A 56,242-nucleotide genomic window follows, 5' to 3' on the forward strand; every position below is an offset into this window, starting at 1 on the left:
GCGGTTTGGCAGGCGTTGTGTTGTGGGGGGGGGGGGGGTTGGCCCGGGGGGGGGGGGGGGGGGGGGGGGGGGGGGCCCCCCCCCCCCCCCCCCCGCGCCTCAATCTCCCCCAGCTAACGCTGGGAGGTGCCCCCTGCGGGGCTTGATTTGCCTACCGGCTGTACCGCATCAGCGCCCGCACCATGTGGCACGTCGTGTCGGACGGCGGGTGGATGCCGACGAGGTCGGCGGTCGCGCGGATCCTGCGGTTGTGGGCCTGGTTGGGAAGGTAGACGCCGGAGTCGAGCAGGGCTATCGCCAGGCGCATGGCCTTCAGCCGGCGGTTGTGGGTGATGTACCAGTCGCGCGGACGCCCTGCGGGGAGCGGCCTCTTCGCGAGTGGTGTGTACGGCAGGTCGATCAGCATCGGAGCGGCGGCAGCGGGCACAGGCATCCTCCTGTCGCGGACGTCCGAGAGCCCCCGTAGCCCTCGAACACTGCTTCTATTCTACTGCCGACCACTGACAAAAGCCGCTGGCCAGAGCCGACTTGGGGACCGCCGCACGACGCCACTCGCGTACCGTTGCCCCCATGGAGATCTGGATCAACCCGGCCTGTTCGAAGTGCCGCAGCGCGCTCACCCTGCTCGACGCGGAGGGCGCCGACTACACGGTGCGCCGCTACCTGGAGGACGTACCCACGCCCGACGAGATCCGTGCCGTGCTCGGCCGGCTCGGCCTGGAGCCGTGGGACATCACCCGCACCCAGGAGGCCGACGCGAAGGAGCTCGGCCTGAAGGACTGGGCGCGCGACGCGGACAGCCGTGAGCGGTGGGTCGCGGCGCTCGCGGCGCACCCGAAGCTGATCCAGCGCCCGATCATCACGGCCGAGGACGGCACGGCGGTCGTGGGGCGCAGCGAGGAGTCGGTGCGCGAGGCGATGGCGCGCCGCTAGAAACCGGCTTTGAGTGTTCGGGTTCGACTGCTCGTACGTAACGGCGTGCGCAACAACGTGCATCTCACGACAGGAGGCGCGCATGTCACGCAGGAGAACTCTCGGCCCGAAGAAGCGGCTCGCCCTCACGGCGGCCGCGGCGGTGGTCGCGGGCGGCGGGGCGTTCGCCCTCGCGGCCACCAGCAACGCCGCGCAGAGCTCGGCCGTGTGCGACGGGCTGACCACCGCGCTCGCCAACAACCAGAGGTTCATCGAGGGGCAGCGGGCGAACCCCGACGCCCAGTCCGAGGCCCGGATCGCCAACCGCGAAGCGGTGATCGCGGAGATCGAACGGAAACAGGCGGCTTCCGGCTGCGATACGGGGGCGGGGAGCGGGTCCGCCGCGGACCCGGGCACCCCGCCGGCCGACGCTTCTCCGTCCGCATCCGCGCCGGAGGAAGCCGCCTCCGGTGAGCAGGTCTGTGCCGGGCAGCAGGTGACCCTCTCCGGGGAGGGCGGGGCCCCGGCCGCGTCCAGTGACCAGTTCCCGGCGGGCACGAAGCTGAAGGTGACCAACCTCGACAACGACAAGTCCACGACCGTCGAGGTCACCGCCACGTCCGGGTCCTGCGTCCTGCTCAACAACGCCGCGTTCGAGCAGGTGCGGGAGCCCGGCAAGTTCCTGATCCGCAACGCCCGCGTCGAGAAGGCGGGGTAACCGGCACACGCCACACGGCACATCGCATACAAGGTCACGGGTTACGTCCCACCCCGCGCCACTCAGGTAACACGGGGTTCACAAACGGGCAACGGCCGGGAAATCCCCTGGTGACAGGCTTCCCGGTAGTTCGAGACCCGCGTGAATGAGGATGTGGCCCGTGACCTTCAAGGCTGAGTACATATGGATCGACGGCACCCAGCCGACGGCCAAGCTGCGTTCGAAGACGAAGGTGATGGCGGGCTCGCCGCAGGGCCTGGACACGCTCCCCCTCTGGGGCTTCGACGGGTCCTCCACCAACCAGGCCGAGGGCCACGCCTCCGACCTCGTGCTGAAGCCCGTCGCCCAGTACCCGGACCCGATCCGCGGCGGTGACGACATCCTCGTCATGTGCGAGGTCCTGAACATCGACATGACGCCGCACCGCTCCAACACGCGTGCCGCGCTCGCCGAGGCCGAGGAGAAGTTCGGCGCCCAGGAGCCGATCTTCGGCATCGAGCAGGAGTACACGTTCTTCGAGGGCGAGCGCCCGCTCGGCTTCCCGGTCGGCGGCTTCCCCGCCGCGCAGGGCGGCTACTACTGCGGCGTCGGCACGGACGAGATCCACGGCCGTGACATCGTCGAGGCGCACCTCGAGAACTGCCTGACGGCGGGTCTCGCCATCTCCGGCATCAACGCCGAGGTCATGCCCGGCCAGTGGGAGTTCCAGGTCGGCCCCGTGGGCCCGCTGGACGTCTCCGACCAGCTGTGGATCGCCCGCTGGCTGCTCTACCGCACCGCCGAGGACTTCAAGGTCTCCGCGACCCTCGACCCGAAGCCGGTCAAGGGCGACTGGAACGGCGCGGGCGCGCACACCAACTTCTCCACGAAGGCGATGCGCGAGGGCTACGACGCGATCATCACCGCGTGCGAGTCGCTCGGCGAGGGCTCCAAGCCGCTCGACCACGTGAAGAACTACGGCGCCGGCATCGACGACCGCCTCACCGGTTCGCACGAGACCGCCCCGTGGGACGAGTACAAGTACGGCGTCTCCGACCGCGGCGCCTCGGTCCGCATCCCGTGGCAGGTCGAGCGGGACCGCAAGGGCTACATCGAGGACCGCCGCCCGAACGCCAACGTCGACCCGTACGTCGTGACGCGACTGCTCGTCGACACCTGCTGCACCGCGCTCGACAAGGCCGGCCAGGTCTGATTCCGGCCACCTCACCGTCGAGAGGGTGCCCACCTTGTGTGGGCACCCTCTCGTTCGCGTTGCGTCTCCTCGCGCGAAAGAGTCGACCATGACTGCGGCCCTGCTGACCGACCCGCTGATCTCCGTCGACACCGCCTGCCGCACGGTGCACGTCGCCCACCGGCAGTTGAGGTGAAATCCGGGGGCCGATTGAACAGGGTCGGCCCCCGTTGCGTACGTAGTCCCATGGGACGCACCTCACGGAAACGGCGCTCAACGCTGGCGACGCGCATGACCATCGCGTCGGCCGCACTCCTCCTGGGTGGAGGTGGGCTGGTCGCGGTCAACGTGTACGCGTCGGCCCACGAGGACTCCGCCGACGGGCAGAACGCGAGCAGCGGGACGCAACAGACACAGCAGACGCAACAAGTGGCCACCATCGACTGTCCGGACGTCGGCGCGCAGCTGTCCGACGTGCCGGGCGGCGCCCGCGACGAGGTCGACGGTGAACTCGCCACCCTGGACACCCAGATCACGCAGGCCTACCAGCGGCTCTCCTCGACGCGGGACGCGGCCGCGCGGGACCCGCGGTTCGTGCAGAACAGCATCATGGACCCGCTGAAGAAGAACCGGGCCGCGATCCTCGAGCGCATCCGCCTGGAGATGGAGCGCCGCGGCGGACAGGCCCCCGACGGCATGAACGACATGGCCGAGTGCACCGCCCAGCCGAAGGAGGGCGAGCAGCAGCCCCCGGACGGGCAGGGCGACGGCTCCGACCAGGGCGGCGGCGACCAGTCCGGTGGCGATCAGGGCGGTGGCGACCAAGGAGGCGGCGACCAAGGCGGCGGCGACCAAGGCGGCGGCGACCAGCAGCAGGGCAATGGCGGTCAGGCGGGCAACGGGCCCGTCGCCGCCGACTTCGCCGACATCACCAAGGTCCAGCCCAACGTCGACAAGCCCCAGAACGGCGACAACGCCTCCACCGGCACCTTCACCACCCGCTGCGGCGTGAACGACAACAAGAAGTTCAACACCGACAACCTCATCGTGGCGCCCGGCGTCAGCAACGGCGCGCACCACCTGCACGACTACGTGGGCAACCAGGACAACGACGCCTTCTCCAGCAACGACGACCTCGCGAACGCCGACACCAGCTGCCAGAACCAGGGCGACAAGTCGACGTACTACTGGCCGGTGCTGCGCGTGCAGGACGGCTCGGCGGACTTCGACGCCGACAAGGACGGCGGCGGCAAGGAGGGCAACGTCGGCAAGATCCTGCGGGCCCAGAAGGCGAGCATCAAGTTCGTCGGGAGCCCGCAGAGCGACGTCGTCGCGATGCCGAGGTTCCTGCGCATCATCACCGGCGACGCCAAGGCGTTCACGAACGGCACGGCGAACGCCAACGCGCACTGGAGCTGCACCGGCTTCGAGGACCGGCAGTTGACGGACAAGTACCCGTTGTGTCCCGACGGTTCGAAGGTGGTGCGCAGCTTCGCGTTCCAGAGTTGCTGGGACGGGCAGAACATCGACAGTGCCAACCATCGCACTCACGTGGCGTTCGCCGACCAGGCCGGCAACTGCCCGCAGAATTTCAAGGCCATCCCGCAGCTGAAGATGCGCCTGGTGTACGACGTGCAGACGCCGACGATCGAGAACGGGCAGGTGAAGAACCCGTTCGCGGTGGACGGCTTCCCCGAGCAGCTGCACAAGCCGATCACGGATCATGACGACTTCATCAACGTCTTCGACGACCGGACCATGCGGAAGGTCGTGGACTGCATCAACAAGGGCGATCGCTGCACCTGAGCGATCGCCCCTTCCCGGCCGCTGCGCGGCCGGCTCGGCGGAGACCCTCGTGCCCGGAGAGCTACCCGGCCTCGTGACCCCCACCACCGCTGCTCCCCGAGTGGTGCGAGGCCGGCCTCTCCAGGGTCCCGCCGAGCCGGCCGCGCAGCTTCGTGAGCTGTGCGGCGCCGCCGACCGCGATCCACCTGGGTCCGACGAGATAGGCGCCGCCGTAGTCGTTGGCCTGGTCGAACCACGCAGCCTGGCCCTTGTCGGTGGTGAAGGTGGCAAGGATGTAACGGCTGTTGCCCGCACCGCAGTTGGCCTGGCGGATGTCGGCCGCGTCGGTCTGGATGTCGGGGCGGCAGCCCGCCTCCTTCGCGAGGTGCTCCAGGCTTCCGGAGGCCGTACGGGGGATCTTCGGCGTGTCGTCCTTCGGGGCGCCGTCGGAGCCGCCCGAGCCGCACCCGGTCGCTGCCGCGAGCAGCACGGCCGCCGCCACCAGATTCTTCCTCATTGCGCTCTCCTGTCCCGTACGTTCCGTTGCTACCGTGCGCCGCACCAACCGCGACGCAAGGGGGGTACACGTATGTCCGCACCATCGCGACGCACTGTTCTCGGCACGACGGCCGCCATCGGCCTCGGCACGGCCCTGGGGACCGGCGCCCCGGCCGCCACGGCGGCTCCGCGATCGATCGCCGCGAGGGAAGTGCCCGTTCTTGATACGGCTGAGGCGCGCGCGGCACTCAACCGTCAACTGCCGCACCACGTGGATCAGTTCCGTCTCAGACTGATGACCGCGAGCGGCACGGAGGACCGTTTCCGGGTGACCGGGACGCAGGGCCGCATCACGGTGTACGGGACGACCCCGGCGACGCTGCTCGCCGGGGTCCACTGTTTCCTGAAGTACGAGTGCGGCGCGCACATCGCCTGGAACGGCTCCCAGCTGGACCTGCCGGACCTCCTCCCGGCCCCCTCCAAGACGCTGGAGCGCAGCACCCCGCTCCCCCACCGCTTCGCGCTCAACGACACCAACGACGGCTACACGGCGCCGTTCGCCGACTGGTCGTACTGGGAGCGCGAGATCGACATCCTCGCCCTGCACGGCTGCAACGAGGTCCTCGTCATCGCGGGCATGGAGGCCGTCTACCACCGCCTCCTGAAGGACTTCGGCTACAGCGACGAGGAGTCCAGGGCCTGGCTGCCCGCCCCGTCCCACCAGGCGTGGTGGCTGCTCCAGAACCTCTACGGTTACGGCGGCCCGCTCTCGCCCGAACTCATGGCGCGAAGAGCCGAGTTGGGGCGAAGAATCGTCGACCGGCTGCGCGCCCTCGGCATGAAGCCGGTCCTGCCCGGCTACTACGGGCACGTCCCCAAGGAGTTCGTGCGACGCAACGGCGGCGACGCGCACGTCGTGCCGCAGGGGGTGTGGCACGGCTTCGACCGCCCGGACTGGCTCGACCCGCGCACCGACGCCTTCGCCCAGGTGGCGAAGGCGTTCTACGGGTACCAGAAGGACCTGTTCGGCGAGATCGACGCCTTCAAGATGGACCTGCTGCACGAGGGCGGCACGGCCGGCGACGTGCCGGTCCCGGACGCGGCGCGCGGCGTCGAGGCCGCGCTCCAGAAGAACCGGCCGGGCGCGACGTGGGTGATCCTCGGCTGGGAGGCGAACCCGCTGCCCGAGCTGATCGGCGCGATCGACAAGAAGAAGATGCTGATCGTGGACGGGGTGTCCGACCGGTTCAGCTCCGTCACGGACCGCGAGAAGGACTGGGCCGGCACCCCGTACGCGTTCGGGACGATCCCCAACTTCGGCGGGCGTACGACGATCGGAGCGCGGGCGCACATCTGGGAGCAGAAGTTCTTCGCGTGGCGCGACAAGCCGGACAGCGCGCTCGCCGGTACGGCGTACCTGCCGGAGGGCACCGACCGGGACCCGGCGGCGTTCGAGCTGTGGTCCGAACTCGCCTGGATGGACGAGGAGGTGGACCGGCCGGCCTGGTTCGCCTCGTACGCCGACTTCCGCTACGGGCGCCGCGACAAGGACGCCCGCGCCGCCTGGCAGGCCTTGCAGGAGACGGCGTACCAGCACAGGGCCACCGAGCGCTCCGACCCGCACGACTCCCTCTTCGCGGCCCGCCCCGACCTGTCGGCCGACCGCGCCTCCTACTACGCGCCGCGCGCCCTCGCCTACGACCCGGGCCGCTTCGACGCGGCGCTCGCCGGCCTGCTCGGCGTGGACGGGAAGCTGCGGGGCAGCGCGGCCTACAAGTACGACCTCGTGGACGTGACGCGGCAGGCCCTCGCGCACCGCAGCCGCCAGCTCCTGCCGCAACTGAAGGCGGCGTACGGGGACAAGGATCAAGCCACGTTCAAGGCGCTGTCGACGCTGTGGCTGCGGCTGATGCGGCTCTCGGACGACGTCACCGGCACGAACGCGGCGTTCCTGCTCGGCCCGTGGATCCAGGACGCGCGCGGGCTCGCCACGAACGACGCCGAGCGCGCCGAGTTCGAGCGCTGCGCGAAGGCGCTGATCACGGTGTGGGGCGACCGGGCCACGTCCGACCCCGGCAACCTCCACGAGTACGCCAACCGCGACTGGCACGGCCTGATCGCCGACTTCTACCTGCCGCGCTGGCAGAAGTGGCTCGACGAGCTGGCCGACGCGCTCGCCGCGGGCCGGGAGCCGGCCAAGGTCGACTGGTTCGCCTTCGAGGAGCCGTGGACGCGCGAGCGCAAGGACTACCCGCTGCGGGCATACGGGGATCCGTACCGGACCGCCTCGAAGGTGCGCGACGTCCTCGCGCGCGCCCCCTACCAGGGCTCGGTGAAGGTCACCGCGGAACCGCCCGCCTTCCCGCCGGGCGGGCACGCGCGCGTGGCGGCCACGTTCCGCAATGTCAACGGGCTGCGCGCGACGGGCCGCGTCGACTTCGAGCTCAAGGGCATCGCCGCCGAGCCCGAGGGCGCGACCCGTCTCGGCAGCGTGCCGCCGGCGGGCGAGGGCACGGTCGCGTGGCGGGCGAGCGCGCCCGGCACCCCGCTCGACCAGCCGCTGCGCCCGCTCCCGTACACGATCGACGTCCAGTACGGTCCGGCCGGCGAGAAGCGGATCACCTACGTCCACAAGGGCACGCTGTTCGAGGCCGGGCCGGTGGCCGAGGGCTGGCGGACGTACAGCGACAACGCGGCGGTCTTCGGACAGCTCGACGAGCGGTTCGCGATCGACGGCGGCGGCGCCGACCTGTGGAAGGGCACGGCGGAGTTCGGGGCGCTGTACCGCGCGAACGCGTTCCGGGACGGCTCGGTTGCGGTGGTGCGGGTGGACGCGCAGGCGGTCACGGGCCCGTGGGCGCGCGCCGGGATCATGGTGGGCAACTCCATCGGCGACTCGGGGTCCCTGGGCTTCGCGAACCTGTCGGTCACGCCCGCCAACGGCGTCGTTCTGTCCTACGACTCCACCGGGGACGGCACCCTCGACACGTACAAGCGGATCACCGGGATCAAGGCGCCGGTGCTGCTCCGGCTGTCCCGGGCGGGCGACACGTACACCGGGGAGTGCTCGACGGACGACGGTGCCACGTGGCGGACCGTCGCGACCGTGCCGTCGCCGAGGCCCGCGTCGGCGCAGGGCGTGGGCATGTTCATGAGCGCGACGAACGGCGGGAACGGGACGCGGGGCACGGTGCAGTTCAGCGGCTGGAAGCTGAGCTGATCCGGCCCCTCCTGGCCCGCGACTCCGGTGACACCGGGGCACTCCTGTGTGAGAGTGCCCCGGTGAGCACCGAGAGCAGTGACTGGGAAGAGCGGATCGCGGCCGCGTGGGCGACGATCGACGACTACGGCGACACGGAGACGGGCGCGGGCCGGTTCCGGGCGCTGATCGACGGGCTCGCCGCCGAGCTGCCCGCCGACAGTCCTGTCGCCCCGTTCGAGCGCGCCTCGGCCTTCGACTCGACCGGCCACTCCGACAAGGCGGTCCCGCTGTACCAGGAGGCGCTGCGGCTCGGCCTGAGCGGCTACCGGGCGCGGCGCACGAAGATTCAACTGGCCAGCTCACTCCGGAACATGGGGCGCCCGGAGGAGGGCGTCGCGCTGCTCGAACCGGAATTGACCGCTCCCAGTGACGAGTTGGACGACGCGGTGCGGGCGTGCCTGGCGCTGTGTCTGTCGAGTCTCGGCCGCGACCGGGAGGGTCTCGCCCTGGTGCTCGGCGCGCTGGCGCCCCATCTGCCGCGATACCAGCGGTCGATGGCGAACTACGCGAAGGCGCTAGATCAAGCCCCTGCGGCGATTGAGCAGCGGGGCCCGGGGCAGAGCCCCGAGACGTAGGACCGATCGACCGCAACACCCTTTGGGTGACCATCCCACGATTCGCTCGTTCAGCTGAACGTGCAGTCAAAGGTGCAGCAGCAACCCACGCCCCCGTCCGCAGCGCCGGCCGCCGTCATCGACGTCGAGCAGGCCGAGGCCGCCCTGGTCGAGCACTACCCGCGACTGGTCCGGCTCGCCTACCTCGTGCTGCCGCCCGGCCTCGGCCGCAACCGCCGCGTGCTGACCGCCCACTCGGTCGTCCAGCGGGCGCTCCCCCGCGGCCGCACCGCGGACGCGCCGGCACCGGTCCCCGCCCAGCGCGACTCCGGGGGCCGCACCGGCGACCCCGGCTTCGCGTACGTACGCCTGAAGGTGCTGCGCAGCGCCCTGGAAGCGGGGCAGCCGCTGCGGCGCATGGCCTGGCCCAAGCGGGCGCAACTGCCGCCGCTGCTGCCGCAGGTGTGGGGCCTGAGGCTGTTCCCGAAGTCCGGCGGCGCCGATGAACTCGCCCTGGACCAGCAGCTTTCCGCGCTGAGCGGACCGGCCCGCGCCGCGTACGTGCTGCGCGGTCTGGAGCGGCTCGACGACGCCGCCGTCCGCGCGGCCCTCGTCGACGCGGGCTGCGCCGAGGAGGACGCGACCGCGGCCCTCGCGGAGGCGCGCGGCATGGCGGCCGACACCGGGTCCTGCACGGAGCTCCTGGAGTCCCCCGAGTTCGACCCGTGCTCCCTGCACGCGCGGCCCACCGATCTGATGCGCCGCCGCCAGCATCTGAAGGCGGCCGTCGCGGCGGTCGCGGCGACTCTCGTGTGCGGCGCGCTGCTCGGCCTGCCGGGCGAGGGCTGGACCCCGGACGGCGCGGCGGCCCCGCCGTACGCGAAGAACCCGGCGGGGCAGGCGGCCCTGAACCCGGGCAAGCTGCGCAAGGTGTCGCCGTCCGCGTGGAAGACCTCGGCGCGCACGGACTTCTCGGTGTGGCCCGCGCGCGGCTCCCTGACCGGCGACAAGGAACTGCTGCGCAGGGCGCTCGCCGTGTGGGCGCGGCCCGGCGGCTCCGTGAAGGTCTCGGCGACACCGGGCACCCCCGCGGGCGCGCCGCCCGGACCGCCGCAGCTGCTGTACGCGGGCGAGCTCGACCAGGCCCGCGTCGTGCTGCTCTACGACGGGCTGCGGGTCGTGCGCTACGCCGAGCCGAAGAGCGGCACGAGCGGCGCCGCGCTCGACTTCGCGCGGGTCGACGGTGCTGCGGGTGCGCAGTCGGGCGCCGTGGTGATGGACCGGGCCGACGGCAACGTCCGTTATCTGACGGCCCCTTGGGTGGCCAAGGCCGGTACCCGCGACCTCCTGAAACCGTCGGCGGCGACGCGGGCCCTGTCGCGGACGAAGGACGGGGTGACGGCGCCGTTCCCGAGCCCGGCGCTCGCGACGTCCTGCACGTCGTGGAACGCGCTCGCGCTGACCGACTCGACCGGCACCCGGCTCACCACCGACCTCGGCGAGCTCGTGCCCGCGCACCTCACCTCCGGCAGCCCCGCCGCGCCCCGCGAGGCGCGGCCCGCGGACTGGGCGACGACCGCGTGCTCGCTCGCGGCGGCCCGCTCGCACGGGGTGCGGTCCGTGAACTCCTGGGCATACGCGAGCCAGCCGCTGCCCGAGGGGAACGGGACGGCCGAGTGGCTGTGCACCCGGGCCGACACCTGGCGGGGCACCGGGCCGCGCACCCTCGCGCTGTTCCGGGCGCCGGGGGCGGACGCCGCGGTCGTGGCGGCGAAGTCGCAGTCGTCGCCGGCGTGCGGCTCGCGCGAGCCGCAGGTGCTGGCGGGTGTGCGGTGGAAGTCGCGGGGTGGGGCCTGGTATCTCGTTGCCGCGGGCAGCGAGGGGGTGAACCGGGTGGCCGCGGCCGGGCGGACGGGCTCCGGGCGGATGCTGGCGGTTCCGCTCGCGCGGGGCGTCAAGGTGTCGCTCAGCGGGAAAACGGCTCAGGGAGCCGAAGTGGAGGCCCTGCGTTAGCCGACGTCTCGGGGCTCTGCCCCGGGCCCCGCGCCTCAATCGCCGGCGGGGCTTGAAATGCTCAACCGTCGCGCGGCTGGATTTGCTCGACCGGCGCCGGAGGCTGAATGACAAAAGTGGTGCACGGGGGGTGTCCATGGTGGCTACCCGTCAGTACATTGACGCCATGTCTAATACGCGCGTCCCGTTGAAGGCACGCCAGGTGTCCTTCGCCTGGGACAGGACTCCCCTGCACTGGCTGCCGGACGATCCGTTCAGCACGCACACCATCAACGTTCTGCACCTCCTGCTCCCGGCGGGCGAGCGCTGGTTCGTGCACGTCTACAAGCAGGTCCTGCCGTACATCACGGACGAGCGGCTGCGCGAGGACGTCATCGGGTTCATCGGCCAGGAGGCCATGCACTCGCAGGCCCACGACGAGGTGCTGCCGCACCTGCGCGAGCAGGGCCTGGACCCGACGCCGTACACCGCCCAAGTCGACTGGTTCTTCGAGAAGTTGCTGGGCGACCGGACGCTGCCGCCGGGCAAGGCGCGGCAGTGGTGGCTGATGGAGCGGGTCGCGCTGATCGCGGCGATCGAGCACTACACGGCGTTCCTCGGCAACTGGGTGCTGAACGCCGAGGAGTTGGACCGCAACGGCGCCGACCCGATGATGCTGGACCTGCTGCGCTGGCACGGCGCCGAGGAGGTCGAGCACCGGGCGGTCGCCTTCGAGCTGTTCGAGCACCTCGACGGCGGCTACCGGCGCCGGGTGCGCACCTGGGCCACCGCCTTCACGGCGCTCGTCTTCCTATGGCAGCGCGGCGCGCGGTTCTTCATGGAGAACGACCCGACGCTGCTCGACGGCAAGGCCACCTGGAAGGACTTCTACCGGAGCGGCAAACGGGGCGTACTGCCGACGCCCGGGGCCATGGCCCGGTCCATCCCCCGCTATCTGAGCCGGAGTTACCACCCCGACCAGGAGGGCGACACCGCCCAGGCCGTCGCCTACCTCGCCTCGTCCCCCGCGGCCACGGCCGCCGAAGCCCGTACGGGAGCCGACCGATGAACGCTCGTACGCTGCGGGGCGCCGTGGTCGTCGCCGGCGCCGCGTTCGTCGTGCGGCGCGCCATGCGGCGGCGCGTGCAGCGCTCGCCCCTGTGGCCGATGCCCGCTCTGGAGGAGCCGACGTCGGGGCGGCCGCGGGCCCGCGCGCTGAGCCTGCTCGTCACGCGGCACGAGCAGGTCGCCGAGGGTGTCGTTCAACTCCGCCTGGAGGGCCCCGACCTGCCCGCGTGGCAGCCGGGCGCGCACCTCGATCTCGTGCTCCCTTCCGGACTCGTGCGGCAGTACTCGCTGTGCGGCGACCCCGAGGACACGTCGTCGTACACCGTCGCCACGCGGCTCATTCCGGCGGACGAGGGCGGGCGCGGCGGGTCGCGCGAGGTGCACGAACAGGTGCGGGAGGGCATGGAGGTCGAGGTGCGCGGGCCGCGCAACCGCTTCCCGCTCGATACGCGGGCGCCCGCGTATCTGTTCGTCGCGGGCGGCATCGGCATCACCCCGATCCTGCCGATGCTGCGGGAGGTCGCGGCGCGGGGCGCCGACTGGAAGCTGCTGTACGGGGGCCGGTCGCGGGCCTCGATGCCGTTCGCGGAGGAAGTGGCGAAGCTGGGCGGCGAGGCCCCGGGCCTGGTCACCGTCGTGGCGGAGGACGAGGAGGGGCGGCCCGACCTCGCCGCCGCGCTCGCGGACACCGCGCCCGGCACGGCGGTGTACTGCTGCGGGCCCGAAGGCCTCATGGCGGCCGTGGAGGCGGCGCTGCCCGAGCACTGCACCCTGCACAGCGAACGGTTCACGCCACGCAATTCGACCGAGGGCAACGGCCCGTTCGAGGTCGAGCTGCGGCGCAGCGGCACAATCGTGGACGTGTCGGCGGACACGACGGTGCTCGCGGCGGTCCGCTCGGCGGTGCCCGCGGTCCCGTACTCCTGCGAGCAGGGCTTCTGCGGGACGTGCCAACAGCGCGTCGTGGAAGGGGAGATCGAGCATCGCGACGAGTTGCTCACGGATGCCGAGCGCGCCGACTCGATGCTGATCTGCGTCTCGCGGGCCCGTGGCGAGCGTCTGGTTCTCGACCTTTAGTGACGGCGGGTGGGGGCGGTGCGCGGGGGCCGGTTGGCAGGCCGGAATCGCTCGGTAGAGTGTTCGGCATGACTACCGGGGTGCGGCGCAGGATGGGAGTCGAGGAGCGGCGGCGGCAGTTGATCGGGGTCGCACTCGAACTGTTCAGCCACCGCTCCCCCGACGAGGTCTCCATCGACGAGATTGCGGCGGCCGCGGGCATCTCGCGGCCACTGGTCTACCACTACTTCCCGGGCAAACTCAGCCTGTACGAGGCGGCGTTGAGGCGGGCGGCGCAGGATCTCGCCGAGCGGTTCGAGGAGCCGCGGGAGGGGCCGCTCGGGGCGCGGCTGCTGCGGGTGATGGGTCGGTTCTTCGACTTCGTGGACGAGCACGGGCCGGGTTTCTCGGCGCTGATGCGGGGCGGGCCCGCCGTCGGTTCCTCTGCGACGAACGCGCTGATCGACTCCGTCCGGCAGGCGGCGTACGTCCAGATCCTCGCGCATCTGGGGGTCGTGGCGCCCTCCGCCCGGCTCGAACTCGTCGTCCGCTCCTGGATCTCGCTCGCCGAGTCGACGGCGCTGATCTGGTTGGACGGGCGGCGTATCGACCGCGCGGAGCTTCAGCTCCAGCTGGTACATGACTTCGCGGCGTTGGCCGCGGTGAGCGCGGCGTACGACGAGGAGATGGCGGCGCTGCTCCACCACCTCCTCGCGGACGAGCCACCGAACGGCCCCTTCGCCACCCTGATCTCCCGCCTCACAACCCTGGCACCCTCCTCCGGGGTCCCCGCGGCAGCGGGCTGAGCCCCGAGCCTTCAAGCCCCGCCGGCGATTGAGGCGCGGGGGCCGGGGCGGGGCCCCGGGGCGTAGGGGCGGGCGGCCGTCAGTCGGCGACGGCCGAGCGGTACGTCGGGGCCAAGTCCCGCACCTCGGCGGAGAGATGCACACCGGACGGCTCCTTGATGTGCGCAGGAAGCGCCGCCAGAACCGCCTCCGCGAGCGCCGTCTTCGCCTCCTCCGTACGCCCCGCCAGCAACCCGATCTCCACATGCACGAGCGACGCCGCCCCGTCCCCGACCACCGTCACCCCGGCATCGCGGAACCGCGTCTTGCACGCCGGAATGCGCGCGGCCACGATGTCGACGGCCGCCTGATGCACGGCCGCGGCGAGCCCGACCCGGTCGAGGCGCTCGTCGAGGTCCGCGGAGTGGTCGACGGTGATCTGCGGCATAGGGGCCCTCCGAGGTGTCGTGGTGCGTGCGTATGTAGGTACGTGCGTACGTGCATGCATAACGTACGCACACGTATGTAGGCGCCAACCTTCACCCGCAACCGCCCACCCGCACAATCACGTCCCGCCCAGCGGACGCCCGGTCACCGGGGAGCGCGCCGCACGGCCAGAAGCGCGATGTCGTCCGCACGGTCGCGGCCGAAGCGGGCGAGAAGCGTGTCGCACAGCTCGCCGGGCTCCTCGGGCGCGGCCGCGGCGGCGTGCCGCAGCTCCTCCAGGGAGAGCGACAGATCGACGCCGCGGGTCTCCACGAGCCCGTCGGTGACCATGAGGAGCCGGGCGCTCGGGCCGAGGTCGAGCACGGTGGGTTCGGGGTGCGCCAGACCGAGCCCGAGCAGCGGCCCCGCGGCCCGCGCGTAGTGAGCCACGCCGCCGACGGGCACGACCAGCGGCGGGATGTGCCCCGCGTTGGCCACCCGGGTCCGGCCGGTCGCCGGGTCGACGAGGGCCAGGCACAGCGTGGCGGTGAGCTGCGGGTGATAGTGCTGGAGCAGCCGGTCGAGACGCGTCACCAGGTGCGCGGGGCGCGGGTCCTCCAGGCAGTAGGCACGCAGCGCGTGCCGAAGCTCGACCATCACCGTGGCCGCGTCGAGCGAGTGCCCCACCACGTCACCGACGCCGACGAGCACGCCCTCGGGGGTGGGCAGCGCCGCGTAGAAGTCGCCGCCCATCTCGGCCTCCTGGGAGGCGGGCTCGTAGCGGAAGTCGACGTCGAGCCCCGCGAAGGCGGGCAACTGGGAGGGCAGGAAGCTGTGTTGCAGCGTGTGGGCCACATGCCGTTCCTGCTCGTACAGGACGAGGGGCTCCGCGGCGAGCGCGATGGCGCGGGCGAGCTGGGCGACGAGCGGCCCGGTCCTGCCGTCCGGGTCCTCGAAGTCGGGCGTGGCGAGGCACACGGGGAACCGGCCGTCGCGGGTGCGGGAGAGGGTGAGCCGGGCGCCGCCGGCCCCGAAGTACGCCCGCGGCCACGCGGTCCCGGCCCGCAGTGCGGTGCGCACGCCCCCGGGCACGCACCTGATCTGCCGCACCAGCCCGACGGCCCGCTCGCGCGCCGCGGCGTCCGGCCCCGCGGCCGCCGGGGACCCACGGGACAGGCCCGTGTGCACCGCGCCGTGGTCGCCGAGGACGAAGACGGCGGCGTCTCCCCCGGTGAGCCGGGCCGTCGCGGCGGCCGCCGTCCGGGCGAGCTCCGCGAGGTCGCGGGCGCCCTGTACGTCGACGACGGCCCGGGACAGCAGGGTGAGATGGTCGAACTGGGCCTGGGTGTCGGTGAGTTCGCGGGATCCGCGGAGCGCGGCACGCACCACGGCCCGGATCTCCTCCGGTTCGGCGGGCACCGTCAGATAGGCCTCGCCGCCCGCGTCGAGCGCACGGCAGCGGTCCGCCGGCACCGAGGGGCGGGCGGAGAAGTGCACGACGGGGATCCCGGCGAGCGAGGGCAGCGCCTTCACCCTGCGGCACAGCTCGAACCCGCTGAGGTCGGGGAGGCCCACGTCCACGAGCGCGACATCGGGCAGCGCCCCCGCGCGCAGCCGCACATCGAGTTCGACGAGGGCCTCGCCCGCGGAGCCGACGGGGATGACGACGTGGCCCGCCCGGCTCAGGACGGCGCCCAGGGCGTACCGGTTGGCGGCGCTGTCGTCGACCACCAGGACGGTGCATCCGACGTCTGTCCCGGGTCGCTGAACCATGACGTTCACGAGAAGGCCCCTCAGGAGCGGAGCGGTGCGGGCCCCCTCGGCCCGCGCCGCACCAAACTACCGCCGGACAGCCGTGCGGCGGCCTGCCCTTCGTCCGGTTCACCGTTCCGGGTGGCGGCGACCCAACCCGGCTTACCCGCCCGGCACTTCCCGTTCGGTGGGCAATGCGGCGAGTGACGGGTAAGGTCGCGTCCCGTGACCGCACGCCTTGCCGACATCGCAGCACAAGCGGGGGTCAGCGAAGCGACCGTCAGCCGTGTACTCAACGGGAAGGCGGGGGTCGCCGCGGCCACCCGCCAGTCCGTCCTCGCCGCCCTCGACGTGCTCGGCTACGAGCGCCCCGTGCGCCTGAAGCAGCGCAGCGCGGGCCTGGTCGGCCTGATCACCCCGGAGCTCGAGAACCCGATCTTCCCGGCGCTCGCGCAGGTCGTGGTGCAGGCCCTGACCAGGCAGGGTTACACCCCGGTCCTGGCCACCCAGACGCCCGGCGGCTCCACCGAGGACGAGCTCACGGAGATGCTCGTCGACCGCGACGTCAGCGGGATCATCTACGTCTCCGGGCTGCACGCCGACACCACCGCAGACACGCAGCGCTACGAGCGCCTGCGGGGCCAGGGCGTCCCCTTCGTGCTCGTCGACGGGTACGCGCCCGGGGTCGCCGCGCCCTTCATCTCGCCGGACGACCGGGCGGCGGCCCGGCTCGCGGTGACCCATCTGCTCTCGCTCGGCCACACCCGGATCGGCCTGGCCGTGGGGCCGCGCCGCTTCGTCCCCGTACAGCGGAAGATCGAGGGCTTCGTACGCACGATGGCGGAGGGGCTCGACCTGCCGGAGGACGAGATCGAGCACGATCTGGTCCAGCACTCCCTCTACACGCTGGAGGGCGGGCAGGCCGCGACGTCGGCGCTGCTCGACCGGGGCTGCACGGCGGTGGTCTGCGCGAGCGACATGATGGCGCTCGGTGCCGTCCGGGCGGTGCGCGAGCGCGGCATGGACGTGCCGAAGGACGTCTCCGTGGTCGGATTCGACGACTCCCCGCTGATCGCCTTCACCGATCCGCCGCTGACCACGATCCGCAAGCCGGTGCACGCGATGGGTCAGGCGGCGGTGCACACGCTCCTGGAGGAGGTCGGCGGCACGCCCGCGCCCCCGAGCGAATTCGTGTTCATGCCGGAACTGGTGGTGCGGGGGTCCACGGCCGCTTCAGCAGCGGTGTCCGTAGGGGTTCGGCCTCGTCCGTAGGGCGTAGCGGGTGCGCCCATGACCCGCCCAAGGGATGATCGGTCGTGGGGCCGTGATCTGGCAGACTCTGTGCCTATGGGTGAAATGACCGTGACGACACGTGAAGGCCGAAAAGGGGCCACACCCTCACCCATCGCGGAAGACCGCGCCGGGCGTCGCCTTCGGGTGCCGCGGCGTCCGCGGCTCTGGTTCGAGATCCTGCTGATCGCGGTGAGTTACTACACTTACTCGCTGATCCGCAACGCGGTCCCGGAGCAGAAGGCGCAGGCGCTGCGCAATGCCGACTGGATCTGGCGGGCCGAGCACAGCCTCGGCATCGCCGTCGAGCAGGCAGTCAACCATGCCGCGAATTCGGTGAGTTGGCTCATCGTCGGCATGAACTACTACTACGCGACACTGCACTTCGTCATCACGTTGGGTGTCCTGGTGTGGCTGTTCCGCTGCCATCCCGGCCGCTACGCGGCGACCCGTCTCGCGCTGTTCGCGACGACGGCGGTCGCCCTCGTCGGTTACTACTTCTATCCGCTGGCGCCACCGCGCCTGATGAGCGGCGGCGGTTTCGTCGACACGGTCGCGGTGCACCAGACCTGGGGCTCGATGGCCTCGGGCAACCTGAAGAACATGTCGAACCAGTACGCGGCGATGCCGTCGATGCACATCGGCTGGTCGCTGTGGTGCGGCATGACGATCTTCGCGCTGGCCTCGGTGCCGTGGGTGCGGGTCCTCGGGCTCCTGTACCCGGCGCTGACCCTGCTGGTCATCGTGTCGACCGCGAACCACTTCTGGCTGGACGCGGTGGGCGGCGTGCTGTGCCTGGCGTTCGGTTTCGCGGTGGCTCGGGCCTGGTACGGGGCGCTGCCGTACGCGCTGCCGCGCCTGGTGCCACCACCGCTGATGCCGGTCAAGGCGTGAGAGGGCGGCACCTTCGGTGCCGCCCTTTCCGTCTCAGGCGCCCCGGTGCGTGATCCGGCCGTCCGTCACGGTGAGGGCGACGGGCGCCTCGGCGACCTCGTCCGCGGGGGCCGTGACCGGGTCGAGGCCGAGAACGGTGAGGTCCGCGCGCAGACCGACCGCGATTCGGCCGCCTTCCGCCGCCCGACCCGCGGCGACCGCCGCGTGCGAGGTCATGCCCTCCAGCGCCTCCAGGCCGGTGAGCCCCTGCGCGGGGCCGGCCGCGCCCTGCGGCACCCGCGCCGTGGCGAGCACCTGCCGGGCGTCGTAATGGGCGATCGGCCAGTCCGAGCCGAGCGCGAGGGTGGCGCCGGCGTCCCGCAGGTCACGGGTGCGCCAGGCGCGGGCGGCGCGGGCGTCACCGAGCCGCTTGGACCACTCGTCGCTGTGGTCGCCCTTCGTGTACGCGGTGTGCGGCGGCTGCATCGACGCGGCGACGCCGAGCGCGGCGAACCGTGGGATCGTGTCGTCGGGCACGGACTCGATGTGCTCGATCCGGTGCGCGTTCCGGCCGCTCGCCCCGAGCGCCTCGATGGTGTCGAGGGCGTGCCGGACGGCGGCGTCGCCGATGGCGTGCGTCGCGGTGCGCACCCCGGCGGCGTGCAGGTGCCGTACGGCCGCGGTGTACGCCGCCGGGTCCGGCCAGAACGCGTCGGTGCCCTGGCCGTGGCAGTCGGCGTGCTCCAGCCAGGCGGTGCCGCCCTCGACGGTGCCGTCCATGAAGAACTTCACGCCGCCGACCCGCCAGCGCCGCCCGCCCTGCTTCTGCAGCGCGACCAGCTCGTCGAGCCCTGCCCGGTCCACGCCCGGCATGCACCAGGGCGAGACCGTGAGCCGCAGCGGCAGATCGGCGCCCTCCTCCACGGCGGCGAGCAGGTCGAGGCCCGAGCCGTCCATGACGTGGGCTCCGGTGAGGCCGGTGGCGGCCATGGTGCTCAGCAGCTCGACGAGTCCGGTGCGGCGGTCCTGGTCGGAGGCCCGGGGCGCGACCTCGTAGGCCAGGTCCATGGCGGCGTGCTCGACGAGGTGACCGGTGGGCCGCCCCTCGCCGTCGCAGACGATCTCGGCCCGCTGGGCGAACTCCCGCGGCCCCGTGATCCCCGCGGTGTCCAGGGCGGCGCCGCTGACCAGCGCGGAGTGGCCGTCGTACAGGCGCAGGAAGGCGGGGGCGCCGCCGAGCACGTCCTCGATGAGCTCGCGGTGGATGGTCCGCCCGCCGAAGGCGTTGTGGTCGAGTCCCCATCCGACGACCCACCCGTCCAGCCTCGCTGCTGTGCGCAGGGCGCCCCGGAGTCCGTCCAGGTCCTCCACGCCGCTGAGGTCGACGCCGGTCGCCATCTCCAGGCCCCAGACGGGGTGGCTGTGGGAGTCGACGAGGCCGGGGACGACGTGTGCGCCGGCGAGGTTCAGCCGTTCGGTGCGGGGGCCTTGCCAGTCCCGTACGAGGTCGCCGGTGTCGCCGACCGCGACGATGCGACCTCCGGCCACGGCAACGGCCGTCGCCTCCGGCTGGTCGGGGTCGAGCGTACGTACGTGCGTGTCGGTGAGGAGGAGGTCGGCGGATGCCATGGGGCGGTTCGCTCCGTTTCTGTTCGGCTCGCTCGCGTCGGCGTGTGCGGGCTTGCTGTGGTCCGGTTCGCGCAGTTCCCCGCGCCCCTAATCGCCGAACCGTGCATAGGTCTCCGGGCGGGTGCGCTTGAGGCGCCACGCCAGGCCGAGCCCCAGCACGAACACCGCCGGCGCCACCGCCAGGAGGATCCAGTTGACCAGCGGGGACGCCCCCGTGAAGAGGTCGATGTGCGTGGCCACCAACCCGATCGCGACGGCCAGGAGAAGCGTCGCCACGACGGGCGCGACGACCGTCCGCAGCACACCCTCCTGGTGCGTGATCCGCCGGAAGAAGAACGGGACGGCGAGCGCCGCGAGCAGCTGGAGGGCCATCAGGCCCAGCATTCCCGGGGTGTTGACCCACAGCAGCAGCTGGTCGTACGGGTCCGCGCCCGCCGCCCAGAAACCGAGCACGACGACCGCGCCGAGCACCGTCTGCGCCAGCCCGGCGACGTACGGGGACCGGTGCTTGGGGTGGATGCGGGCGAGCGAGCGCGGCAGCACACCCTCGTCGGCGAGCGCGAGGGCGTACCGGTTGATGGCGTTGTGGAAGGCGAGGAGCGAGGCGATGACGCTGGTGACGATGAAGACGTGCATCAGGTCCGCCGCCCAGCCGCCGACGAAGGTGGTGATGGCGGTGAAGAAGAGGTTCGCCGGGTCGTCGCCCGCGGCCTTCACCACGTGCGCGTCGCCGAAGGACTGGATGGCGATCCAGACGGTGAAGGCGTAGAAGAGGCCGAGGAAGGCGACGGCGATGTACGTGGCGCGGGGCACGGTGCGGTCCGGGTCGCGGGCCTCGCGGCGGTAGATGACGGTCGACTCGAAGCCGGTGAACGCGGCGAACGCGAAGGCGAGGACGGCGGCCGTGCCGGGCACGAGGACGTTGCCGGGCGCGAACGAGGCCAGGGACAGGCCGTGCGCGCCGCCCTTGAGGAGCACCCCGCCCGCGAGCAGAACGAGGATGCCGGTCTCCGCGACCAGCAGGACGCCGAGCAGCTTGGCGCCGAAGTCGATCGAGCGGAAGCCGCCGTACCAGATCAGGGCCAGGCCCACGAGGGAGACCGGCAGCCAGGGCACGTCCGCGCCGAACAGCGAGTGCACGGTGTCCTGCGTGGCCGAGCCGAGCAGTCCGTAGACGCCGATCTCCATGCCGTTGTAGCCGACCATCGCGAGCAGCGCCGCCCCGATCCCGGCCGGTTTGCCGAGGCCCTGCGCGATGTACGAGTAGAAGGCGCCGCCGCCGGTGACATGGCGGCTCATCGTGGTGAAGCCGATGGCGAAGACGGCGAGCGTGATGCCGGCGAGCAGATATCCGGCGGGCGCTCCGACCCCGCCGAGGGAGATGGCGATGGGCGCGACGCCCGCCATGACGGTGAGCGGTGCGGCGGCGGAGACGACGAAGAACGCGATGTCGGACGTGCCGAGGCTCCCGGTACGGAGGCTGGGCGACGTGCTCGGCGGTGCGGTGTCGGTCTTCGGGGAAGTCACGGACATGCGGCAGGAAGCCCCTCTGGCGGACGGCCCGGACTGCGGACGGGCATAAATCTAAAGGCTTTTGATTTTCGCAATGTAACCTCCCGTTGGGCCTACGGGAAGACCCGATTTCGTGAAGCCACTGAGGAGGGACCTGGATGGGGCGGCCGCGCACACCCCTCCTCGACCGGGAGCGGATCACCACGGCGGCGCTCGCCATCGTCGACGAGAAGGGCGAGTTCAGCGTCCCGCAGGTGGCGCGCAGGCTCGGCGTGCAGGCGGGCTCGCTCTACCACCACGTGGACGGCCGCGACGGCATCGTGGAGCTGCTGCGCGAGCGGATCTGCTCCGCGATCGACGAGACGCCGCTGACCTCGGGCCTGCCGTGGGACGAGGCGATCGCCGCATGGGCCCGCTCCTACCGCGCCGCGTTCGCCGCGCACCCCAAGGCCATCCCGCTCCTCACGACGCATCCGGTGCGGGCGCCGCGCGTCCTCGCGCAGTACGAGCTGGGGGTGGCGCTGCTGCTGGACGCGGGGTTCGCGCCGCCGGACGTGATGCCGGTGATCATCGCGCTCGACAACATGGTGCTCGGCTCGGCGCTCGACATGGCGGCGCCCGACACCATGTGGGAGCCCTCGGAGGAGGGCCTGACCCCGCTGCTCGAACGGGCCCTCGCCGCCGGGCCCGAAGGCCGCACGGACGCGGCGTTCGAGCTGGCGCTCGCCGGGTTCGTCGCGCACTGCCGGGCGCTCCTCGACGCGTAGCCGTCGGCGCCGCGCCGGGACTTTCGTCCCCCGTGTTCATGACCGATGACATCTGCCACCGGGGCCCTCGTACGGGGATCGTCGTAAGCCAGGGCACCGACAACGGCGCCGACGGAACGGACGGAGGGCCGGCTGATGACGACGGTGAGCAGGACCACGGCGGGTGTACTGGCGACGGCTGCGGCGCTGCTTGCCGTGACTCTGGCGCTGCCCGCGTCGGCCGTGGCCGCTCCGGGCGACGAGGAGCACCCCTTCTCCGCGCTGGAGCGCACGCACCTCTCCGACGACGAGCCGACGGCCGCGGCGACGGCCCTCGACAACCGCGACCCGGCGGGCCTTCCGTGGCTGTCGGGCACGATGTCGGTGAAGGTGGCTTAACGGCGCGACGACCTGACGGCCCAACGGCACAGCGGCGGTCGCCGGTGTGCCGTCACCCGTCGTAGAAGCGCTCCTCCATCACGGCCCGCGCGCGCCGCGTCGTGCGCCGGTAGTCGTCCAGCATGTCCCCCACATGCCCGGGGTCGTACCCCAAGTACCGTCCGACGGCGCCGAGTTCACGCCCGTCCGACGGGAACGTGTCGCCCGGCCTGCCGCGCACCAGCATCACCGCGTTGCGCACGCGGGTGGCCAGGACCCACGCCTCGTCGAGGATCGCCGCCTCCTCGGCCGGGATCAGTTCGGCGGCGCACGCCGCGGCGAGGGCCTCGCGGGTGCGAGTGGTGCGCAGGCCCGGTTCCGCCCAGCCGTGCCGCAGCTGGAGCAGCTGCACCGTCCACTCGACGTCGGAGAGGCCGCCGCGGCCCAGCTTCGTGTGCAGTGTGGGGTCGGCGCCGCGCGGCAGTCGCTCCGATTCCATGCGGGCCTTGAGGCGGCGGATCTCCAGGACGGCGTCGTCGCCGAGACCCTCGGCGGGGTAGCGCAGCGGGTCGATCAGATCGATGAAGGCGCTGCTCAACTCCACGTCACCGGCGACCGGTTGGGCCCGCAGCAGCGCCTGCGACTCCCAGACCAGGGACCAGCGGCGGTAGTACGCCTCGTAGGACTTGAGGGTGCGCACCAGCGGGCCCGACTTGCCCTCGGGGCGCAGGTCCGCGTCGATGAGCAGCGGTGGGTCGGCGCTCGGCAGGGCGAGCAGCCGGCGCATCTCGGAGACGACCTTGTTGGCGGCCTGCGCGGCCTCGTGGTCGTCGACGCCCTCGCGCGGCTGGTGCACGAAGAGGACGTCGGCGTCGGAGCCGTAGCCCAGCTCGTGCCCGCCGAAGCGGCCCATGGCGATGACGGCGAACCGGGTGGGCAGGGTGTCGCCCCAGCCGTCGCGGACCACGGCGCGCAGCGTCCCGCCGAGGGTGGCGGCGGTCAAGTCCGATACGGCGGCGCCCACTTGGTCCACCAGGGCGCCCTGGTCGGCGACGGCGGGCGTGTCCTCGGTGCCGTACGAGGCGGTGATGTCGGCGGCGGCGGTGCGCAGCAGTTCGCGGCGGCGCACCGCACGCGCCGAGGTGACGGCCTGCTCGCCGCCGTCGGCGCGCCGTACCGCCGCGAGTACCTCCTGCTCCAACTGGGCGTGCCCGCGCGGCTCGAAGCCCCGCTCGTCGCCGAGCAGCGCCACCGCTTCGGGGGCGCGCATCAGGAGGTCGGGGGCGAGGCGCCCCGCGGACAGGACCCGCGCCAGGTTCTCGGCGGCGGCGCCCTCGTCGCGCAGCAGCCGCAGGTACCAGGGCGTCTTGCCCAGCGCGTCCGACACCTTGCGGAAGTTGAGGAGCCCCGCGTCCGGGTCGGCGGAGTCCGCGAACCAGCCGAGCAGCACCGGGAGCAGCGTCCGCTGGATGGCGGCCTTGCGGCTGACGCCGGAGGCCAGCGCCTCCAGGTGGCGCATGGCGGCGCTCGGGTCGGCGTAGCCGAGCGCGACGAGCCGCTCGCGGGCGGCGTCGGCGCGCAACCTGGTCTCGCCGGGGGCGAGTTGGGCGACGGCGTCGAGCAACGGCCGGTAGAACAGCTTCTCGTGCAGACGGCGGACGACGGACGTGTGCCGCTTCCAGGCCCGCTTGAGGTCCGTGATGGGTTCCGTGCGCATGCCCATCGAGCGGCCGATGCGGCGCAGGTCGGCATCGTCCTCGGGGACGAGGTGGGTGCGGCGCAACTTGTAGAGCTGGATGCGGTGTTCGAGCGTACGCAGGAACCGGTAGGCGTCGTCGAGCTGCACGGCGTCGACCCGGCCCACGTATCCGCCGTCGGCGAGCGCCGCGAGCGCGTCCAGGGTCGTACCGCTGCGCAGTGCGGAGTCCGAACGCCCGTGCACCAACTGCAGCAACTGCACGGCGAATTCGACGTCGCGCAGCCCGCCGGGGCCGAGCTTCAGCTCGCGGTCCTTCTCCCCCGCCGGGATGTTCGCCACGACCCGCTTGCGCATCTTCTGCACGTCGGGCACGAAGTTCTCCCGCTCGGACACCTGCCACACCATCGGCGACACGGCCGCGACGTACTCCTCGCCGAGCTCCGGGTCGCCCGCGACCGGGCGGGCCTTGAGCAGCGCCTGGAACTCCCAGGTCTTGGCCCAGCGCTGGTAGTAGGCGAGGTGCGAGGAGAGAGTGCGCACGAGCGGGCCGTTGCGCCCCTCGGGCCGCAGGTTGGCGTCGACGGGCCAGATGGTGCCCTCGACCGTCGTGTCGGAGCAGATCCGCATCATGTGTGAGGCGAGCCGGGTGGCGGCCTGGATCGCCTTGCCCTCGTCGGCGGACCCGTCGGCGGGCTCGCCCACGAAGATGACATCGACGTCGGACACGTAATTCAGCTCGTGTCCGCCGCACTTGCCCATCGCGATCACGGAGAGCCGGCACAGCGCGGCGTCGGCCGGGGACGCCGTGCGGGCGATGGCGAGGGCCGCGCGCAGGGTGGCCGTCGCCAGATCGGCGAGTTCGGCGGCGGTCTCGGTGATGTCGGTCGTGCCGCACACGTCGCGGGCCGCGATGGACAGCAGACAGCGCCGGTACGCGACGCGCAGCGACACCTCGTCGGTGGCCTCGGCGAGCCCCTGCTCGAACTCCTCCACGCCCGGGTGCAGATCGTTCGCCTCGTACGTGACCAGGGCCCGCCAGTCCTTCGAGTGCCGGGCGAGGTGGTCGGCGAGCGCCTCGGAGGAACCGAGCACGCCGAGCAGCCGGTCGCGCAGCGGCTTCGCGGCAACGAGCGTGTCGAGCAGTTCGCGCCGCGCCGTCTCGTCCTCCTGCGCCTCCACCAGCCGCACCAGGCCGAGCAGCGCGCCGTCCGGGTCGGCGGCGGCGCCCAGCGCGTCCAGGAGCAGCGGGTCGGCACGCACGGCGGACAGGGCCGGGGCGTCGAGCAGCCGCTCGGCGGTGGACGGATCGGTGAAGCCGAGGCGCAGCAGCCGGGTGAAGGTGCTGCTCCTGCGGCCGCCCGTCCACCGGCCCCCTTCGTGCGGCACCGACATCATCGCCCGGCCTCCTGTTCGATCAACGGTGGCCTTGAGCCTACTGCGCTCCGGGCCGCACCGATGAGTTGTGGCGGCGTGCGGGGTCCTTACTCATGGACGAGAGGGTCCGCCCCCCGGGATTCATGCACGAGAAGGTCTGTCCCTGGCCTCGTTGCGGAAAGGAAGCCCGCGATGCCGCACGACACCGACACGCCGCGCACGTCGATCGATCCGCGCTACAGCTCCCCCGGCGCCGAACCCACCGCATGGGCGGCGGCCGAACGGCTGCTGACCGGCGCCGAACTGTTCTGGATCTCCACGGTGCGCCCTGACGGCCGCCCTCACGTCACGCCGCTCATCGCCGTCTGGCAGGACGGCGCCCTGCACTTCACGTCCGGCGAGCGCGAGCGCAAGTCGCTCAACGTCGCCCGGAACCCCGAGGTCGTCCTCACCACCGGCACGAACGCCTGGGCCGCGGGCTTCGACGTGGCGGTCGAGGGGCGGGCGATGCGGATCACCGAAACGGAACGGCTGCGTTCCCTCGCCAAGGCGTGGGAGGCGAAGTACGGTCCGGCTTGGCACTTCGAGGTCCGTGCCGACGGCGCGTTCCAGGGCCGGGAGGGCCCGTCCCTGGTCTACTCGGTCGCGCCGCGCACGGTCTTTGGCTTCGGCAAGGGCGAACAGTTCACGCAGACCCGCTGGCGGTTCGAGTGACCGCCGGACGCCGCGCCCGGCATCCGTGACCCGATGAGAGGACAGACCATGGAATGGACCCTCGAAGTGATCGTCGTTCCCGTCTCCGACGTGGACCGCGCCAAGGACTTCTACGCGAACAAGGTGGGCTTCAAGGTCGACCTGGACAGCCAGGTGGCCCCGGGTATCCGCATCGTGCAGCTGACGCCGCCCGGCTCCCGCTGTTCGATCTCCCTGGCGGACGGCCTGCCGGGAGCGCCGGGCCAGCCGGCCATGGCCCCCGGCTCGCTCACCGGGCTCCAGGTGTGCGTCACCGACATCGCGGCGGCGCGCGAGGAGCTGGTGACGCGCGGCGTCGACGTCAGCACGGTGCAGCACGCGGGGCCGCAGGGCTGGCAGGAGGGCCCCGGCGAGGAGTGGAACTCGTTCATGTTCTTCACGGACCCGGACGGCAACGGCTGGACGGTCCAGGAGGCACCGGCGCCCCTGTCGGAACGCTGAGGCACCTGCGTTCGCGCCGGTCCGGAACCGGGGATTCGCCCCTACCTTTTCCCCATGGAGATGACCCTGGAAGTGATCGGCCTGCCGGTGTCCGACATCGACCGGTCCAAGGCCTTCTACGTCGACAAGGTGGGCTTCCGCTGCGACGTCGACCGCGAGGTGATGCCGGGCGCCCGCATCGTCCAGCTCACGCCGCCCGGCTCCGGCTGCTCGGTCACCCTCGCCGCCGGCGTCCCGACTCCGACGGGCACCGCGACCCCGGGCACGTACCACGGCCTGCAACTGTGCGTCACCGACATCAAGGCCACGTACGAGGAGCTGCGGGCCCGCGGCCTGGACGTCTCGGAGCCGGTCCAGTACGCGCCCGACGACGGCGGCACGTTCATGCACTTCACGGACCCGGACGGCAACGGCTGGGCCATCCAGGAGTACCGCAAGCGCTCCACCGTGCCGCTGCGCGACGCGTTGTAGCCGTCCGCCCCCGCTACTTGGCGTGGGTGATCAGACTGCCGTCGGAACAGTGGTGGGTGTGCTCGCCCACGTAGCCGCCGAGCACGGGGGCGACGGCGACCTCCTGAAGACAGGTGGCCGCGGACCCGAAGTCCCAGTTGTCCGAGAGTCCGATGCCGGACCCCAGATTGCTGTCGGCGTGGGCGGGGGCGGCGAGCCCGGCCGCGGCGAGGGCGAGACCGGCAACAGTGATCATCTTCTTCATACCCGGCGAACGATGCGGCCCGCCGGATGGGTGCGGGGAGGCGCGCGGGATCACCTACCCGGATGGAACGCGGCCCCGTCGTCCACCGCACGCGACGGGGCCACCGGTCCGTGACCGGCGGCCCCGAAAGCCTGACGCGGCGCGAAACCGCGCTGACCTGCACCTACAACACGGGAAGGTTCTTCCTCAGCTCGAACGCCGTGACCTCGCTGCGGTACTCCTCCCACTCCTGCTTCTTGTTGCGCAGGAATTGATGATCCGCTGGGGTGGCCTGCCGCGATCCGGCCCGACCCTCATCTGACCTGCGATGCGGGGGCCGTTGGTGGTCGTTCTTGGTCACTGCGGGCCGCCCTCTGACGGCCCAGCGACGGCCCGGTGACTGGCTCACCCGCTACAGGCCGGCACTTCTACAGCAGACCGATGCTGCTTCGTCTGACCTGGGGTTACCCCGACCTCTGCCTGTCCACCTGGTGTGCGCGGCCCGCAATCGCTCCCGCCGGCCTCACTCATTCCACCGCCCCTGCGCGAACTTCGTCCTACGCGTAGAGCCCACGGGACGAGGCACGTCACCGATCGGCGAAACAACGCGACTTGATGACCACAAGCTGCATGCGCAACCCCCTAGGCTTGCGCTACTGTTAATTCGGTTTAATTCGTGATCGACTGGAGGTCGAGGATGGCCGAGGGAATTTCGAGCAACGAACTGATTCCGATTGAAAGTCAAACAAAGACCATACAGACCTGTTTCCAACAGTGCTTGTATGAGGTTCCCAACTTTCAGCGGCCTTACAGTTGGTCACAGGAACAGCTTACCGATTTTTGGGACGATGTCATTTTGGCGAAAGGTGATTTCTTCTTTGGATCCACAGTGACGTGGGTTAGCGAGAAGAGAGATCTCTTTAATGATACGTACTCGATCATTGATGGCCAACAGAGGCTGACTACGAGCGCAATCCTCCTATCTGTCGTTCGTGACGCTTTTAGAGAAGTAGCTACTAAGCATGCAGACGATGAGAAGTTCGACGCACATGCAGCTAACAGCCAGGCCGATACTACCCAAAAATACCTGATGGCCAAAGATGACGACGGCAAGAATCATCCGGTTTTGCATCGCCCCGAGAAAATGTTCTACGAGGTGATTCAGAATCCGAACGCCATTCCATCCGGTGCAAAGTGGAATGGGAGCGCCGTGCGGATCGGAGAGGCGCGATCCTTTTTCGAAGGAAAGATTCTAGGCGCCATCAAGGAATTGGCGCCAGGCCAGCAGGTTGAGCGCCTAAAATCTATCAGGTCGAACGCCTTGAAAGCGCGGGTAATCCAGGTTGAGCTGGCATCCGAGGAAGACGGATTTCTAGTTTTCGAAACGTTGAATACGCGTGGGGCAGACTTGCGCTTGTCGGATCTCGTTAAGAACCTGCTGATTCGTGGCGGCTCCAACGACACCGAAGATCGAAAGGCTATCGCGGCGCGGTGGGAACGACTCGTCGATAGTGTTCAGGAAGGCCGGGTGGCCGCGGACGTTGTCGACAGGTTCATTTGGCAGTCCTGGAACTCGCGGCGAGAGGCGGTGAAGGAGCCCGAGCTATTCAAGGGGATTATCCGCCTCGTGGGCTCCAGCCCAGCCGCACATCTCTCCTACCTGGAAGAGCTTGAAGCGGACGCAGAAACGTATACATGGCTAGATTATGAGGATGTGCAAGTCCAACCGAAAACCTCTGGCGTACGCAATGCCTTCACGGTCCCAGAATTCGTTGACAGTGTTCGCGCACTTGCTATATTCAACGTCTCCGTGGCCAACTCGACCATCTTCGCCGTAGCTCGCAAGTTCCGGGAAACAAGATTGATCAAGCAGCATCAAATCGTTGAAGTTTTGAGGCTTGTTGAATCTTTCCATTTCCAGAACACCGCGCTAACGAATAGTAGTTCGACCGGTGGTACGCGAGCTAGATACAATCGCTTCGCTGTCCGCCTGGAAGGCGCCACCTCCCTCCGTGACGTCGCGGAAGCTATTGTGGACTTGAAGGAAAAACTTCGAGCAAGTCTGCCAGATCGCACGAGGGCACACCAAGCGTTTTGCAATTTGTTCTACGCACCCTCGCTTCAGCTGACTCAGGCACAGAAAATCCGGTCCCGCAAGATCTTTATCGCCTACGTATTGATGTCGTTCGCGAAATTGGAACATTTGCTGCCGGCGGGACAGAACCTCACAACGTGGTCGATTGAGCACATCAAGCCGCAATCAACTGCTGTGGATGGGTATCGCGACCCGGTCTACTCGATTGGCAATCTGACGCTACTTACCGCTCGCCTTAACAGCTCCCTGGGGGACGCATCTCTACCTTCCAAGGCGGCTGCGCTTAAGAAGGGGAGAGCATACTTCGATTCGGAACTCGAATCATGGAAGGAGAGCGGCACAGATTCTCCGTCTGATTCTCAGATTGAGGAGAGGGCGCGCCTCTTGGCGGACGACGCGTTGGACCGGGTTTGGAGCCTATAAGCACTGGAGGCCCTCCAGGTCGGATCGCACCGCCCTTGGCGTTGCCTGAGGAAATACTTACCCCTGCACACCCGTGATCGCCTTTCGACCAGTAAGCGACCGATACGAAAGGGTGAAATCCCTCTCACCCGTAGTCGACCAATGAAGAGAATGGGTCCCACCTGCCGGTGGTGCAACTCCGGGGTACGTACGCCAAGCTTCTTGAAGGCACCAGGTGCGTCCCTGATGGCAACGAGCCCATCGCCTCGGAACTAGCCCCGCTGCGCGCGCTGGCGGCGACACACTGGCGAGATTAGAGACCCGGACAGAGTGTCCGGGTCTCTTCTTTGTGGGCCCCTCATCCTGGTATCGCGGCGGGAGGTCAATGCCCGCTACCAGCCCCATCACCGGCTCTGTACGGTGAAACTGGCCCCTCACCACCAGTAGGAGGCAAGACGCAATGCGTGGTCTTGGAGATCACCTCAGCATCGGCGAGCGGATCGCGTTCTACCGCAGGCGTCGCGGCCACACACAGGAGGTCTTGGCCGGGCTTGTCGGCCGGAGCACCGACTGGTTGGCGAAGATTGAACGAGGGGGACGGAAGCCGCCCCGTGTCGACATGCTCGCCGAGCTGGCGCGCATCCTGCGCGTTCCCCTCGGGGACCTGCTCGGACAGACCGTGCTCATGGAAGACGAGCGGCAACAGGACGACGTACCTGCGGTGCGTGACGCCCTCATGAGCCCGCGCCGGCTGTCCCGCTTGCTCTTCGGTCCCGAGGCCGAGACCCAGCTTCCGACTCCCGCGCCGGTGACTGTGCGCGTGGAGCAGTCGTGGAATGACTACCAGGGCGGGCGGCTCGGCAGCGTCATCGCGGCTCTTCCGGGGCTGCTCCAGACTGCGCAGGAACTGGAGGAACGAGCGACACGTCGCGGTGAGGATCGGGGAGACTGCTGGGCCGTGTCTGCCCGCACTCACCACCTCGCCGCGACGACGCTCGCGAAAATCGGCGAATCCGACATCTCATGGCTGGCTGCTGAGCGCGCGATGCGAGCCGCTGACGAGTCGGATAACCCGCTCGTGCTCGCGTCGGCCGCGCGTTCCGGCACTCACGCCCTGCTCGCCAACGGCCGGTACGACGATGCCCTGGAGCTGGGCAACACTGCCGCTGCCTGGTTGTCGTCGCAGGTCACCCAGCACGATCCGGCAGCGCTGAGCTTGCTGGGCATGATTCACCTGCGTGCGGCCGTAGCGGCTGCTCGGCGTCCGGACCGCTCTACTGCGACGAGCCTGCTGGATCGGGCCGAGGAGCTCGCCGACGACCTCGGATCAGATGAGAACTACTGGCAGACCGGGTTCGGGCCCACGAATGTTGTGCTGCACCGTCTGTCCATCGAACTCGACCTGGACAACATCTCGTACGTCGTCGAGAACGGCGGAATCAACGTCGACCACATGCCGCAAGAGCGCAGTGTTTCGCACCGCATCGATTACGCGCGTGCGCTGTCGCTGGCCGGGCAGGGTGACAAATCCTTCGCTGAGCTGCGGACGGCTGAGCGCACGTCCCCGCAGCTCGTACGCAACAATCCCAGGGTGCGTGAGACGCTGCGGGACCTGATGAAGCAGGCTCCCGTTTCCGGTGGCTCGCGTTCATCCGAAGTGTTCGTCATGGCTCAACGATGCAGGGCGGTGCAGTGAGTTCAAGCAAGCGCGGGGTGCTCGGAGTCGTTGGATCGGCGGCCGGAGGCGTAGAGGTGCTGCGTACCGGCCTCGTAGAGCCTGCGATCGAGCGTGGGTGGCAGGTGGCCGTGACGCTCACGCCGACCGCCGGACAGTGGCTTCGGCTCAATGGTGAGGTGGAGCGCCTGGAAAAGGCCACCGGCTTGCCCGTCCGAGACGAACCGCGGCTCCCTGGCGAGGCCCGGCCACACCCGCAGGTGGACTGCTACGTCGTCGCCCCTGCGTCGGCCAACACGGTGGCCAAGCTCGCCCTGGGATTGATGGATAACCAGGCGCTGACGCAAGTTGGCGAGGCCATCGGCACGCTCTCTCTGCCGGTCGTCGTCTTCCCGCGCGTGAACGCGGCGCACGCTCGCCATCCGGCGTGGAAGCGCCACATCGAGGCCCTTCGGTCCGGTGGCGTGCGCGTCGTCGATGAGCCGGACGTGTGGCCGCTGTATGAGCCGAGGGAAGCGCCGGCGGGGCGGGACCTCCCGTGGGGTGCGGTGTTGGGAGCCGTGGACGCATGCACCAAATGACGGGTCGTCAACCCGCCTGACCTGCAAGGAAAGAGGACCCGGACACACTGTCCGGGTCCTCTTCCGTTCTGGACTACATGCTCATTGGCATGTCAGGCATCAACGAGCAGCGCGGCGAACTGCAAGGCATGTCACCTGCTGAATTCGCTTTGATCGAGGCGAGTTTGAGGGAGGCGCGCGCCACCGTGGAACGACTGGTGGAGCGTGCCGAAAAACTCACGGTGAGGGTGGAGTCTCACTACCGACGATCTGCTCAAGGCGGTCCAGTCGCTCACCGAGTACACGCAGGGCGTCATGGATCGTGCCGAGTTCAGTCGCCAAGGCGGTGAACGCGGGGCTGCTCCCAGGTTCGGTGCCGAGGGGTACAGACGGATCCCGGACGAACGTGCCGCGGCCCTGCTGGGTGAGCACAAGCCCTTCGTCCCGAAGCTGGCTGTACGCGCTCTGCACGGTCATGAGCTGAACGCGCAGGTCCTTGGCAAGCCCGCGGGCGGCCGGGAGCCGGTCACCGGGCTTGTACTCGCTGTCAGGGTCCGTGATCTTCGCGCGGTACTCGGCCGCGATCTCCTTGGCCGTCGGCGACTGCTTGGGCGCTTCGGGGCTCTCATTCATATCCCTGAGCGTAGCTGGACCTAGGTCAATCTCCGATTCCTTCGACGGGATCGCTTGACACTCAGATTGACATGGGTCAATCTGAGATCACGACGGAACGAGAGCTCGGAAACGGGCCCCACGGTCCGCCCGCAATCGCTTGACCTGCAAGAACGGGCGTGGAGTCTTCGGATTCGGCGCCAAGGGGCCCGGGACAGATCGGGCCGAGGTGCACCGGCGCCTTGTCATTCACCGGATGGCTTTAGACCGAAAGGTCACGTCTCCATACGCCTACAACGTGGTCATGCCTCGCTACCTGATACGGGCGCAGCACCCACGAAGGAGACACCGCACCACCTCAGCTTTCGCCGCTTCTCGCGGCGGCCGGCTGCCTCCGCTGCTCGTCTCGCACGAGCAGCGCCGAGGGGAGTCGGAACGCCCCTTCGCCCTCTGGGAGTCCACATGAGCGCTGCTGTTGAGATCGTCTCGTTCGGCTACCTGCACGACGAGCCGCCCGCCGCGCACATGACCATCGACCTGCGTCACCACTTCCGCGACCCGCACGTGTCGCCGGAGCTGCGCTACATGACCGCCGACGACGAGCCGGTACGCGTCGCGGTCCTCAACACCCCCGGCATCACGGACCTGGTGGAGGCCACCGCCTCCGCCGTCGCCGCGTTCGCCTCCGGCCCTAGCGCCGGAGTGGTCACGGTCGCCGACGGCTGCGCCGGAGGGCGCCACCGGGCCCCGACCTTCGCCCGCGCCCTCGCCGACCGCCTCACCGCCGCCGGGCACCAGGTGACGGTGCGCCACCGCGACATGGGCAAGGCCGTCGTCGCGCGATGACCCTGCGCCGTCTCTCGCCCCAACCCTTCACAGACCAGGGAGAAAGCTCCGTGTTCGCATCGCTGTTCGTCCTGCTCTACGTCGCTCACCTGCTGTCGGATTACCCGCTCCAGACGGACCACCAGGCCAAGCACAAGGCCGGGGCGGGCACCTGCGGATGGCGCGCCAACCTCTCCCACGCCCTCACCCACGTCGCTGCCACGGTGGCCGCGCTCGCCATCGGCGCCGCCGTCCTCGGTCTGCACCTGAACCTGATCGCGGTGGCGGCCGGCGTTCTCTGGATCGGCGCCACGCACGCGGTCATCGACCGGCGTTGGCCGGTGGCCCGCTGGATGGCGTTCGCCCGGCAAACCGGGTTCGCCCAGCACGGTGGCGCCGCCCACGTCGACCAGACCGCACACCTGACCGCCCTGGTCATCGCAGCACTGGCCATCACCGGGCTGTCCTGACCTTCGGAGCGGCCGTCGTCTCACCAACGCCTGCGGTCGTTCCGCTCTCTCCAGTCCCTCCGATTCAGGAGCCTTCGTCATGGCAGAGCGCCTCTTCGTCTCCCAGACCTCCGGCCCGATCGTGCTGGGCCTATCCCTGCCCACCGGCTCCGTTCGCGTGCAGGTCGACGACCGGCTGACCACGGCCCGCATCGAGCTGTACACCGACGACACCAGCGGCCCGGCGGCCGACGCGGTCAACCGCGCCGGCTCCGAGCAGAACGGGCAGGCACTCGCCATCGAGGTGCCCAAGCTGCCGGACAACGTGATGACGCAGTCCGTCCGCGGCGGCCGGATCGTGCAGAACATCGGCGTCATGAACTTCGGCACGATGACCGGCGTGACCACGGTCAACGGCCGGGTCGTCTCCGGCGGTTCGAGCGGCATGCAGACCGTGAGCCCGATCGAGGCCCGCGTCCACCTGCCCGCCCGTTCGTCCCTGGCCGTCGTCGGCACCTCCACAGACGCCGAGATCTTCGGCGCCATCGACCAGTTGGAGTTCCGCTCCGTCTCCGGCGACCTGACCGCCGACATCGCTGGGAGCCTGGTCGCCAACACGACCTCGGGTGACATCAGCGTCGGCCGCATCGCCGACCGGATCTCCGCCCGCACGGTCTCCGGTGACCTGAGCGTCGACCTGTACGAGGGACGCGACGCCGACCTGAACTCCACCTCCGGCGACATCGAGGTACAGGCCACCGGGGCGGCGACCGGCACCATCCGCGCCAACGCCACCTCCGGCGATGTCCGGGTCCGTGGTGGCCGTCACCTGCACGTCAGCGCGCACAGCCTCTCCGGCCGCGTCCGCGCCTGACGCCCTCTCGCTTCCGTACCTGCCGGGCGGGGTGCCGTCTCACCAGCGCCTGCCCCCGCTACGGCTTCCTCCAGTCCCTCCCATCAGGAGTTTCGCCATGAAGTCTTTCGTCGGTACCCACCAGGTCGTCTCGGCTGACGACTACATCGAACTCGCCCTCGGCACCCCGGTCGAACTGTGGCTCGGGGTGGAGGGCGAGAGCGCCGAGGAGCGCGCGGCCCGGCAGGATGCGGCGCGCGACATCCTCGCCGACAACCCGCACCTGGTCGACGACGCGACCCGCCTCGCCGCCGAACACATCGACGCGTACGTGCCGGAGCTGGGAAACGTCCTCCCGCTGACCCGGCTCGTCTCCCGCCGGCGCCGCACCGGTAAGGCGGTGGCCGCGTGACGAGCCCGGAGTCCATCGAGCGTCCGGCCGTTCCGCCTTTGACGCGCCCGGAGTTGGGCCTTGCCGGGGTCGGTGCCGTCGCGGCGGCCGGCGTCGGCTCGCTCGGCTTCCTCGCCTCGTTCGACGCCGTGTCGGCCGCCGCCCAAAGCTGGGGGTTCGAACCGTCGTGGATCGTGCCGTTCGGCATCGATCTGGCCATCCCCGTGTTCACCGTCGCCAACCTGCTGCTGATCCGGATGGACATGGCGTTGGCATGGGTGCGGTGCGTGCCCTGGCTGCTCACCCTGGTCACCTGCGGCCTGAACATCGCCGCCGGACACGGCATGTGGGCCAAGCTCGCACACGGCACGATGCCGCTGCTGTGGGTGGTCTTTTCCGAGATCGGCGCCCACATCTACGCCGTCCGCATCGGCGCCGTGACCGGCCGCCGCATGGACAAGATCCGGTGGACACGGTGGCTACTCGCCCCCTGGCCCACCTTCACCCTGTGGCGCCGCATGACGCTGTGGGAGATCACCTCCTACGCCGACGCGCTCGCCCGCGAGCGGGAACGGCAGTTGGCCCGCGCCGACCTGCGCGAGCAGCACGGCCGACAGTGGCGGTGGAAGACGCCACGGCGCGAACGCGTCCTGCTCAAACTGGGCGACCTCGCCCCCGGCGCCGAGCCGGTGACCGAGCAGCCCGAACCGCCCAAGCAGGACACAGCTCCGCCCGTGCCCCGGAAGAAGACTCCGGCCCCGCGTCGGCGTCCCGCCGCCAAGACGCCTGCCCGGCGCGGCCTGGACGACCTGCTCGCCGAGGCCCGCAAGCTGACCGGCTCCTGGGAGGACGCGGACATCAACGCCGAGGCACTGCGCAAGGAACTGCACTGCGGTGCCAAGCAAGCCCGACAAGTCCGCGACACGCTCGTCGCCGAGCGCGCGGAACGCCCGCTGCACGCCGTCGACACCGACGACGCGGCGGCAGAGGAGGTGGCAGCATGAAGACTGAACCGCTCGTAGGCACCGCCGTATTCACCCCGGTCATGCAGGGCGCCGGCTATCGCTGCCAGTGCACCGGCCAGTGCGGCAACCCGCACGCCAAGGGCGAGGGGCGCTGCCTGCACGAGCACGACGGCTACACCAGCAAGCACGGCCGCCGGGTCCGGCTCATCGCCGCCCCAGCCGACCCGCTCGCCTCCGCGGTCGCCGCAGCGGCGCTGCCCGCCGGCGAGTTGGTCGCGTGGTGCCCGGACTGCCACACCGCCGCCGCCCGCCGCGCGCGCCGCACGGCCGCCGCCCCGGCTGCCGAGGCGCCGGGCCTGTTCGACCTGTGACCCCCACCTGACCGAGGAGGTCAGCGATGCTCCGTCGACTGCTTCACCGCAGGCCCCGCGTGCCGATGGCACAGGGCCGGCAGTGGACCCACACCGAGGGCGAGCCGGGCGAGGTCCTGACGACCATCGGCCCGCTCCCCGCCGCCGAAGTGCAGTTCCTGGTACAGCGCCGAGTCGCCTACGGAGCCCGCGCGCACGTCCACCGCACCACCGACCGCGACGGCCGTTCGTGGGTCGTGGTCTGGGTCCGCGAGGGCGTCCACTCCGGTTTCCGGCAGGTCTCCCGCACGGCCGTTTTCGAGGTCCCTCCCGCCATGTGGCGCGACCTGTAGTCGACTCCGTCTCCCTCTCGTACGTGCGCAACGGGCCCGGCCGTCCACCTCTCACAGCGCCGACCGGGCCCGCCCTTTCACCCCTCCATTTCTGGAAGGAAGTCCAGTGAAGCACCCCGACGAGAACGAACTCTTCAACCGACTCGAAGCCGAGATGACCGCCGACTCCGACGCCGACTCGGGCGGCAACGTGGTCGACCTCGACAAGGCCCGCACGGCCCGATCCGAGTCGACCGAACCGGCCGCCGACTCCACCCCCGACCCGTCGCCCGACTCCGACGACACCGAGTCGGCCGACTCGGGTACGCGCGTGATGGTCGACCGCCCGACCAAGGAGTCCGGACCGGGCTACCTCGGTCGGCTGATGAACGCCCGCCGCCGCGAGGTCATCCCGATCTGGCTGCGGTCGACGACAGAGCTGAAGACGGCCACCGCGTGGGTGGGCCGCCACTACCTGCACTCGGCTGGCTACCACTCCCTGCGCGCCCCGGTCTACGCCCTGCGCCTCGGCCTTCAGGCCCCGACCGGGACCGCGAAGTTCGTCGGCTCCACCCTTCGGTGGATGGCCGACCGTGAGGCCGACCCGGTGCGCCGCGCGGTCATCGAGAAGGAAGACGCGGCGATGTACCTGCGCCTGGCGCACAAACGCGACGCGCGAGTACGGCTGCGGACCCTGATCACGGTGCTGAGCATGTTCGTCGGGCTCGGCACAGCGCTGGCGATGTACGTCCTCGCCCCGACCTGGCTGACCGCCGTGTCGGTGTCGGCCGTGGTGATGGCGCTGGGCTACAACGGCCGGCGGGCCGACGACCCGGTCATCCACAGGGCTGTGGAACTGCCGACCACGACCAAGCTCACCAGCGACATCGTGCTGCGCGCGCTCGGCTCGCTGGGCATCCCGCCCATCAACCAGGCGCAGGCCAAGGGCGGGCCCGGCTTCGAGTTCACCGCCCCGATCACCCGCGACGGCCCCGGCTGGCGCGCCGAGGGCAACCTGCCCTTCGGCGTTACGGTCACGGACATCATCGAGAAGCGCGAACGGCTCGCCTCGGGTCTGCGTCGCCCGCTCGGGTGTGTGTGGCCGGAGGCGGTGCCGGAGGAGCACACCGGGCACCTGGTGCTGTGGGTTGGCGATCAGGACATGTCCCGCGCCAAGCAGCCTGCTTGGCCGCTGGCCAAGTCCGGGACGGTCGACCTGTTCAAGCCGGTCGCCTACGGCACTGACCAGCGCGGACGCTGGACCGAACTGACCCTGATGTACATCGCGGGGATCATCGGCGCCATCCCCCGCATGGGCAAGACGTTCCTTCTCCGTCTCCTGCTGTTGATCGCGGCGCTGGATCAGCGGGCGGAGCTGCACACGTACGACATGAAGGGCACCGGCGACCTCGATCCGGTCGGCAACGCCGTCTCCCACCGCCACGCGGCGGGAGACGACGACGAAGCCATCCTCTACGTGCTGCACGATGCCCGCGCGGTCCGTGAGGAGCTGCGTCGCCGCACCAAGGCGATCCGGTCCCTGCCGCGCGACATCTGCCCGGAGTCCAAGGTGACCAGCGAACTCGCCTCCAAGCCCTCGCTCGGGCTGCACCCGATCATCTTCGGCGTGGACGAGTGCCAGGTCCTCTTTGAACACCCGGAGCACGGCAAGGAGTTCGAGGAGATCTTCACCGACATGGTCAAGCGTGGTCCCGCGACCGGGATCGTGGTGCTGCTCGCGACGCAGCGCCCGGACGCGAAGGCGCTGCCCACCGGCATCTCCGCGAACGCGTCGCTGCGGCTGTGCCTGAAGGTCATGGGCCAGCTGGAGAACGACATGGTGCTGGGCACCTCCGCCTACAAGCGCGGCGTGCGGGCGACCATGTTCGCCTGGGCCGACAAGGGCATTCACTACCTGGTCGGCGAGGGCTCGGACGCCCGCATCGTGCGCTCCGTGTTCGTCGACGCCCCCGGCGCCGAGCGCATCGCCGCCCGTGCCCGCGCCGCCCGAGAGAAGGCCGGACTGCTCTCCGGCTACGCGCTCGGGGAGGAGCCGGAGATGGTGGCGAGCGCGTACGACCTGCTCGGCGACATCCTCGCCGTGGTCCCCGCCAAGGAGGCCAAGGTCTGGTCGGAGACGGTCGTGGCGCGGCTCGCGGAGCTGCGCCCGGAGGTCTACGACGGCTGGGAGCCCGACGGGCTCACGGCTGCGCTCAAGCCGCACGGCATCACCACCATCCAGGTGGGCCGCCGCGTGGACGGCAAGGTCGTCAACCGGCGCGGCATCGACCGCTCCCACATCGTCGCCGCGATTGCGGAGCGTGACGGAAAGCGGGACGCGAGCTGACCGTTTGGGGCCGCTAGCGCTAGCGGCAACCCCCGCTAACGTTAGCGGCCCCGCTAGCGCCCCAAACCTGCTCTGATCAGGCCGCTAGCGGATAGCGGCCCACCTGCGAGAACCCCTGGAAACCGCCTGGGAGGGCCCTGTCATGAGTGCCACCCTGCTCGCTATCGCCTTCATAGCCGTCATCACGTTGTGTTACATCGCGGCGTGTGCGGCGGTCCCGTTCCGTGACTGCCCGCGCTGCGACGGCATGGGCCACGACATCAAGACCGACCGCAAGGGCCGCATGAAGCGCGGCAAGGACTGCCGTCACTGCAAGGCCACCGGCAAGCGCATCCGCCTCGGACGCCACCTCTACAACCTCTGGCTCGGCATCCACCGCGACGGCACCCGCTGACACCGCGCCCTCAACACCTCGAAAGGAGCCCCGACATGGCGCTGACCGTCTCGCTGGTCGCCCTGTTCGGCCTGGTCCTGTTCCTCCTGCTCCGCAGTCACACGCTCGGCTACGGCAGCGCGTTCGTCGCCGCCGGCTTCGGCTTCTTCCTCGCCTCCACCGGCGCGGCCGGACCCATCAACCAACTCACCACCGCCGTCATCGACGCGTTCCAGCAGCTGTGAGGAGGACGCCCGCCATGTCCCAGCACCCGACCCTGATGGCCGCCGGCGAACTGCGCGCCGCGCTTGAAGCGCACGCCCGCGGCGACGTACCCGCCACCGTGGCCGCGCTCATGAGCATCGACGCCGCGTCGTGGACCGCGATCCGCGACCGGCTCGCCGTCCTCGGGGGCACCCTGCCCGAGCTCCTGGCCACCGTCGAGCGGGAGCGGTCATGAACGCCGAACTCCTCGCCGCCGCCGCGCTCGCCACCCCGGGGGCCCTGTTCGCCGCGATCACGTTCGCCGGCCACGCCCGCGCCCGCCGCGCCGACGACGCGCTCACCGCCGCCCTGACGGCCACCACGGCGCCGAGCAGGCCGGGCGGGGCCCGGCGAGCCGCACTCCGCGCCGCAGACCGAGGACAGCGAGCACGGCGCGGCCGTCATCGCCTTCCCCCAGCACCGAACCCGCACCACCCCGAACACCGTTGAGGAGAACACTGCATGAGCGCCGCCCTGTGGCCCGTCGTGGCCCGCATCACCGTTTCCCTGGACGCTGCCAACGGCCGCGACGAACACGAACTCGCGATGCGCCTGCTCAAGGTCAGCGAGGAAGCCGGAGAGGTCGCCGCCGCCTACATCGGCGCCACCGGCCAGAACCCCCGCAAGGGCACCACCCACACCCGCGGCGACGTCATGCAGGAACTCGCCGACGTCATCATCGCCGCGGCCGTCGCCCTGCACTCGCTCACCGATCACGCGCCGTCCGTCCTGGACGCCAAGCTCCACGCCGCCGCTCGGCGCCTCGCCATCCCCAACCCGAAAGGCAAGTAAGCCATGTTCGAGATCCGCGTCATCTGCGACGACGTCGACGCCGACCGCATCCACCGCACCATGACCGCAGCCTTCAAGGCGACCGAACCGGGCTGCCGGACCCGCACCAGGGACGGCCAACGGGTGCGCCTGTACTTCGAGGCCGACCACCTGCCCTCGCCATGGCCGAACCCCGAAGAGGCGTACGCCCACTCCCCCAGCACCCTCCGCGAGATCGGGTGGACCTGCGAGCGGGCCCGCAGCTACGTCCACAGCACCGAGGTGGACCGTGAGTTCTGGCTCCGCAAGGCCGCGCTCCTGGACCGCATCGCGCTCGCCGACGAGATCAACGACGCCGACGAGATGGCCGTGGAGGCCGCGCGGCGTCTGCGCGCCATCGACTGCGAGTACGAGGGCCTGGCAGGTGATCCGGACCGCGAGAGCGCCGAGGACCTGCGCGGCTACGTCCGCCAGGAGTACGCCCACTGGGCCCGCGCCACCCGTACCGACGCCGGGTCCTAGATACGCCCGGGGCGGGGTGCCGTCTCACCACAAGCCTGCACCCCGCCCCGGATCTCCAGTCCCTCCAAGAGAACAGGAGACCCCCAGCATGACCCATCCGACCCCGCTGCAGCGAGACCACATCGAGTCTCCCCGGCCCGCCCTGCTGTGCACCGCGCTCGCGCTCGCCGCCAAGGGCGTGCCGGTGCTGCCGCTGCGCGTGGGCAAGGTCCCGTTCGGCAACTGCCCCGACTGCGCGCACAACGCGTGCGGCGGGCGCCCCCATATGAAGACGCCCGGCTCCTGCCAGTGCCCCGCACCATGCCACGGCTGGGCCGCCGCCACCGCTGCCCCGGACACGCTCACTTCTCCAGTCTGGTCGACCTCATGGCGCGAGGCGGGGGCGGTGGCCTATCACCCTGCCGGTGTCGGTCTCACGGTCGTCGACCTGGACGACGCGGCCGCCATCGCATGGGCCCGGCTGTACTTGCCCGCCACCCGCACCATCACCACGACGCGCGGCGAGCACTGGCTCTACCTCGGGACGATGCCCTCGGCCAACGCCGTGCGGCCTGGCGTCGACATCAAATCCCGCATGGCCTACGCCCGTTGGCTCGGGCCCGGCACCGGCACCATGACCGGTCTTCCGGACGCCGTACGCGCCCTGCCTGTCCGGGAGGAAGAGGCCACCCCGCCCGGGTCGGTGGCCTCTTCCCACAGCGCTTCGGCCGTGTGGGAACGGTCGGTAGCTACCGGGTGCCGCCACACCGAGGGCTACGTCCGCACCGGTGTGGAACGCGGTCTGGCCCTGATCGGCGAGCACCCCGAATCGGGCGCCGGTACCCAGGCGTTCTCCGTCGCCTGCTTCCTCGCCCGGCAGCACGCGCAGTGCCCCGGACCGTGCGGACTGGACGCGCTCGCTGAGCAGGTCGTGAACGCGGCCGTGGCGGTCGGCGTGCCGGAGCCGTACGCGCGCCGCGCCGTCGTCAACGGCCTGAATCTCCACGCTTCCGCCGCCGCATGAACCGCCCGCACCACACCCCCCACGGAAGGGAGGGGCCCCGCATGAACGCCGAGGAACTGCCTGCGCCCTCCAACCCCATGGCCGTCGCCCGCCGCATCCTGCCGGACTGGCAGAACGAGGACGGACAGATGGTGTGCCGGCGCTGGCGCGGCTCATGGATGCAGTGGAGCCGCACGCACTGGCGCGAGATCGACGAGGAGCAGATCCGCAAGGGCATGTACGAACGCCTGGAACACGCGGTCTTCCTCGTACCCGGCAAGGGCGACCAGATGGAGCCGCGCGAGTGGGCCCCAACGAAGCCGAAGATCAGCAACCTGTTGGACGCACTCGGCTCCATCACCCTGCTCCCCGCGGATGTCGACGCTCCCGCCTGGCTGGAGCGCGAGGGCGAGGACACCAACGGTTGGGGCCCCATCGTGGCGTGCACCAACGGCCTGTTGCGCATCCGCGACCGGGAACTACTGCCCCACACCCCGGACTTCTTCAACCACGTCTCCGTCCCGTTCGCCTACGACCCGGAGGCCACCGCACCGGAGTGGCACCGCTTCCTCGCCGACATCTGGCCCGATGCCCCGGACGCCATCGCCGCGCTTCAGGAGTGGTTCGGCTACGTCCTGTCCGGCCGCACCGACCAGCAAAAGATCCTTCTCATGGTCGGCCCGTCCCGCTCCGGCAAGGGCACCATCGCCCGCGTCATGAAGGAGCTGGTCGGCAAGAACAACCTCGCCGGGCCCACCCTCGCCGGACTGGGCACCAACTTCGGCCTGTCCACGCTCGTCGGCAAACCGCTGGCGGTCATCTCGGACGCTCGCCTGTCCGGCAACGACAACAGTCAGGTCGTGGAGCGGCTGCTGACCATCTCCGGCGAGGACACCATCGACATCGACCGCAAGTACCGCGACGTGTGGACCGGGAAGCTGCCCACGCGGCTGATGATGCTGTCCAACGAGCTGCCGCACTTCGGCGACTCCTCCGGCGTCATCGCCCGCCGCTTCATCGTCCTCAACTTCACCCGCTCCTGGCTCGGCCAGGAAGACCCCACCCTCCTGGACCGGCTCGTCGCCGAGATGCCCGGCATCTTCAACTGGGCCCTGGACGGCCTCGCCCGTCTCCAGCGCACCCGCCGGATCACCGAGCCGGCCGCCAGCCGCGATGCGGTCACCACCATGCAGGACACCGCGTCCCCGACGACCGCGTTCATCCGTGAACGCTGCTCCACCGGACCGGCCTGCACGATCCCCGTCGACAACCTGTGGGCGATCTGGCGCGAGTGGGCCGAGGACAACGGCGTGAAGCCCGGCAGCAAACAGGTCTTCGGCCGCGATCTCCAATCCGCCATCCCTCAACTGGCCGTCAGCCGGCCCCGTGAGGGCGAGACCCGCGTACGCATCTACACCGGCATCACGGTCCGGCCCTTGCCCGGCGCGGCCGACTGAAGTAGCGACCGCAATCCCCAGAACCGCGGACCACCGCGGACCACGCCCCCTGACCTGCACCTTTCCCCGACCCCGATCGCGGACCATCTCGGACCACGCCTCCAAGAGTGGTCCGCGATGGTCCGCACAACACCCCCTACAAAACCGCAGGTCAAACAGGGTGGTCCGCGATGGTCCGCGGTCCACAGCATTGCGGCGCCAGTTTTCCCCGCCACTCCCGACGCTTCCCCGAGGAGCCACGGAATGTCTCACCACCCCTGCTCGCACACTCCGAGGGCACCCGGTCGGCCAAGCCTCAAGCCACGCTTCGAAGCGGCCTGCCGGATCGCTACCTCACCCCCGAGGACATTGCCTCGATGTTCGGCGTCCCCCTCGAAACCGTCTATCAGTGGCGCAAGAAGCGCACCGGCCCGCCCGGCTTCCGCATCGGCAAGCACCTGCGCTACGACCCCGCCGACGTATGCGCGTATATCACCGAGCTACGCCGTTTGGACGCCGACGCCGCCTGACACCAGCAGTCAAAAATCACCGTTCAACTCCCCAGGGAGGGCCGCCCCGCGGCCCTCCCTGCGTGCTGTCGAGAAGGGACCGCGCCACATGGCTGGCCACATCCAAGACCGCTGGTTCAAGACCGAGGTCTCCCCCACCGGCAAGACGGTCCGCGGCAGGACCGATCGCCACGGCACCGGCCTGCGCTACCGCGCCCGCTACATCGGCCCCGACGGAACTGAAAAGTCCAAGAGCTTCCCCGACGGCAAGAAGCGTCTCGCCGAGAAGTGGCTGACGAAGATCGAGGCCGACATGGACGGCGGTCGATACATCGACCCGAAGGCCGGCCAGACCACCTTCCGGCAGTACGCAGAGAAGTGGCTCAACTCGCAGACGACGGACGGGACCACAAGGGAACCCGTCAGCGTTCAGATCCGGCGTCATGCCATCCCGTATCTGGGGTCACGTCCCCTCGGCTCGTTCAAGCCGGAGCACATCCGCGACTGGCTTGCCGAGTTGGAGCGCGCGGTACCCGCTTCCTCGTACCGTCGGGTCATCTACGGCAGCGTCTCCGCCGTCTTCACGGCCGCCGTGGAAGACGACCACCTACACCGCAACCCGTGCAAGGCGAGCACCGTCCGCGCGCCCGGACCGAACAACCGCCGCGTCATCCCGTGGACGACCGAGCGCACCTTCGCCGTCCGGGCCGCGCTCCCCGAGCAGTACCGGGCCGCCGTCGACCTGGGGGCCGGATGCGGCCTGCGGCAAGGGGAGATCTTCGGTCTTCCGGTCGATGAGATCGGGTTCGACACCGGCTGGCTGCACGTCGGCTGTCAGGTGAAGGTATCGACCGGTGGCAAGCTCGTGTTCGCCTTGCCCAAGCGCAACAAGGAGCGTGACGTACCGCTCGCGGACTCCGTGGCGCACGTCCTCAAGGAACACATGGAAGCCCACCCGCCCGTTGAGGTCACGCTCCCGTGGCAGCGGCCGGACGGCCCCTTGGTCACGAAGCGGCTCCTATTCGTGCGCCCCGATGGGGACGGCGCAGTCCGACGGACCGACTTCAATACGCGTTTCTGGAAACCTGGGCTTGTGACGGCCGGCGTTATCCCCGAGCCGAAGCCTGGTGAGCGCCATCAAGCCGCCCGTGAGCACGGCATGCACGCCTTGAGGCACTTCTATGCGTCTGTACTGCTGGACGCGGGCGAGAACATCAAGGCCCTGAGCACGTACCTCGGACACACGGACCCCGGCTTCACTCTCCGGGTGTACACACACCTCATGCCGAGCAGCGACGGCCGTTCGCGCAAGGCTGTGGACACCATGTACAGCGACCGGAATCTACCTTCAGGTTGGACCTGGCCACGGTAGAACATCCCTACTTCATCAAGGCCTACGCATACCGCGGGCACGCTCCGCCACTGGCCGGGCCACGCGCCCGGCAACGCGCTCAGGTGCAATACGGGCGAGAGCGAGGGAAGTCCGCCGAGGCTGGGTCCGGTCGACTCTACTGCTTTACACAGCCACTTTGGGGCGATCCTCGAAGATCATGGCCCCAGGTCGAACACCAACACGCAGGCTCACTGCCTGCCCGACTCGCGGCCTCCTTAACGGGTCATGATCGCTAACCCCAAGGCAGCTCCAGCCCAACCCTCTCTACCAACCTCACTGTCGACTTACTTCACCGAACACCCAACGCCACCGGGTGAGCCGCTCTATCATCCCTCCAACGAAGCAAGAATCCACACTCAAAATTAGGAAGCTCAATGACGAATCCGGAAACTCCTCAAACCCTCCAAGGAGACACACCTACGTTCCTTTGCCGAACAGGAACAATATTCCTCACATCTCCAGAGAGGCGCGACTTCCCTGCCTACTTGGAGGACCTATGCAACGCCCTCCAAGGGGACCCCAGGATCCAGTGGGTAAAAAGGGCAAAGATCAACACAGACTTCTGTAGTCATCAGGCAGTTTACCCCGATTCCGAGAATTCAACTCCCGAGGAGGTAATGCGAGGGTCGGACGCGATACGCGCAGTGTACTTCGACACGCCGATCCTTTTTAAAGTCGTCATCCCGATCAAGAACCAACCACAGCACCATAACGCTGACGACATCCCAACCGACACCTACTGGGTGGCATGGGATGGAGTGGTGGTCATGGTGCTTTGGCGTCACGAACGGGCCCACATTCCACGATCCGGCGGACAAGTCATCCTGCAATTACTGGAGCAAGTCTGCGGTACGGCGAATCTTGGAGTACTTAACCAAGCTTGCTCTCCAGCATGCACGAACGTTTTCATGCACTCCGACCTCGTGGTTACACAGCTAGAGGATTTGGACGAGTGCCGGGTCCTCGATTTCGATCGAACAACGGTGGACGTAGCCGCACCTGCCAATGAGGAACCAGAAGATATACTTATTGACCTCTTTTACAGCTTCGGACGCGCATCTTTCCACTTCGCACGCCAAAAGAACCTGGGGCGTCGAATAATTGACTTGGAGGCCGAGGCCTGGCGGAGAGCCTCACACCTGCTAGCTCATTACTCAGCACACGTGGAGGCAGCAGCGTCACCCGTCAGGAAACGCGTAGTAATGCGCTGGCGCAATCGAGGGTGGCGATCCGAAGTCCGCTCACTCTCTGCTCAAACTTGGGTCTGCATGACAGGAATTGAATTGATGCTCCGCAGATGGAAGGAGTGCAGGAATGACTTTTCAGACGCCACCACAGAGCGTTCATGCATGCCCATCTTCGAGACGGACTACTCGGATGAAGCGAAGATGATTGAGTCCATTGACCTTTCTCGCCTAGAAAGCATGGGAACACAGGTGGAATCACGCTTGGATAATCGTCTAATTTCCATCGCCACAGCAGGTGGAGCAATCTCAGGTGCCGTAACAGGAGCACTCGTTACGTTGATCGGAGGGTAGTCGGCCGGCCAACCCCCTCCGCCCAGCCGCTGCTACCGCAACAAACCGCTAGGACCGCCGCGATACAGGGCGTCTCTGGGCCCCCGAAGGCGCTCAGCGGCGCCCCATGGTGGCCGGCACCGACCGCCGTGGCCAGATCGCCCCCTTGCGAGCGCTTTGTGCACCTGCCACACAGTTGATAGGTGAACCTACAGGGGGGGGAGCGCGCCGTATGGCTGCGTCGGATAGGGAATGGGCCGAGCCATCAGCTTGGGCAGTTGAACGGTTCGGGAGACAGGCCGGCGCGCTCGCTGCCGCCGTGCCGCAGCAACTGGCCAAGGCCCACGCGAAAGCGCACCGCACGCACCTCACAGCCGGTCTGAAAAAGCGAAGCCCCTACGGGGTCACGCTGGCGCAAGCCGTACGCGAGAACCTCGCAGACATGGCGCGAGAGATGGGCGAGGCTGTCCGCGACGTGCGCGGATACGAGTACGCGGTGGTCAACGAATGCGCTCTCTTCCCTTATCGGTACGCAGACCGAGAGAAGCCGCTCGACCGTGCTCGGCTGCCCGCCAACGTCTCCCCCACCCGACGTCGGCTCTTCTGGGCGCACGGGCCTCAGCAGCCGGAAGGGTTGTTCGAGCTTGATGAGGACCTCACGACAGAGGAGTACCTCGGGCTGCACGAAGCGTTCGAAGAACTCGGAGCCACGACCAAGCTCGTCTGTGTGTTCTTCACGGCTGACGCGGAGAGCGGCATCCACGTCAGCCACTGGGGCGAAGCCCTCCTCGAACCCGACCGTTCTTTCACGTGGCCGCACAGCGAGCAGCTCCCCGTTGCACCCGTGCCGCTGGAGTGACGAGGAGGGCCGGTTCCGCGGCCCCGTCCGGCGCCAGACGGCCCACAGACGGCCCAGCCGCAGCCAGACAGCCGAGAGGGCCCACGGTCGGTGACCGTGGGCCCTCTCGGGGAAGTGAGCGAAAAGCGCTCTGACCTGCGACTACAGCACCGGCAGGTTCTTCCGCAGCTCGAAGGCGGTGACCTCCGAGCGGTACTCCTCCCACTCCTGCTTCTTGTTGCGCAGGAAGAAGTCGTAGACGTGCTCGCCGAGGGTTTCCGCGACCAGTTCCGAGCGTTCCATCAGGGCGATGGCCTCGCCGAGGTTCTGCGGGAGGGGCTCGATGCCCATCGCGCGGCGTTCCGCGTCGGAGAGGGCCCAGACGTCGTCGTCGGCGCCCGGCGGGAGTTCGTAGCCCTCCTCGATGCCCTTGAGGCCGGCCGCCAGGAGGACCGCGTACGTGAGGTACGGGTTGGCGCCCGAGTCGATGGAGCGGACCTCGACGCGGGCCGAGCCCGTCTTGCCGGGCTTGTACATCGGGACGCGGATGAGGGCCGAGCGGTTGTTGTGGCCCCAGCAGATGTAGGACGGGGCCTCACCGCCCGCGCCCGCCGTGCGCTCGGAGCCGCCCCAGATGCGCTTGTAGGAGTTCACCCACTGGTTGGTGACGGCCGAGATCTCCGCCGCGTGGCGCAGCAGGCCCGCGATGAAGGAGCGGCCGACCTTGGAGAGCTGGTACTCGGCGCCCGACTCGTAGAACGCGTTCCGGTCGCCCTCGAAGAGGGACAGGTGCGTGTGCATTCCGCTGCCCGGGTGTTCCGAGAACGGCTTCGGCATGAAGGTGGCCTGGACGCCCTGCTCCAGCGCCACCTGCTTCATGACCAGTCGGAACGTCATGATGTTGTCCGCCGTGGAGAGCGCGTCGGCGTAGCGGAGGTCGATCTCCTGCTGGCCCGGCGCGCCCTCGTGGTGGCTGAACTCGACCGAGATGCCCATCGACTCCAGCATGGTGATCGCCTGGCGGCGGAAGTCCATGCCCACGTTCTGCGGTGTGTGGTCGAAGTAGCCGGAGGTGTCGGCGGGCACCGGTCGGGTGCCGTCCAGCGGCTTGTCCTTGAGCAGGAAGAACTCGATCTCGGGGTGGGTGTAGAAGGTGAAGCCGAGGTCGGAGGTCTTGGCCAGGGCCCGCTTCAGGACGTAGCGCGGGTCGGCGAAGGACGGCGAGCCGTCGGGCATCAGGATGTCGCAGAACATGCGCGCCGTGCCGGGCGCCTCCGCGCGCCACGGCAGGACCTGGAAGGTGCCGGGGTCCGGCTTGGCGATCATGTCGGACTCGTAGACACGGGCGAAGCCCTCGATGGCGGAGCCGTCGAAGCCGATGCCCTCATCGAATGCCTGTTCCAGCTCGGCCGGGGCCACGGCCACCGACTTGAGGAAGCCCAGCACGTCCGTGAACCACAGACGTACGAACCGGATGTCGCGCTCCTCAAGGGTGCGGAGCACGAACTCCTGCTGCTTGTCCATCTTTCGCTTCCACCCATCCTTGCTGGTCAGGCCTACTGCTCCCACGCCGACCCGTGACTCAACAGGAGACGTGCTCACATCCCACCACACGCCCGTTTCCGGCGCGTTGCCGACCTTGATCGTCGCTGATCGGCCGGTGATGTGTTCATAGTGCCTGCCGAAGCCCCCGGCGTCATAGTGCTCGCCTCCCGGACCGTGCCACCGGACGGTCGGCGCGGGCCCGCACGGCCGGCCTCGCCACACGCCGCGATGCGCCCAAATCGGCCTATCCCGACCGGAGTTGAGCCGACTTGACGTCTTCTTGATCGTCCCATTCCCCCCGCGTGAACGGTTGTTGGCAAGAGTGGGCCTCTCTGCGTGTGCATTACACATGCACCTCAGCATCTCCAGTACCTCTATCCAGGGGGGTTCCACATGAGATCCAACCGCGGCGCACGCCGCACCCGGGCAGGCCTGAGCATCGCGGCCACCCTTCCGCTGCTCGCCGGCGCCCTCGCCCTCGCCGCGCCCGCCCACGCCCAGCCGGACGGCCGCGACACCCTCTCCGGCACCAAGCCGCTGTGGGCCACCGGCACCGCCGACAAGGGCGACACCGCGGACGGCGGCAAGGTCACCGCGCGCGTCTACCTCGCGGGCCGGGACGCGAAGGGCCTCGCCGCCTACGCGAAGGCCGTCTCCGACCCGTCGTCGAAGCAGTACCAGAAGTATCTGAGCGCCAAGGAGGCGCGCGGCCGCTTCGGGGCGACGAAGGCGCAGATAGCCGAGGTCACGGCCTGGCTGAAGTCCTCGGGCCTGACCGTGACCGGCTCCACCGCGCACTACCTGTCCGTGTCGGGCGACGTGGCCGCCACCGAGAAGGCCTTCGGCACACAGCTGCACGACTACAAGAAGGGCGGCCACACCTACCGCGCCCCCTCCGGCGCCGCCTCCGTGCCCGCGTCGCTCGACGGCGCCGTGCTCACCGTGACCGGCCTCGACAGCGCCCCGCACAAGGCGACGAAGCAGGACCAACTGCCGCCGCCGAGCGCTGTGTTCCGCAACGCGGGCCCGTTCTCCACGTACTACGGCTCCAAGACCGCGAGCACTCTCCCGGACGCGTACGGCACCAAGGCCCCGTACGCCCCGAAGGGCTACACCGGCAAGCAGCTGCGCGCCGCGTACGGCGCCGGGAAGGCGACCGGCAAGGGTGTGAAGGTCGCGATCACCGACGCGTACGCCTCGCCGACCATCGCCAAGGACGCGGCGACGTACGCGAAGAAGCACGGGGACGCGGGCTACAACGCCGGGCAGCTGAAGCAGTCGCTGCCGAAGCAGTACACGAAGACCGAGGAGTGCGACGCGGCCGGCTGGTACGGCGAGGAGACCCTCGACGTCGAGGCCGTGCACGCGATGGCCCCGGCCGCCGACATCACGTACGTGGGCGCGGCCTCCTGCTACGACGACGACCTGCTCGACGCGCTCGGCAAGGTCGTCGACCACCACCTCGCCGACATCGTCTCCAACTCCTGGGGCGACATCGAGGCCAACCAGACGCCCGAGCTGGCGGCCGCGTACGACCAGGTGTTCCAGCTCGGCGCCGTCGAGGGCATCGGCTTCTACTTCTCCTCCGGCGACAACGGCGACAACGTCGCGTCGACGGGCACGAAGCAGGTCGACACCCCCGCCAACTCGGCCTGGGTGACGGCCGTCGGCGGCACCTCGCTCGCCGTCGGCAAGGGCGACCGCTACCAGTGGGAGACCGGCTGGGGCACGCTGAAGTCCAACCTCGCGGCGGACGGCAGGAGTTGGACCGACTTCCCGGGCGCGTACACCTCGGGCGCGGGCGGCGGCACCAGCAGGACGGTCGCGCAGCCGGACTACCAGAAGGGCGTCGTGCCGAACGCGCTGGCGGGCGCCAACGGCGGCAAGAACCGCGTCGTGCCGGACATCTCCGCGATTGCCGACCCGAACACCGGCTTCCTCGTCGGCCAGACGCAGACGATGCCCGACGGCTCGCTCGGCTACGACGAGTACCGCATCGGCGGCACCTCGCTCGCCGCGCCGGTGATCGCGGGCGTACAGGCGCTCGCGCAGCAGACGGGCGGCGGCAAGGCGCTCGGCTTCGCGAACCCGGTGATCTACGACCGGTACGGCACGGCGAAGTACCACGACGTCGTGGACAAGCCGGGCGGCAAGGACCACGCGGTCGTCCGCGTCGACTACGCCAACAGCTATGACTCCTCCGAGGGCCTGCTCACCTCGGTGCGCAGCCTCGGCAAGGACGCCTCCCTGAAGGCCGTCAGGGGCTACGACGACGTGACGGGGGTCGGCTCGCCGGCTCCGGGTTACGTGAACTCGTACCGCCGCTGACCCGATGACGCCCCGGCGGCGGGTGGGCGCTCACCCGCCGCCGGGGCTCAGCCCTGTTCGCCGACGACCGGGTCCCGGTGGTCGGGATGGATCCAGCTCGGCTTGCGGAACTTGAGGAACGCGACGGGCGCCGCGATGCCGAGGAGCAGCAGCCCGCCGCCGACGATCAGCAGATACCGCCACAGCGGCCCGGTGTCGTACTGGTCGGGCGGTACGAAGCCGATCACGAGGGCGAGCACGGAGGCCACGAACCCGACGCCCGCGACGGCGGCGACGGCCGGGACGACGAAGCCGCGCGGCACGTCAGGCTGCGAGCGGCGCAGCCGCACGACGGCCACGAACATCAGCAGATACGCGACCAGATAGATCTGGATCGTGATGACGGAGAACATCCAGTACTGGCTGGAGACGTTGTCGCTGAACGCGTACAGCACCCCGATCAGCGTCGTGAGCACGCCCTGCGCGACCATCACGTTCTGCGGGACGCCGTACTTGTTGAACTTCTGGAGGAACGGCGGCAGATACCCCTCCTGCCGGGACAGCAGCACGAGCCCCTTCGCGGGCCCCGCCAGCCACGTCAGCATGCCGCCGAGCGCCGCGCACACCAGCATCACGCCGACGATCCGCGTCATCCAGCCGACCCCGAAGTGGTCGAAGAACGCCTGGAACGCCTGCATGAGGCCCGCGGTCAGGCTGAGTTGTTTCGCGGGCATCACCCAGCTGATGGCGAGGGCCGGGAGGATGAAGATCAGCAGGACGAGCCCGGTGGCGAGGAAGATCGAGCGCGGGTACTCGGCGCGCGGGCTGCGCAGCGAGGACACGTGCACGCCGTTCATCTCCATGCCCGCGTAGGACAGGAAGTTGTTGACGATGAGGACGAGGCTGGCCAGGCCCGTCCACGGCGGCAGCCAGTGACTCCCGTCCATGGGGGCGGCGGAGGGGTTGCCCTGCCCGAGGAAGACGATGCCGAGCACGACGAGCACGACGCCGGGGATGAGCGTGCCGATGATGAGCCCGAGGGACGACAGCCCGGCGATGGTCTTCGTCCCGCGCGAACTCACGTACACACCGGCCCAGTACAGGACGACGATGCAGATCGCGACGTACAGGCCGTTCTCGGCGAGGCTCGGGTGGATGACGTACGCGAAGGTGGACGCCACGTAGGCGAGCAGGCTCGGGTAGTAGGCGATGGTCATCGCGAACTGGCACCACACGGCGATGAACCCGAGCGGCTTGCCGAGCGCCTCGCTGACCCAGCGGTAGATGCCGCCCGTCCAGCCGGAGGCCAGTTCGGCGCCGACGAGGGCGGTGGGCAGCAGGAAGACGACGGCCGGGAGCAGATAGAGGAAGATCGCGGCGAGTCCGTACAGCGCCATGGACGGCGAGGGCCGCAGGCTGGCCACGGAGGCCGTGGTCATCAGGCCGAGGGTGACCCAGGAAATGAACTGACGGCGGTTGCCGTCGTCCGCGATCTGTTCACTTTGCCCTGGGTTGTCCGCAGTCGTCATGGGCTCATGATCGAGGCAGCAGGGGGAGGCCGCACCTCGCGACATACCGGGCGGGGGTAGGGTGCGGGACATGGCGCGGACGAGGAGCGGAACGGGGCGGTGGCAGCGGCTGCTGCTGTTCGCCGCGCTGCTCTTCGGGGTCGTCGGAATGCATACGCTGGGGCATCCGTCGGGGCACGGGGCGGGGCACGACGGGGCGATGCCGATGCCGAGCGCGCACGTCGCGATGGCCGGACACGACTCCCCGCACGGCACCGCCGTCACCGTTCACGAGCGCCCCGACTCCCCCGGCCACGGCGGCATGGATCCGCTGAACGTGTGTCTCGCCGTGCTCGGTTCGTTCACCCTGCTGTTGCTGACGGCGATGGTGCTGCGCCCGCTGCTCGCGGCGGTGGCGCCGGGGCCGCGGGCCCGCGGAATGGTCCTCGCCCAGCGCCCGAACCCTCCCCCGCCCCGAAGACTCCTGTCCCGGCTGTCGGTGCTGCGCATTTAGGCCTGCGCGCCATTTCGCACGCCTGAATCCACCTTCACCGACAGCTTCATCGACAGCGAGGTACACACGCATGCGCAAGGAGACTCCGCGCACCCCCACGCGACGCACCCCCACGCGACGGACCCTGCTCGGCGCGGCGGTCGCCGTGGCCGGGACCGGCGCCCTGGCGGCCTGTTCCGATTCGTCCTCGGGCCACGGGGGCCACGCGGCGAACGGCGCCGCGCCGCAGGGCTACATCGACCCGGCGGGCAAGGAGGTCGCCGCCGCCGAAAAGCGGCGGGGCGCCGGCGGCCGGGTCCGCGAGGTCCGGCTCACGGCCGCCGCGACCACGCTCGACCTGGGCGGGCGCACCGTCAAGTCCTGGTCGTACGGCGGCGATCTGCCCGGCGACGAGGTCCGGGTCACGGCCGGCGACACGCTCGCCCTCACCCTGGCCAACCACCTGCCCGAGCCCACGTCGATGCACTGGCACGGCATCGCGCTGCGCAACGACATGGACGGCGTACCGGGCCTGACCCAGAAGTCGATCGCTCCGGGCGCCGACTTCACGTACCGCTTCAAGGTCGCGCACCCCGGCACGTACTGGTTCCACCCGCACTCCGGCACGCAGCAGGACCGCGGCCTGTACGCGCCGCTGATCGTAGAGGACCCGAAGGAGCCGCTCTCCTACGACAAGGAGTGGGTGGTCGTCCTCGACGACTGGGTCGACGGGGTCGGCGGCTCGACGCCGGACGCGGTGCTCAAGGAGCTGCGGTCGGGGATGGTCCATGGGGGCGGCTCGGACGGTTCTTCCGGCGGCGGCCACTCGGGCCACGACATGCCGGGGATGGAAGGCATGTCGATGACGTCGTCCGGGAAGGAATCCGGCCCCTCCCGCATGATGATGGGCGCCAAGAGCAACCTGCTCGGCGGCGACGCGGGCGACGTGAAGTACCCGCACTACCTCGTCAACGGCCGTACGCCCGCGTCCCCTTCGTCCTTCAAGGCCCGCCCCGGCGACCGCATCCGGATCCGGTTCGTCAACGCGGGCGGCGACACGGCGTTCCGCGTCGCGCTCGGCGGCCACGAGATGACGGTGACGCACACGGACGGCTTCCCGGTGCGGCACGCGAAGACGGACGCACTGCTGCTCGGGATGGGCGAGCGGTACGACGTGCTGGTGACGGCGGGCGACGGGGTGTTCCCGCTGACGGCGCTGGCGGAGGGCAAGAAGGCGTCGGCTCTCGCGGTGTTGCGCACGGGCTCGGGCGCGGCCCCCAAGGCCGCGGCCCGACCAAAGGAGCTGGAGGGCCGCCTGCTCACCGCGGACAAGCTGCGCGCGGACGACTCGGTGGCGCTCGACTCCCGTAAGCCGGACCGCACGATCAAGCTGCGCCTGACGGGCGGCATGGCCAAGTACGACTGGGCGTTCGACAAGAAGCCGTACGACCCCGAGCAGCGCCACCCGCTCCGCTCGGGCGAGCGGGTCCGCCTGGTCTTCGTCAACACGACGTCCATGTGGCACCCGGTCCATCTGCACGGGCACACGTTCTCCCTGCCGGACGGCCCCCGCAAGGACACGGCGATCGTCCTCCCGAACCGCACCGTGACGGCCGACTTCGACGCGGACAACCCCGGCCTGTGGATGCTCCACTGCCACAACGTGTACCACTCGGAGGCGGGCATGATGACGGTCCTGGGCTACCGGGGCTGACACACAAGAGGGCGGGGTACGCGCGCGTACCCCGCCCTCTTCCACGCGGTTCTCAGGAGGCGCCGCGGCTCAGCGTCGCGCCGGTTCCTGGTCCGCCGGGATGTGGGAGGCCACCAGGCGGCCCGGGGTCGTCCCCGAGCGGCCGCGGTCCACCGCGTAGGCGACCGCCGCGACGCCCACGCCCAGGACCGCCAGGGCCGCGCCCGCGATCGCCGGGGAGGTCGTTCCGAGGCCCGCGGCCAGGGCGAGGCCGCCGATCCAGGCGCCGCCGGCGTTGGCGAGGTTGAAGGCCGCCTGGTTCGCGGACGAGGCGAGGGAGGGGGCGGCGGCGGCCTTCTCCATCACGATCAGCTGGAGCGGGGAGCCCGTCGTGAACGCCGCCATGCCGAGGAGGAAGACGGCGAGGGCCGCGCTCCACTCCGCGCGCATGAGGAGCGGGAAGAGGGAGAGGACCACGGCGAGCGAGATCAGGCCGCCGAAGAGCGTGCCGCGCAGGGAGTGGTCCGCGAGGCGGCCGCCCATGAGGTTGCCGATCGTGGCGCCGACACCGAAGAGGGCGAGGAGCAGGGTCACGGACGCGTCCGCGTAGCCCGCAGCGTCCGTGAGCATCGGCGTGACGTAGCTGTACGCCGCGAAGAGCGCGCCGAAGCCGGCGACCGTGGTGCCGAGGGCGAGCCAGACCGGGAGGGACTTGAGGGCGCGGAGTTCGCCGCGCAGACCGGCGGCCGTCTCGCCGTGGCCGTGGTCCGCGGGGACCAGCGCGAGCAGCGCCGCGATCGCGACCAGGCCGATCGCGCTGACCGCGAGGAACGTGGCGCGCCAGCCCAGCTGCTGCCCCATCGCCGT

General features: G+C 69.9%; 55 protein-coding genes and 1 pseudogene (1 of these 56 cut by a window edge). 43 read left to right on the plus strand and 13 right to left on the minus strand.

The genetic code is table 11. The features are described from left to right. Positions 1–151: 151 nt before the first annotated feature. Positions 152–433 (minus strand): hypothetical protein, encoded by a 282-nt coding sequence (locus ACIA8D_RS22870; RefSeq protein ID WP_399234879.1) that lies wholly within the window; start codon positions 431–433, stop codon positions 152–154. Positions 434–570: 137 nt separating this feature from the next. On the opposite strand from ACIA8D_RS22870, the gene ACIA8D_RS22875 reads away from it, so the two are divergent. The 4 genes from ACIA8D_RS22875 (at position 571) to ACIA8D_RS22890 (ending at position 4,607) form a co-directional block, all read left to right on the plus strand. Continuing rightward, a complete protein-coding gene (locus ACIA8D_RS22875; RefSeq protein WP_399234880.1) occupies positions 571–933 on the plus strand; it encodes an arsenate reductase family protein in 363 nt (120 codons plus the stop codon). 82 nt (positions 934–1,015) lie between these two features. Beyond that, positions 1,016–1,630 (plus strand): hypothetical protein, encoded by a 615-nt coding sequence (locus ACIA8D_RS22880; protein ID WP_399234882.1) that lies wholly within the window; start codon positions 1,016–1,018, stop codon positions 1,628–1,630. Positions 1,631–1,790: 160 nt separating this feature from the next. Further along, positions 1,791–2,822 carry a glutamine synthetase gene (glnII, locus tag ACIA8D_RS22885; RefSeq protein WP_399234884.1) on the plus strand — a complete coding sequence of 344 codons (1,032 nt, stop codon included), beginning with the start codon at positions 1,791–1,793 and terminating at the stop codon, positions 2,820–2,822. A gap of 225 nt (positions 2,823–3,047) precedes the next feature. Beyond that, a complete protein-coding gene (locus ACIA8D_RS22890; RefSeq protein WP_399234887.1) occupies positions 3,048–4,607 on the plus strand; it encodes a DUF1996 domain-containing protein in 1,560 nt (519 codons plus the stop codon). 61 nt (positions 4,608–4,668) lie between these two features. Here ACIA8D_RS22890 and ACIA8D_RS22895 read toward each other — a convergent pair whose 3' ends face one another. Further along, positions 4,669–5,103: a hypothetical protein gene (locus ACIA8D_RS22895; RefSeq protein ID WP_399234888.1), complete on the minus strand. Its 435-nt coding sequence runs from the start codon at positions 5,101–5,103 to the stop codon at positions 4,669–4,671. 72 nt (positions 5,104–5,175) lie between these two features. On the opposite strand from ACIA8D_RS22895, the gene ACIA8D_RS22900 reads away from it, so the two are divergent. The 6 genes from ACIA8D_RS22900 (at position 5,176) to ACIA8D_RS22925 (ending at position 13,822) form a co-directional block, all read left to right on the plus strand. After that, positions 5,176–8,304: an alpha-N-acetylglucosaminidase gene (locus tag ACIA8D_RS22900; RefSeq protein WP_399234890.1), complete on the plus strand. Its 3,129-nt coding sequence runs from the start codon at positions 5,176–5,178 to the stop codon at positions 8,302–8,304. A gap of 44 nt (positions 8,305–8,348) precedes the next feature. Next, positions 8,349–8,921, plus strand: coding sequence for a tetratricopeptide repeat protein (locus ACIA8D_RS22905; RefSeq protein ID WP_399235182.1), 573 nt, complete (start codon positions 8,349–8,351; stop codon positions 8,919–8,921). Positions 8,922–8,993: 72 nt separating this feature from the next. Further along, on the plus strand, positions 8,994–10,913 hold the full coding sequence (locus tag ACIA8D_RS22910; protein WP_399234892.1) for a hypothetical protein: 1,920 nt from the start codon (positions 8,994–8,996) through the stop codon (positions 10,911–10,913). Between the two features lie 166 nt (positions 10,914–11,079). After that, entirely contained in the window at positions 11,080–11,961 is an 882-nt protein-coding gene (locus ACIA8D_RS22915; RefSeq protein ID WP_399234893.1) for a metal-dependent hydrolase, read from the plus strand. Then, positions 11,958–13,037, plus strand: a complete 1,080-nt coding sequence (locus tag ACIA8D_RS22920; RefSeq protein ID WP_399234895.1) for a PDR/VanB family oxidoreductase — start codon at positions 11,958–11,960, stop codon at positions 13,035–13,037. Before ACIA8D_RS22915 ends, ACIA8D_RS22920 begins: the two co-directional genes overlap by 4 nt. Positions 13,038–13,105: 68 nt before the next feature. Further along, a complete protein-coding gene (locus ACIA8D_RS22925) occupies positions 13,106–13,822 on the plus strand; it encodes a TetR/AcrR family transcriptional regulator (RefSeq protein ID WP_399234897.1) in 717 nt (238 codons plus the stop codon). 79 nt (positions 13,823–13,901) lie between these two features. On the opposite strand, the gene ACIA8D_RS22930 is transcribed toward ACIA8D_RS22925, so the two are convergent. Both ACIA8D_RS22930 and ACIA8D_RS22935 read right to left on the minus strand, forming a co-directional pair. Next, the gene (locus ACIA8D_RS22930; RefSeq protein ID WP_399234899.1) at positions 13,902–14,249 is read right to left on the minus strand and encodes a 5-carboxymethyl-2-hydroxymuconate Delta-isomerase; all 348 of its coding nucleotides are present in this window, start codon (positions 14,247–14,249) and stop codon (positions 13,902–13,904) included. A gap of 143 nt (positions 14,250–14,392) precedes the next feature. Further along, positions 14,393–16,000, minus strand: a complete 1,608-nt coding sequence (locus tag ACIA8D_RS22935; protein ID WP_399234901.1) for a SpoIIE family protein phosphatase — start codon at positions 15,998–16,000, stop codon at positions 14,393–14,395. 204 nt (positions 16,001–16,204) lie between these two features. Here ACIA8D_RS22935 and ACIA8D_RS22940 point away from each other — a divergent pair, with 204 nt between their 5' ends. Continuing rightward, a complete protein-coding gene (locus ACIA8D_RS22940; RefSeq protein WP_399234903.1) occupies positions 16,205–17,251 on the plus strand; it encodes a LacI family DNA-binding transcriptional regulator in 1,047 nt (348 codons plus the stop codon). Between the two features lie 75 nt (positions 17,252–17,326). Then, positions 17,327–18,163, plus strand: a complete 837-nt coding sequence (locus ACIA8D_RS22945; protein ID WP_399234905.1) for a phosphatase PAP2 family protein — start codon at positions 17,327–17,329, stop codon at positions 18,161–18,163. Between the two features lie 33 nt (positions 18,164–18,196). Here ACIA8D_RS22945 and ACIA8D_RS22950 read toward each other — a convergent pair whose 3' ends face one another. Further along, positions 18,197–19,771, minus strand: a complete 1,575-nt coding sequence (locus ACIA8D_RS22950; protein WP_399234906.1) for an amidohydrolase — start codon at positions 19,769–19,771, stop codon at positions 18,197–18,199. An 87-nt stretch (positions 19,772–19,858) separates the two neighbouring features. Further along, positions 19,859–21,304, minus strand: a complete 1,446-nt coding sequence (locus ACIA8D_RS22955; RefSeq protein WP_399234908.1) for an APC family permease — start codon at positions 21,302–21,304, stop codon at positions 19,859–19,861. A 137-nt stretch (positions 21,305–21,441) separates the two neighbouring features. On the opposite strand from ACIA8D_RS22955, the gene ACIA8D_RS22960 reads away from it, so the two are divergent. Then, positions 21,442–22,050, plus strand: a complete 609-nt coding sequence (locus tag ACIA8D_RS22960; RefSeq protein ID WP_399234910.1) for a TetR/AcrR family transcriptional regulator — start codon at positions 21,442–21,444, stop codon at positions 22,048–22,050. Between the two features lie 135 nt (positions 22,051–22,185). After that, on the plus strand, positions 22,186–22,428 hold the full coding sequence (locus ACIA8D_RS22965) for a hypothetical protein (RefSeq protein WP_399234913.1): 243 nt from the start codon (positions 22,186–22,188) through the stop codon (positions 22,426–22,428). Between the two features lie 52 nt (positions 22,429–22,480). On the opposite strand, the gene ACIA8D_RS22970 is transcribed toward ACIA8D_RS22965, so the two are convergent. Continuing rightward, complete coding sequence (locus ACIA8D_RS22970) at positions 22,481–25,498, minus strand: bifunctional [glutamine synthetase] adenylyltransferase/[glutamine synthetase]-adenylyl-L-tyrosine phosphorylase (protein ID WP_399234915.1); 3,018 nt, start codon at positions 25,496–25,498, stop codon at positions 22,481–22,483. 174 nt (positions 25,499–25,672) lie between these two features. Between ACIA8D_RS22970 and ACIA8D_RS22975 the strand changes: the two genes are divergently transcribed. From ACIA8D_RS22975 to ACIA8D_RS22985, 3 genes are read left to right on the plus strand one after another with little or no spacing between them, the layout of a single operon-like run. Next, on the plus strand, positions 25,673–26,194 hold the full coding sequence (locus ACIA8D_RS22975; protein ID WP_399234917.1) for a pyridoxamine 5'-phosphate oxidase family protein: 522 nt from the start codon (positions 25,673–25,675) through the stop codon (positions 26,192–26,194). Between the two features lie 48 nt (positions 26,195–26,242). Beyond that, positions 26,243–26,674 carry a VOC family protein gene (locus ACIA8D_RS22980; RefSeq protein ID WP_399234918.1) on the plus strand — a complete coding sequence of 144 codons (432 nt, stop codon included), beginning with the start codon at positions 26,243–26,245 and terminating at the stop codon, positions 26,672–26,674. Positions 26,675–26,728: 54 nt separating this feature from the next. Then, entirely contained in the window at positions 26,729–27,145 is a 417-nt protein-coding gene (locus tag ACIA8D_RS22985; protein ID WP_399234921.1) for a VOC family protein, read from the plus strand. A 13-nt stretch (positions 27,146–27,158) separates the two neighbouring features. On the opposite strand, the gene ACIA8D_RS22990 is transcribed toward ACIA8D_RS22985, so the two are convergent. Both ACIA8D_RS22990 and ACIA8D_RS22995 read right to left on the minus strand, forming a co-directional pair. Then, the gene (locus ACIA8D_RS22990) at positions 27,159–27,389 is read right to left on the minus strand and encodes a hypothetical protein (RefSeq protein ID WP_399234922.1); all 231 of its coding nucleotides are present in this window, start codon (positions 27,387–27,389) and stop codon (positions 27,159–27,161) included. 163 nt (positions 27,390–27,552) lie between these two features. Further along, positions 27,553–27,639 (minus strand): annotated as a pseudogene (locus ACIA8D_RS22995) (glutamine synthetase); the annotation flags it as partial. A 426-nt stretch (positions 27,640–28,065) separates the two neighbouring features. Here ACIA8D_RS22995 and ACIA8D_RS23000 point away from each other — a divergent pair. From ACIA8D_RS23000 to ACIA8D_RS23010, 3 genes are all read left to right on the plus strand, one after another. Beyond that, a complete protein-coding gene (locus ACIA8D_RS23000) occupies positions 28,066–29,886 on the plus strand; it encodes a DUF262 domain-containing protein (protein WP_399234924.1) in 1,821 nt (606 codons plus the stop codon). Positions 29,887–30,325: 439 nt separating this feature from the next. After that, positions 30,326–31,561: a helix-turn-helix domain-containing protein gene (locus tag ACIA8D_RS23005; RefSeq protein WP_399234926.1), complete on the plus strand. Its 1,236-nt coding sequence runs from the start codon at positions 30,326–30,328 to the stop codon at positions 31,559–31,561. 56 nt (positions 31,562–31,617) lie between these two features. Next, on the plus strand, positions 31,618–32,121 hold the full coding sequence (locus ACIA8D_RS23010) for a flavoprotein (RefSeq protein ID WP_399234928.1): 504 nt from the start codon (positions 31,618–31,620) through the stop codon (positions 32,119–32,121). Positions 32,122–32,337: 216 nt separating this feature from the next. Here the strand turns inward: ACIA8D_RS23010 and ACIA8D_RS23015 are convergent, their stop codons facing one another. After that, positions 32,338–32,733 carry a GntR family transcriptional regulator gene (locus ACIA8D_RS23015; protein ID WP_399234930.1) on the minus strand — a complete coding sequence of 132 codons (396 nt, stop codon included), beginning with the start codon at positions 32,731–32,733 and terminating at the stop codon, positions 32,338–32,340. Positions 32,734–33,174: 441 nt separating this feature from the next. On the opposite strand from ACIA8D_RS23015, the gene ACIA8D_RS23020 reads away from it, so the two are divergent. The 20 genes from ACIA8D_RS23020 to ACIA8D_RS23115 all read left to right on the plus strand — a co-directional run bounded on the left by ACIA8D_RS23020 (position 33,175) and on the right by ACIA8D_RS23115 (position 47,850). Further along, complete coding sequence (locus tag ACIA8D_RS23020) at positions 33,175–33,558, plus strand: ATPase (RefSeq protein ID WP_399234932.1); 384 nt, start codon at positions 33,175–33,177, stop codon at positions 33,556–33,558. Between the two features lie 50 nt (positions 33,559–33,608). Next, positions 33,609–34,007 (plus strand): DUF3307 domain-containing protein, encoded by a 399-nt coding sequence (locus tag ACIA8D_RS23025; RefSeq protein ID WP_399234934.1) that lies wholly within the window; start codon positions 33,609–33,611, stop codon positions 34,005–34,007. A 79-nt stretch (positions 34,008–34,086) separates the two neighbouring features. After that, positions 34,087–34,860 carry a DUF4097 family beta strand repeat-containing protein gene (locus ACIA8D_RS23030; RefSeq protein ID WP_399234936.1) on the plus strand — a complete coding sequence of 258 codons (774 nt, stop codon included), beginning with the start codon at positions 34,087–34,089 and terminating at the stop codon, positions 34,858–34,860. A 97-nt stretch (positions 34,861–34,957) separates the two neighbouring features. Further along, complete coding sequence (locus tag ACIA8D_RS23035) at positions 34,958–35,251, plus strand: hypothetical protein (RefSeq protein ID WP_399234938.1); 294 nt, start codon at positions 34,958–34,960, stop codon at positions 35,249–35,251. Beyond that, the gene (locus tag ACIA8D_RS23040; protein WP_399234939.1) at positions 35,248–36,234 is read left to right on the plus strand and encodes a DUF2637 domain-containing protein; all 987 of its coding nucleotides are present in this window, start codon (positions 35,248–35,250) and stop codon (positions 36,232–36,234) included. Before ACIA8D_RS23035 ends, ACIA8D_RS23040 begins: the two co-directional genes overlap by 4 nt. Continuing rightward, positions 36,231–36,566: a hypothetical protein gene (locus ACIA8D_RS23045; RefSeq protein WP_399234941.1), complete on the plus strand. Its 336-nt coding sequence runs from the start codon at positions 36,231–36,233 to the stop codon at positions 36,564–36,566. The genes ACIA8D_RS23040 and ACIA8D_RS23045 overlap by 4 nt, the downstream gene beginning before the upstream one ends. Before the next feature lie 26 nt (positions 36,567–36,592). Then, positions 36,593–36,898 (plus strand): hypothetical protein, encoded by a 306-nt coding sequence (locus tag ACIA8D_RS23050; RefSeq protein WP_399234942.1) that lies wholly within the window; start codon positions 36,593–36,595, stop codon positions 36,896–36,898. Between the two features lie 106 nt (positions 36,899–37,004). Then, positions 37,005–39,224, plus strand: coding sequence for a cell division protein FtsK (locus ACIA8D_RS23055; RefSeq protein WP_399234943.1), 2,220 nt, complete (start codon positions 37,005–37,007; stop codon positions 39,222–39,224). A gap of 142 nt (positions 39,225–39,366) precedes the next feature. Next, entirely contained in the window at positions 39,367–39,618 is a 252-nt protein-coding gene (locus ACIA8D_RS23060; RefSeq protein ID WP_399234945.1) for a hypothetical protein, read from the plus strand. Between the two features lie 35 nt (positions 39,619–39,653). Continuing rightward, positions 39,654–39,842 (plus strand): hypothetical protein, encoded by a 189-nt coding sequence (locus ACIA8D_RS23065; RefSeq protein WP_399234948.1) that lies wholly within the window; start codon positions 39,654–39,656, stop codon positions 39,840–39,842. A 14-nt stretch (positions 39,843–39,856) separates the two neighbouring features. Beyond that, complete coding sequence (locus ACIA8D_RS23070) at positions 39,857–40,057, plus strand: hypothetical protein (RefSeq protein WP_399234949.1); 201 nt, start codon at positions 39,857–39,859, stop codon at positions 40,055–40,057. Then, positions 40,054–40,311, plus strand: a complete 258-nt coding sequence (locus tag ACIA8D_RS23075) for a hypothetical protein (protein WP_399234951.1) — start codon at positions 40,054–40,056, stop codon at positions 40,309–40,311. The genes ACIA8D_RS23070 and ACIA8D_RS23075 overlap by 4 nt, the downstream gene beginning before the upstream one ends. Positions 40,312–40,323: 12 nt before the next feature. Next, on the plus strand, positions 40,324–40,653 hold the full coding sequence (locus ACIA8D_RS23080; RefSeq protein WP_399234952.1) for a MazG-like family protein: 330 nt from the start codon (positions 40,324–40,326) through the stop codon (positions 40,651–40,653). A gap of 3 nt (positions 40,654–40,656) precedes the next feature. Continuing rightward, positions 40,657–41,154 carry a hypothetical protein gene (locus tag ACIA8D_RS23085; RefSeq protein WP_399234954.1) on the plus strand — a complete coding sequence of 166 codons (498 nt, stop codon included), beginning with the start codon at positions 40,657–40,659 and terminating at the stop codon, positions 41,152–41,154. A gap of 88 nt (positions 41,155–41,242) precedes the next feature. After that, complete coding sequence (locus ACIA8D_RS23090; RefSeq protein WP_399234956.1) at positions 41,243–42,157, plus strand: bifunctional DNA primase/polymerase; 915 nt, start codon at positions 41,243–41,245, stop codon at positions 42,155–42,157. A gap of 41 nt (positions 42,158–42,198) precedes the next feature. Further along, positions 42,199–43,593, plus strand: coding sequence for a phage/plasmid primase, P4 family (locus ACIA8D_RS23095; RefSeq protein WP_399234957.1), 1,395 nt, complete (start codon positions 42,199–42,201; stop codon positions 43,591–43,593). Positions 43,594–43,850: 257 nt separating this feature from the next. Beyond that, positions 43,851–44,102 carry a helix-turn-helix transcriptional regulator gene (locus ACIA8D_RS23100; RefSeq protein ID WP_399235184.1) on the plus strand — a complete coding sequence of 84 codons (252 nt, stop codon included), beginning with the start codon at positions 43,851–43,853 and terminating at the stop codon, positions 44,100–44,102. Between the two features lie 88 nt (positions 44,103–44,190). Next, the gene (gene xerC / locus ACIA8D_RS23105) at positions 44,191–45,453 is read left to right on the plus strand and encodes a tyrosine recombinase XerC (RefSeq protein ID WP_399234959.1); all 1,263 of its coding nucleotides are present in this window, start codon (positions 44,191–44,193) and stop codon (positions 45,451–45,453) included. Positions 45,454–46,118: 665 nt separating this feature from the next. Further along, positions 46,119–47,012: a hypothetical protein gene (locus ACIA8D_RS23110; protein WP_399234960.1), complete on the plus strand. Its 894-nt coding sequence runs from the start codon at positions 46,119–46,121 to the stop codon at positions 47,010–47,012. Positions 47,013–47,310: 298 nt separating this feature from the next. Then, positions 47,311–47,850, plus strand: coding sequence for a hypothetical protein (locus tag ACIA8D_RS23115; protein ID WP_399234962.1), 540 nt, complete (start codon positions 47,311–47,313; stop codon positions 47,848–47,850). Positions 47,851–47,991: 141 nt separating this feature from the next. Here the strand turns inward: ACIA8D_RS23115 and ACIA8D_RS23120 are convergent, their stop codons facing one another. Then, entirely contained in the window at positions 47,992–49,353 is a 1,362-nt protein-coding gene (locus ACIA8D_RS23120) for a glutamine synthetase family protein (protein WP_385768450.1), read from the minus strand. A gap of 414 nt (positions 49,354–49,767) precedes the next feature. On the opposite strand from ACIA8D_RS23120, the gene ACIA8D_RS23125 reads away from it, so the two are divergent. After that, complete coding sequence (locus tag ACIA8D_RS23125) at positions 49,768–51,702, plus strand: protease pro-enzyme activation domain-containing protein (RefSeq protein ID WP_399234964.1); 1,935 nt, start codon at positions 49,768–49,770, stop codon at positions 51,700–51,702. 47 nt (positions 51,703–51,749) lie between these two features. Here the strand turns inward: ACIA8D_RS23125 and ACIA8D_RS23130 are convergent, their stop codons facing one another. Continuing rightward, a complete protein-coding gene (locus tag ACIA8D_RS23130) occupies positions 51,750–53,210 on the minus strand; it encodes an APC family permease (RefSeq protein WP_399234965.1) in 1,461 nt (486 codons plus the stop codon). 70 nt (positions 53,211–53,280) lie between these two features. On the opposite strand from ACIA8D_RS23130, the gene ACIA8D_RS23135 reads away from it, so the two are divergent. Both ACIA8D_RS23135 and ACIA8D_RS23140 read left to right on the plus strand, forming a co-directional pair. Continuing rightward, on the plus strand, positions 53,281–53,703 hold the full coding sequence (locus ACIA8D_RS23135) for a DUF6153 family protein (RefSeq protein WP_399234967.1): 423 nt from the start codon (positions 53,281–53,283) through the stop codon (positions 53,701–53,703). A 70-nt stretch (positions 53,704–53,773) separates the two neighbouring features. After that, entirely contained in the window at positions 53,774–55,396 is a 1,623-nt protein-coding gene (locus ACIA8D_RS23140) for a multicopper oxidase family protein (RefSeq protein WP_399234969.1), read from the plus strand. A 69-nt stretch (positions 55,397–55,465) separates the two neighbouring features. On the opposite strand, the gene ACIA8D_RS23145 is transcribed toward ACIA8D_RS23140, so the two are convergent. Next, positions 55,466–56,242: the 3' portion of an MFS transporter gene (locus tag ACIA8D_RS23145; RefSeq protein WP_399234970.1), read on the minus strand. Its footprint extends 441 nt past the window's final position; only the last 777 of its 1,218 coding nucleotides appear in the window; the start codon falls outside the window, past its right edge — the gene reads right to left on this strand; the stop codon is at positions 55,466–55,468.

It is taken from the genome of Streptomyces sp. NPDC051684 (genome assembly GCF_044453445.1).
Taxonomy (GTDB): domain Bacteria; phylum Actinomycetota; class Actinomycetes; order Streptomycetales; family Streptomycetaceae; genus Streptomyces.

Bases quoted from the DNA above. Each gene is read 5' to 3' on its own strand.
- ACIA8D_RS22895 (WP_399234888.1), bottom strand. From the start codon at position 5,103: ATGAGGAAGAATCTGGTGGCGGCGGCCGTGCTGCTCGCGGCAGCGACC.
- ACIA8D_RS22875 (WP_399234880.1), top strand. From the start codon at position 571: ATGGAGATCTGGATCAACCCGGCCTGTTCGAAGTGCCGCAGCGCGCTC.
- ACIA8D_RS23090 (WP_399234956.1), top strand. From the start codon at position 41,243: ATGACCCATCCGACCCCGCTGCAGCGAGACCACATCGAGTCTCCCCGG.
- ACIA8D_RS23030 (WP_399234936.1), top strand. From the start codon at position 34,087: ATGGCAGAGCGCCTCTTCGTCTCCCAGACCTCCGGCCCGATCGTGCTG.
- ACIA8D_RS23020 (WP_399234932.1), top strand. From the start codon at position 33,175: ATGAGCGCTGCTGTTGAGATCGTCTCGTTCGGCTACCTGCACGACGAG.
- ACIA8D_RS23120 (WP_385768450.1), bottom strand. From the start codon at position 49,353: ATGGACAAGCAGCAGGAGTTCGTGCTCCGCACCCTTGAGGAGCGCGAC.
- ACIA8D_RS22950 (WP_399234906.1), bottom strand. From the start codon at position 19,771: ATGGCATCCGCCGACCTCCTCCTCACCGACACGCACGTACGTACGCTC.
- ACIA8D_RS23080 (WP_399234952.1), top strand. From the start codon at position 40,324: ATGAGCGCCGCCCTGTGGCCCGTCGTGGCCCGCATCACCGTTTCCCTG.
- ACIA8D_RS22990 (WP_399234922.1), bottom strand. From the start codon at position 27,389: ATGAAGAAGATGATCACTGTTGCCGGTCTCGCCCTCGCCGCGGCCGGG.
- ACIA8D_RS23070 (WP_399234949.1), top strand. From the start codon at position 39,857: ATGTCCCAGCACCCGACCCTGATGGCCGCCGGCGAACTGCGCGCCGCG.
- ACIA8D_RS23015 (WP_399234930.1), bottom strand. From the start codon at position 32,733: ATGAATGAGAGCCCCGAAGCGCCCAAGCAGTCGCCGACGGCCAAGGAG.
- ACIA8D_RS22925 (WP_399234897.1), top strand. From the start codon at position 13,106: ATGACTACCGGGGTGCGGCGCAGGATGGGAGTCGAGGAGCGGCGGCGG.
- ACIA8D_RS22920 (WP_399234895.1), top strand. From the start codon at position 11,958: ATGAACGCTCGTACGCTGCGGGGCGCCGTGGTCGTCGCCGGCGCCGCG.
- ACIA8D_RS23000 (WP_399234924.1), top strand. From the start codon at position 28,066: ATGGCCGAGGGAATTTCGAGCAACGAACTGATTCCGATTGAAAGTCAA.
- ACIA8D_RS22945 (WP_399234905.1), top strand. From the start codon at position 17,327: ATGGGTGAAATGACCGTGACGACACGTGAAGGCCGAAAAGGGGCCACA.
- ACIA8D_RS22870 (WP_399234879.1), bottom strand. From the start codon at position 433: ATGCCTGTGCCCGCTGCCGCCGCTCCGATGCTGATCGACCTGCCGTAC.
- ACIA8D_RS22980 (WP_399234918.1), top strand. From the start codon at position 26,243: ATGGAATGGACCCTCGAAGTGATCGTCGTTCCCGTCTCCGACGTGGAC.
- ACIA8D_RS22970 (WP_399234915.1), bottom strand. From the start codon at position 25,498: ATGTCGGTGCCGCACGAAGGGGGCCGGTGGACGGGCGGCCGCAGGAGC.
- ACIA8D_RS22890 (WP_399234887.1), top strand. From the start codon at position 3,048: ATGGGACGCACCTCACGGAAACGGCGCTCAACGCTGGCGACGCGCATG.
- ACIA8D_RS23130 (WP_399234965.1), bottom strand. From the start codon at position 53,210: ATGACGACTGCGGACAACCCAGGGCAAAGTGAACAGATCGCGGACGAC.
- ACIA8D_RS23085 (WP_399234954.1), top strand. From the start codon at position 40,657: ATGTTCGAGATCCGCGTCATCTGCGACGACGTCGACGCCGACCGCATC.
- ACIA8D_RS23125 (WP_399234964.1), top strand. From the start codon at position 49,768: ATGAGATCCAACCGCGGCGCACGCCGCACCCGGGCAGGCCTGAGCATC.
- ACIA8D_RS23045 (WP_399234941.1), top strand. From the start codon at position 36,231: ATGAAGACTGAACCGCTCGTAGGCACCGCCGTATTCACCCCGGTCATG.
- ACIA8D_RS22880 (WP_399234882.1), top strand. From the start codon at position 1,016: ATGTCACGCAGGAGAACTCTCGGCCCGAAGAAGCGGCTCGCCCTCACG.
- ACIA8D_RS23140 (WP_399234969.1), top strand. From the start codon at position 53,774: ATGCGCAAGGAGACTCCGCGCACCCCCACGCGACGCACCCCCACGCGA.
- ACIA8D_RS23095 (WP_399234957.1), top strand. From the start codon at position 42,199: ATGAACGCCGAGGAACTGCCTGCGCCCTCCAACCCCATGGCCGTCGCC.
- ACIA8D_RS22915 (WP_399234893.1), top strand. From the start codon at position 11,080: ATGTCTAATACGCGCGTCCCGTTGAAGGCACGCCAGGTGTCCTTCGCC.
- xerC (WP_399234959.1), top strand. From the start codon at position 44,191: ATGGCTGGCCACATCCAAGACCGCTGGTTCAAGACCGAGGTCTCCCCC.
- ACIA8D_RS23065 (WP_399234948.1), top strand. From the start codon at position 39,654: ATGGCGCTGACCGTCTCGCTGGTCGCCCTGTTCGGCCTGGTCCTGTTC.
- ACIA8D_RS22935 (WP_399234901.1), bottom strand. From the start codon at position 16,000: ATGGTTCAGCGACCCGGGACAGACGTCGGATGCACCGTCCTGGTGGTC.
- ACIA8D_RS23060 (WP_399234945.1), top strand. From the start codon at position 39,367: ATGAGTGCCACCCTGCTCGCTATCGCCTTCATAGCCGTCATCACGTTG.
- ACIA8D_RS23005 (WP_399234926.1), top strand. From the start codon at position 30,326: ATGCGTGGTCTTGGAGATCACCTCAGCATCGGCGAGCGGATCGCGTTC.
- ACIA8D_RS22955 (WP_399234908.1), bottom strand. From the start codon at position 21,304: ATGTCCGTGACTTCCCCGAAGACCGACACCGCACCGCCGAGCACGTCG.
- ACIA8D_RS23035 (WP_399234938.1), top strand. From the start codon at position 34,958: ATGAAGTCTTTCGTCGGTACCCACCAGGTCGTCTCGGCTGACGACTAC.
- ACIA8D_RS22900 (WP_399234890.1), top strand. From the start codon at position 5,176: ATGTCCGCACCATCGCGACGCACTGTTCTCGGCACGACGGCCGCCATC.
- ACIA8D_RS22930 (WP_399234899.1), bottom strand. From the start codon at position 14,249: ATGCCGCAGATCACCGTCGACCACTCCGCGGACCTCGACGAGCGCCTC.
- ACIA8D_RS23050 (WP_399234942.1), top strand. From the start codon at position 36,593: ATGCTCCGTCGACTGCTTCACCGCAGGCCCCGCGTGCCGATGGCACAG.
- ACIA8D_RS23135 (WP_399234967.1), top strand. From the start codon at position 53,281: ATGGCGCGGACGAGGAGCGGAACGGGGCGGTGGCAGCGGCTGCTGCTG.
- ACIA8D_RS22960 (WP_399234910.1), top strand. From the start codon at position 21,442: ATGGGGCGGCCGCGCACACCCCTCCTCGACCGGGAGCGGATCACCACG.
- ACIA8D_RS23075 (WP_399234951.1), top strand. From the start codon at position 40,054: ATGAACGCCGAACTCCTCGCCGCCGCCGCGCTCGCCACCCCGGGGGCC.
- ACIA8D_RS22985 (WP_399234921.1), top strand. From the start codon at position 26,729: ATGGAGATGACCCTGGAAGTGATCGGCCTGCCGGTGTCCGACATCGAC.
- ACIA8D_RS22965 (WP_399234913.1), top strand. From the start codon at position 22,186: ATGACGACGGTGAGCAGGACCACGGCGGGTGTACTGGCGACGGCTGCG.
- ACIA8D_RS22975 (WP_399234917.1), top strand. From the start codon at position 25,673: ATGCCGCACGACACCGACACGCCGCGCACGTCGATCGATCCGCGCTAC.